Origin of the sequence: Nocardioides sp. zg-1308 (assembly GCF_013155375.1) — a bacterium.
In the GTDB taxonomy this organism is placed as follows: Bacteria; Actinomycetota; Actinomycetes; order Propionibacteriales; family Nocardioidaceae; genus Nocardioides; species Nocardioides renjunii.
The window spans coordinates 55,430-113,100 of record NZ_JABJQY010000005.1 but is presented as its reverse complement, the minus strand read 5'-3'; the positions used below and the strand labels follow the sequence as shown (position 1 = coordinate 113,100).

54 protein-coding genes and 1 riboswitch (2 of these 55 running past the window's edge) are annotated in these 57,671 nt (G+C 72.3%); of the genes, 25 read left to right on the top strand and 29 right to left on the bottom strand.

Annotated elements, in window-relative coordinates; translation table 11 throughout:
• The 4 genes from HN031_RS19105 to HN031_RS19090 all read right to left on the bottom strand — a co-directional run.
• Positions 1-363 carry the beginning of a GntG family PLP-dependent aldolase gene (locus tag HN031_RS19105; RefSeq protein ID WP_172274098.1) on the bottom strand. The gene continues 639 nt to the left of window position 1, outside the view, so only the first 363 of its 1,002 coding nucleotides appear in the window; its start codon is at positions 361-363; its stop codon lies beyond the left edge, outside the window.
• Between the two features lie 98 nt (positions 364-461).
• On the bottom strand, positions 462-1,799 hold the full coding sequence (locus HN031_RS19100) for a class II 3-deoxy-7-phosphoheptulonate synthase (RefSeq protein WP_172274096.1): 1,338 nt from the start codon (positions 1,797-1,799) through the stop codon (positions 462-464).
• Between the two features lie 74 nt (positions 1,800-1,873).
• A complete protein-coding gene (locus HN031_RS19095; protein WP_172274094.1) occupies positions 1,874-3,235 on the bottom strand; it encodes a metallophosphoesterase in 1,362 nt (453 codons plus the stop codon).
• A 64-nt stretch (positions 3,236-3,299) separates the two neighbouring features.
• Positions 3,300-4,754, bottom strand: coding sequence for an APC family permease (locus tag HN031_RS19090; protein WP_172274091.1), 1,455 nt, complete (start codon positions 4,752-4,754; stop codon positions 3,300-3,302).
• A gap of 167 nt (positions 4,755-4,921) precedes the next feature.
• On the opposite strand from HN031_RS19090, the gene HN031_RS19085 reads away from it, so the two are divergent.
• Positions 4,922-6,118, top strand: coding sequence for a pyrophosphate--fructose-6-phosphate 1-phosphotransferase (locus HN031_RS19085; RefSeq protein WP_172274088.1), 1,197 nt, complete (start codon positions 4,922-4,924; stop codon positions 6,116-6,118).
• 346 nt (positions 6,119-6,464) lie between these two features.
• Here the strand turns inward: HN031_RS19085 and HN031_RS19080 are convergent, their stop codons facing one another.
• Complete coding sequence (locus tag HN031_RS19080) at positions 6,465-7,679, bottom strand: MFS transporter (RefSeq protein WP_172274085.1); 1,215 nt, start codon at positions 7,677-7,679, stop codon at positions 6,465-6,467.
• A 66-nt stretch (positions 7,680-7,745) separates the two neighbouring features.
• Between HN031_RS19080 and HN031_RS19075 the strand changes: the two genes are divergently transcribed.
• Both HN031_RS19075 and glpK read left to right on the top strand, forming a co-directional pair.
• Positions 7,746-8,612, top strand: coding sequence for a DUF1028 domain-containing protein (locus HN031_RS19075; protein WP_172274082.1), 867 nt, complete (start codon positions 7,746-7,748; stop codon positions 8,610-8,612).
• The gene (gene glpK, locus HN031_RS19070; protein WP_172274079.1) at positions 8,609-10,078 is read left to right on the top strand and encodes a glycerol kinase GlpK; all 1,470 of its coding nucleotides are present in this window, start codon (positions 8,609-8,611) and stop codon (positions 10,076-10,078) included. Before HN031_RS19075 ends, glpK begins: the two co-directional genes overlap by 4 nt.
• On the opposite strand, the gene HN031_RS19065 is transcribed toward glpK, so the two are convergent.
• Genes HN031_RS19065 through HN031_RS19055 form a run of 3 tightly spaced genes read right to left on the bottom strand, consistent with a single transcriptional unit; the run spans position 10,075 to position 12,374 of the window.
• Positions 10,075-10,989: a hypothetical protein gene (locus HN031_RS19065; protein WP_172274076.1), complete on the bottom strand. Its 915-nt coding sequence runs from the start codon at positions 10,987-10,989 to the stop codon at positions 10,075-10,077. The two genes, glpK and HN031_RS19065, sit on opposite strands and share 4 nt — an antisense overlap.
• A gap of 9 nt (positions 10,990-10,998) precedes the next feature.
• On the bottom strand, positions 10,999-11,481 hold the full coding sequence (locus HN031_RS19060; protein ID WP_172274073.1) for a GNAT family N-acetyltransferase: 483 nt from the start codon (positions 11,479-11,481) through the stop codon (positions 10,999-11,001).
• Positions 11,478-12,374, bottom strand: a complete 897-nt coding sequence (locus tag HN031_RS19055) for an arylamine N-acetyltransferase (RefSeq protein ID WP_172274070.1) — start codon at positions 12,372-12,374, stop codon at positions 11,478-11,480. The genes HN031_RS19060 and HN031_RS19055 overlap by 4 nt, the downstream gene beginning before the upstream one ends.
• A gap of 214 nt (positions 12,375-12,588) precedes the next feature.
• On the opposite strand from HN031_RS19055, the gene HN031_RS19050 reads away from it, so the two are divergent.
• The 3 genes from HN031_RS19050 (at position 12,589) to HN031_RS19040 (ending at position 15,139) form a co-directional block, all read left to right on the top strand.
• Positions 12,589-13,452: a DUF4397 domain-containing protein gene (locus HN031_RS19050; RefSeq protein ID WP_172274067.1), complete on the top strand. Its 864-nt coding sequence runs from the start codon at positions 12,589-12,591 to the stop codon at positions 13,450-13,452.
• 185 nt (positions 13,453-13,637) lie between these two features.
• Positions 13,638-14,105 (top strand): class F sortase, encoded by a 468-nt coding sequence (locus HN031_RS19045; protein WP_172274064.1) that lies wholly within the window; start codon positions 13,638-13,640, stop codon positions 14,103-14,105.
• On the top strand, positions 14,102-15,139 hold the full coding sequence (locus HN031_RS19040; RefSeq protein WP_172274061.1) for a hypothetical protein: 1,038 nt from the start codon (positions 14,102-14,104) through the stop codon (positions 15,137-15,139). The genes HN031_RS19045 and HN031_RS19040 overlap by 4 nt, the downstream gene beginning before the upstream one ends.
• A 30-nt stretch (positions 15,140-15,169) precedes the next feature.
• Here HN031_RS19040 and HN031_RS19035 read toward each other — a convergent pair whose 3' ends face one another.
• The 5 genes from HN031_RS19035 to HN031_RS19015 are packed head-to-tail and all read right to left on the bottom strand — an operon-like array spanning position 15,170 to position 19,124.
• Positions 15,170-15,814, bottom strand: coding sequence for a response regulator transcription factor (locus HN031_RS19035; RefSeq protein WP_322425487.1), 645 nt, complete (start codon positions 15,812-15,814; stop codon positions 15,170-15,172).
• Positions 15,815-15,866: 52 nt separating this feature from the next.
• Positions 15,867-16,385 (bottom strand): flavin reductase family protein, encoded by a 519-nt coding sequence (locus HN031_RS19030; protein ID WP_172274058.1) that lies wholly within the window; start codon positions 16,383-16,385, stop codon positions 15,867-15,869.
• Positions 16,386-16,389: 4 nt separating this feature from the next.
• On the bottom strand, positions 16,390-17,523 hold the full coding sequence (locus tag HN031_RS19025) for a MacS family sensor histidine kinase (RefSeq protein ID WP_172274055.1): 1,134 nt from the start codon (positions 17,521-17,523) through the stop codon (positions 16,390-16,392).
• A gap of 29 nt (positions 17,524-17,552) precedes the next feature.
• Positions 17,553-18,305 carry a lysophospholipid acyltransferase family protein gene (locus HN031_RS19020; RefSeq protein WP_172274052.1) on the bottom strand — a complete coding sequence of 251 codons (753 nt, stop codon included), beginning with the start codon at positions 18,303-18,305 and terminating at the stop codon, positions 17,553-17,555.
• Between the two features lie 9 nt (positions 18,306-18,314).
• A complete protein-coding gene (locus tag HN031_RS19015; RefSeq protein ID WP_367650823.1) occupies positions 18,315-19,124 on the bottom strand; it encodes an alpha/beta hydrolase in 810 nt (269 codons plus the stop codon).
• A 95-nt stretch (positions 19,125-19,219) separates the two neighbouring features.
• Here HN031_RS19015 and HN031_RS19010 point away from each other — a divergent pair, with 95 nt between their 5' ends.
• Together HN031_RS19010 and HN031_RS22075 are read left to right on the top strand one after the other, a co-directional pair.
• The gene (locus HN031_RS19010) at positions 19,220-19,786 is read left to right on the top strand and encodes a hypothetical protein (RefSeq protein WP_172274049.1); all 567 of its coding nucleotides are present in this window, start codon (positions 19,220-19,222) and stop codon (positions 19,784-19,786) included.
• 28 nt (positions 19,787-19,814) lie between these two features.
• Positions 19,815-21,053 (top strand): TIGR00300 family protein, encoded by a 1,239-nt coding sequence (locus tag HN031_RS22075; RefSeq protein ID WP_172274046.1) that lies wholly within the window; start codon positions 19,815-19,817, stop codon positions 21,051-21,053.
• On the opposite strand, the gene HN031_RS19000 is transcribed toward HN031_RS22075, so the two are convergent.
• The 3 genes from HN031_RS19000 to HN031_RS18990 form a co-directional block, all read right to left on the bottom strand.
• On the bottom strand, positions 21,038-22,042 hold the full coding sequence (locus tag HN031_RS19000; RefSeq protein WP_172274043.1) for an ROK family protein: 1,005 nt from the start codon (positions 22,040-22,042) through the stop codon (positions 21,038-21,040). The two genes, HN031_RS22075 and HN031_RS19000, sit on opposite strands and share 16 nt — an antisense overlap.
• Positions 22,043-22,045: 3 nt before the next feature.
• Positions 22,046-22,450, bottom strand: coding sequence for a hypothetical protein (locus HN031_RS18995; protein WP_172274040.1), 405 nt, complete (start codon positions 22,448-22,450; stop codon positions 22,046-22,048).
• Positions 22,451-22,568: 118 nt separating this feature from the next.
• On the bottom strand, positions 22,569-23,006 hold the full coding sequence (locus HN031_RS18990) for an SRPBCC family protein (protein ID WP_172274037.1): 438 nt from the start codon (positions 23,004-23,006) through the stop codon (positions 22,569-22,571).
• A gap of 153 nt (positions 23,007-23,159) precedes the next feature.
• Here HN031_RS18990 and HN031_RS18985 point away from each other — a divergent pair, with 153 nt between their 5' ends.
• The 10 genes from HN031_RS18985 to HN031_RS18940 all read left to right on the top strand — a co-directional run bounded on the left by HN031_RS18985 (position 23,160) and on the right by HN031_RS18940 (position 34,357).
• Complete coding sequence (locus HN031_RS18985) at positions 23,160-24,956, top strand: AMP-dependent synthetase/ligase (protein WP_172274034.1); 1,797 nt, start codon at positions 23,160-23,162, stop codon at positions 24,954-24,956.
• 280 nt (positions 24,957-25,236) lie between these two features.
• Entirely contained in the window at positions 25,237-26,013 is a 777-nt protein-coding gene (locus HN031_RS18980) for a Flp pilus assembly protein CpaB (RefSeq protein WP_172274031.1), read from the top strand.
• Positions 26,010-27,257 (top strand): AAA family ATPase, encoded by a 1,248-nt coding sequence (locus HN031_RS18975; protein WP_172274028.1) that lies wholly within the window; start codon positions 26,010-26,012, stop codon positions 27,255-27,257. The genes HN031_RS18980 and HN031_RS18975 overlap by 4 nt, the downstream gene beginning before the upstream one ends.
• A 1-nt stretch (position 27,258) precedes the next feature.
• On the top strand, positions 27,259-28,677 hold the full coding sequence (locus tag HN031_RS18970) for a CpaF family protein (RefSeq protein ID WP_172274025.1): 1,419 nt from the start codon (positions 27,259-27,261) through the stop codon (positions 28,675-28,677).
• The gene (locus tag HN031_RS18965) at positions 28,674-30,587 is read left to right on the top strand and encodes a type II secretion system F family protein (protein WP_172274022.1); all 1,914 of its coding nucleotides are present in this window, start codon (positions 28,674-28,676) and stop codon (positions 30,585-30,587) included. The genes HN031_RS18970 and HN031_RS18965 overlap by 4 nt, the downstream gene beginning before the upstream one ends.
• Positions 30,588-30,591: 4 nt before the next feature.
• Positions 30,592-31,518, top strand: coding sequence for a type II secretion system F family protein (locus HN031_RS18960; protein WP_172274019.1), 927 nt, complete (start codon positions 30,592-30,594; stop codon positions 31,516-31,518).
• A 7-nt stretch (positions 31,519-31,525) separates the two neighbouring features.
• Complete coding sequence (locus HN031_RS18955) at positions 31,526-33,100, top strand: sensor histidine kinase (protein WP_172274016.1); 1,575 nt, start codon at positions 31,526-31,528, stop codon at positions 33,098-33,100.
• Complete coding sequence (locus HN031_RS18950) at positions 33,075-33,722, top strand: response regulator transcription factor (RefSeq protein WP_172274013.1); 648 nt, start codon at positions 33,075-33,077, stop codon at positions 33,720-33,722. The genes HN031_RS18955 and HN031_RS18950 overlap by 26 nt, the downstream gene beginning before the upstream one ends.
• Before the next feature lie 187 nt (positions 33,723-33,909).
• A complete protein-coding gene (locus tag HN031_RS18945) occupies positions 33,910-34,101 on the top strand; it encodes a Flp family type IVb pilin (RefSeq protein ID WP_172274010.1) in 192 nt (63 codons plus the stop codon).
• A gap of 91 nt (positions 34,102-34,192) precedes the next feature.
• Positions 34,193-34,357: a Flp family type IVb pilin gene (locus HN031_RS18940; protein ID WP_172274007.1), complete on the top strand. Its 165-nt coding sequence runs from the start codon at positions 34,193-34,195 to the stop codon at positions 34,355-34,357.
• Between the two features lie 81 nt (positions 34,358-34,438).
• Here the strand turns inward: HN031_RS18940 and HN031_RS18935 are convergent, their stop codons facing one another.
• The 5 genes from HN031_RS18935 to HN031_RS18915 all read right to left on the bottom strand — a co-directional run bounded on the left by HN031_RS18935 (position 34,439) and on the right by HN031_RS18915 (position 38,840).
• A complete protein-coding gene (locus tag HN031_RS18935) occupies positions 34,439-35,656 on the bottom strand; it encodes a hypothetical protein (RefSeq protein ID WP_172274004.1) in 1,218 nt (405 codons plus the stop codon).
• Positions 35,657-35,717: 61 nt separating this feature from the next.
• The gene (locus tag HN031_RS18930; RefSeq protein ID WP_322919543.1) at positions 35,718-36,641 is read right to left on the bottom strand and encodes an NlpC/P60 family protein; all 924 of its coding nucleotides are present in this window, start codon (positions 36,639-36,641) and stop codon (positions 35,718-35,720) included.
• A gap of 96 nt (positions 36,642-36,737) precedes the next feature.
• Positions 36,738-36,897: riboswitch (cyclic di-AMP (ydaO/yuaA leader) on the bottom strand.
• 106 nt (positions 36,898-37,003) lie between these two features.
• Positions 37,004-37,210: a hypothetical protein gene (locus tag HN031_RS18925; protein WP_172273998.1), complete on the bottom strand. Its 207-nt coding sequence runs from the start codon at positions 37,208-37,210 to the stop codon at positions 37,004-37,006.
• A 102-nt stretch (positions 37,211-37,312) separates the two neighbouring features.
• On the bottom strand, positions 37,313-38,554 hold the full coding sequence (locus HN031_RS22425) for an NYN domain-containing protein (RefSeq protein WP_172273995.1): 1,242 nt from the start codon (positions 38,552-38,554) through the stop codon (positions 37,313-37,315).
• A gap of 10 nt (positions 38,555-38,564) precedes the next feature.
• The gene (locus HN031_RS18915; RefSeq protein ID WP_172273992.1) at positions 38,565-38,840 is read right to left on the bottom strand and encodes a hypothetical protein; all 276 of its coding nucleotides are present in this window, start codon (positions 38,838-38,840) and stop codon (positions 38,565-38,567) included.
• Between the two features lie 104 nt (positions 38,841-38,944).
• On the opposite strand from HN031_RS18915, the gene HN031_RS18910 reads away from it, so the two are divergent.
• Positions 38,945-40,735 carry a DEDD exonuclease domain-containing protein gene (locus tag HN031_RS18910; RefSeq protein ID WP_172273989.1) on the top strand — a complete coding sequence of 597 codons (1,791 nt, stop codon included), beginning with the start codon at positions 38,945-38,947 and terminating at the stop codon, positions 40,733-40,735.
• Positions 40,736-40,795: 60 nt separating this feature from the next.
• On the opposite strand, the gene HN031_RS18905 is transcribed toward HN031_RS18910, so the two are convergent.
• The gene (locus tag HN031_RS18905) at positions 40,796-41,074 is read right to left on the bottom strand and encodes an Lrp/AsnC family transcriptional regulator (protein WP_172273986.1); all 279 of its coding nucleotides are present in this window, start codon (positions 41,072-41,074) and stop codon (positions 40,796-40,798) included.
• Between the two features lie 160 nt (positions 41,075-41,234).
• Between HN031_RS18905 and HN031_RS18900 the strand changes: the two genes are divergently transcribed.
• Positions 41,235-45,860 carry an Ig-like domain repeat protein gene (locus HN031_RS18900; RefSeq protein ID WP_172273983.1) on the top strand — a complete coding sequence of 1,542 codons (4,626 nt, stop codon included), beginning with the start codon at positions 41,235-41,237 and terminating at the stop codon, positions 45,858-45,860.
• 42 nt (positions 45,861-45,902) lie between these two features.
• Complete coding sequence (locus HN031_RS18895) at positions 45,903-46,526, top strand: hypothetical protein (protein ID WP_172273980.1); 624 nt, start codon at positions 45,903-45,905, stop codon at positions 46,524-46,526.
• On the opposite strand, the gene trpD is transcribed toward HN031_RS18895, so the two are convergent.
• The 3 genes from trpD to HN031_RS18880 form a co-directional block, all read right to left on the bottom strand.
• A complete protein-coding gene (trpD, locus tag HN031_RS18890) occupies positions 46,508-47,548 on the bottom strand; it encodes an anthranilate phosphoribosyltransferase (protein ID WP_172273977.1) in 1,041 nt (346 codons plus the stop codon). The genes HN031_RS18895 and trpD overlap by 19 nt on opposite strands.
• 70 nt (positions 47,549-47,618) lie before the next feature.
• Positions 47,619-48,032, bottom strand: coding sequence for a response regulator transcription factor (locus HN031_RS18885; protein WP_172273974.1), 414 nt, complete (start codon positions 48,030-48,032; stop codon positions 47,619-47,621).
• A gap of 28 nt (positions 48,033-48,060) precedes the next feature.
• Positions 48,061-48,972, bottom strand: a complete 912-nt coding sequence (locus HN031_RS18880) for a cytochrome c oxidase assembly protein (RefSeq protein WP_172273971.1) — start codon at positions 48,970-48,972, stop codon at positions 48,061-48,063.
• Between the two features lie 92 nt (positions 48,973-49,064).
• On the opposite strand from HN031_RS18880, the gene HN031_RS18875 reads away from it, so the two are divergent.
• From HN031_RS18875 to HN031_RS18860, 4 genes are all read left to right on the top strand, one after another.
• Positions 49,065-49,685, top strand: a complete 621-nt coding sequence (locus tag HN031_RS18875; RefSeq protein ID WP_322425539.1) for a heme-copper oxidase subunit III — start codon at positions 49,065-49,067, stop codon at positions 49,683-49,685.
• Between the two features lie 30 nt (positions 49,686-49,715).
• Complete coding sequence (locus HN031_RS18870) at positions 49,716-50,588, top strand: cytochrome c (RefSeq protein WP_172273965.1); 873 nt, start codon at positions 49,716-49,718, stop codon at positions 50,586-50,588.
• A 125-nt stretch (positions 50,589-50,713) separates the two neighbouring features.
• Positions 50,714-51,724 carry a Rieske 2Fe-2S domain-containing protein gene (locus tag HN031_RS18865; RefSeq protein ID WP_367650834.1) on the top strand — a complete coding sequence of 337 codons (1,011 nt, stop codon included), beginning with the start codon at positions 50,714-50,716 and terminating at the stop codon, positions 51,722-51,724.
• Between the two features lie 113 nt (positions 51,725-51,837).
• Positions 51,838-53,487: a ubiquinol-cytochrome c reductase cytochrome b subunit gene (locus HN031_RS18860; protein WP_253943624.1), complete on the top strand. Its 1,650-nt coding sequence runs from the start codon at positions 51,838-51,840 to the stop codon at positions 53,485-53,487.
• A gap of 91 nt (positions 53,488-53,578) precedes the next feature.
• Here the strand turns inward: HN031_RS18860 and HN031_RS18855 are convergent, their stop codons facing one another.
• The 4 genes from HN031_RS18855 to ctaD all read right to left on the bottom strand — a co-directional run.
• Positions 53,579-54,742 (bottom strand): RtcB family protein, encoded by a 1,164-nt coding sequence (locus HN031_RS18855; protein WP_172273959.1) that lies wholly within the window; start codon positions 54,740-54,742, stop codon positions 53,579-53,581.
• 92 nt (positions 54,743-54,834) lie between these two features.
• On the bottom strand, positions 54,835-56,070 hold the full coding sequence (locus HN031_RS18850) for an Ig-like domain-containing protein (protein WP_172273956.1): 1,236 nt from the start codon (positions 56,068-56,070) through the stop codon (positions 54,835-54,837).
• Positions 56,071-56,209: 139 nt separating this feature from the next.
• Positions 56,210-56,608: a cytochrome c oxidase subunit 4 gene (locus HN031_RS18845; RefSeq protein WP_172273953.1), complete on the bottom strand. Its 399-nt coding sequence runs from the start codon at positions 56,606-56,608 to the stop codon at positions 56,210-56,212.
• Positions 56,605-57,671 carry the 3' portion of a cytochrome c oxidase subunit I gene (gene ctaD / locus HN031_RS18840; protein WP_172275083.1) on the bottom strand. Its footprint extends 676 nt past the window's final position, so 1,067 of the gene's 1,743 nt are visible here — the last part of the coding sequence; the start codon falls outside the window, past its right edge; it ends in the stop codon at positions 56,605-56,607. Before ctaD ends, HN031_RS18845 begins: the two co-directional genes overlap by 4 nt.

Here is a 57,671-nt window from a genome sequence, read left to right as displayed (position 1 = left end):
GGGCGCGTGGAGGGACTCGACCGCGGCCAGGTCGACCTGCCCGCGGGGGTGGGTCCAGGTGCGCATGGTGATGCCGCTGATCGCCCCGTGCGCGCCCAGCTCGGCGCGGGCGATGTGCGCGGAGGACTCGCAGAGCACCTCCTCGCCGGGGGCGACGAGGGACGCGACCGCCAGCACGTTGGCCATCGACCCGGTGGGCGTGAACAGCGCGTCCTCGTGGCCGAACATGTCCGCGACGCGCTCCTGCAGGGCGGTGACCGTCGGGTCCTCGCCGTAGACGTCGTCGCCCACCTCGGCGCGGGCCATCGCCTCGCGCATCGCGTCGGTCGGCCGGGTGAGGGTGTCGGAGCGCAGGTCGATCACGGGGCGAACCTACCCGGCGTCGCCGGCGTGCCGGGCAGCGGTGCGTGAGCCAGGTTCTGCCACCCGAAAAGGTGCCTCACTCACCGCTCGGGCGGTGCTCAGGCCTTGCGCAGCATCTCCGCGACGAGGAACGACAGCTCGAGAGACTGCACCCGGTTGAGGCGCGGGTCGCAGACCGACTCGTAGCGGTTGGCCAGGCCGGCCTCGTCGATCTCCTCACCGCCGCCGATGCACTCGGTGACGTCGTCGCCGGTGAGCTCGACGTGCACGCCACCGGGCCACGTGCCGAGGCTGCGGTGGACGTCGAAGAAGCCCTGCACCTCCTCGATCACGTCGTCGAAGCGGCGGGTCTTGTAGCCCGACGAGGCCTCGAACGTGTTGCCGTGCATCGGGTCGCAGACCCACGCCACGTTGAGGCCCTCGGCGCTGACCTTCTCCACGAGGGCCGGGAGGCCGTCGCGGATCTTGCCGGCACCGAAGCGGGTGATGAAGGTGAGCCGGCCGGGGGTGTTCTCCGGGTTGAGCCGGGCGGCGTAGGCCAGCGCGTCGTCCGGGGTGGTGGTCGGGCCGAGCTTGATGCCGATCGGGTTCTTGATCCGCGACAGCAGCTCGACGTGGGGGCCGTCGAGCTGGCGGGTGCGCTCGCCGATCCACACGAAGTGGGCCGAGACGTTGTAGGGCAGGTCGGTGCGCGAGTCGATGCGGGTCAGCGCCTGCTCGTACTCCAGCAGCAGCGCCTCGTGGCTGGAGTGGAAGTCGACGCGGTGGAACTCGTCCGGGTCGGCGCCGATGGCCTTCATGAACGTCAGCGCCCGCTCGATCTCGTCGGCCACGGCCTCGTAGCGCTGGCCGAACGGCGAGGATTGCACGAAGTCGGTGTTCCAGGTGTGCACCTGGCGCAGGTCGGCGTAGCCACCGGTGACGAAGGCGCGCACCAGGTTGAGCGTCGCCGCGGAGGAGTTGTAGACGTCGACCAGCCGCTGCGGGTCGGGGATGCGCGCCTCGGGCGTGAAGTCGTAGCCGTTGACGGCGTCGCCGCGGTAGGCCGGCAGCGTCACGCCGTCGCGCGTCTCCTCGTCGGAGCTGCGCGGCTTGGCGTACTGCCCGGCGAGCCGGCCGAGCTTCACGACCGGGACGGAGGCGGCGTAGGTCAGGACGACCGCCATCTGCAGCAGCACCCGCAGCTTGTTGCGGACGTTGTCGGCGGTCACGCCGGCGAAGGTCTCGGCGCAGTCGCCGCCCTGGAGCAGGAAGGCCTCGCCGCGGGTGACCGCGGCGATCTTCTCGGTGAGGTCGTCGCACTCGCCCGCGAAGACCAGCGGCGGCGCGGTCCTCAGTCGGGCCACGGCAGCGTCGACCGCCCCGGCGTCGGGGTAGCGCGGCTGCTGCAGGGGCCCGAGCGCGTGCAGCTGCTCGAGGGTGGGGATGGCGTTCACCCTGCAAGGGTACGGCGGGAGCCGCAGGTCGCCCGAACCGTGACCGACCCCTGAACGGACGGCCCGGGGAGTGGTCAGCGCCGCAGCGTGAAGATGCCGTCGGCGTCGTCGACGCGGACCCCGCCGGAGCGGGTGCGGCTGGCCTCCAGCGTCCCCGTGACGATCGAGCGGCGCGGATAGCTGATGTGACCCGGTGCACCCTGTCGCGAGGTGGTCCAGAGCCGGTCCTCGAAGCCGACCTCGCCGCGGAACTGCCGGTTCTCGAGCACGAGGCGGTCGCCCGTCACCTGCCCGACGACGTAGGACGCCTCTCCGCGGTAGAACAGCGACCCGTGGGACACCTCGAGGATCCCGTCGCGCTGGTGGACCGTCTGGTCGTGCACCTCACCGCTGAGGTAGACGTCGACGCCGCCCTCGACCATGGTGCGCCACAGGTCCGAGCGCGCGCCGCGCTCGTAGACCAGCTTGCTGGAGCTGCGGGTGCGGACGTCGGCGGTCATCGGCGTGTGTCCCTGCACGACCACCCAGGGGACCTCGTCGGCGCGGGCTCGGCGCAGCACCTGTCGCAGCCAGCGCAGCTGGGCCGGGTCGAGGGACGTGTGCACGTCCCCGTCGCGGCGCTCGAAGACGTCGAGGGTGACGAGCAGGACGTCGGCGTCGAGGCGCACGGCGTACGCGGTGTCGCGGGCCGGCCCGCGGCGGGGCCGGTCGGTGAACCGGGGCGTCCCGTCGGCGCGGGTGAGCATCTGCTCGGCGTAGATCTCCTTGAACTGCGGGACGTGTCGTCGCTTGAAGTCGACCCACGGGCTGTGCGGCGCTCGCCACGGGTCGTCGCCGAGCTCGTGGTCCCCGACCGCGGTGTAGGTCCGCAGGCCACGCTCGGCGAAGCGCTCGCGCCAGGCCGGGTAGTAGACCGCGGCCGCGCGGCGCCAGGCCCGGAGCCGCTGGGCCTCGGTCCGCACCGGCCCGAAGACCCCGGTGCCCGAGTCGTCGCGGCCCCACCGGCCCTCGACGAGGTCGCCGGCGACGAGGACGTCGTCGGTGCCGTGGGAGGCCATCTCGTCGAGGACCCGGTCGAGCGCGACGTCGTACTCGGCGTTGGTGGAGTTGGCCACCTCGCCGGTGGCCTCGACGACGTACTCCTCGCGGCCCCCGGCGGTGAGGTCGGCGACGTCCTGGTTGAGGAAGTCGGGCGCCGAGATGAAGCGGTAGGCACCGGGCACGTCGGGCGCGTGCGGCACCTGGGGGCGGTCGCGCGGGCCCCCGGGCTCGCGTGCGGCGGGATCCTGCGCCGGAGGCGTCGGGCGCACCGTGGCACCGGACTCGTCCCCACCGGGCGTCGCGCTCGCCGACGGCGCCGACGGGCTGACCGACGTGCAGCCGAGCGCCGAGGCGATCAGCACGGCGAGCACCGGGCCGAGGGGTCGTCGAGTCACGCGCCAACCGTAGATGGCGCGACCCACCCGGCCGGTAGGTGCCCGGCCGTGTCGCGGAGGGGGCTCAGTCCTCGAGGTGCTCGATGTCGCGGAACCCCGTCTTCTTCGCCCGACCGCCCCGGTTGACCAGCCAGGTGACCACCCAGAGCACCAGCCCGGCGAGGAGCAGGAAGCCCGCGATGACGTACTGCTCCTGCTGCTCCTCGCTGCGCGCCCACGGACCCGCCAGGAACGCGCACGTGATGGCGCCGACGTAGGGCAGCACCGTCGGGGCGGTGAAGTGTTGGTGGTCGGACGGGCGGCGCCGGATGACGATCAGCGCGATGTTGACGACGGTGAAGACGCACAGCAGCAGCAGGGCGGTCGTGCCGCCCAGCAGGGCCACCGACGTGGCGCCCTCCTCCGACGCGCTCGCCCGGACGACGTAGATGATCAGCGCGAACGAGATCGCGGTCGTGAACAGGATGGAGACCCACGGCGTGCGCCGCGTCCGGTGCACCTTGCCGAGCACGCGGGGAAGGACGTCCTGGTTCGCCATGCCGTAGAGAAGGCGGCTGGCCATGAGCATGTTGATGAGCGCCGAGTTGGCCACGGCGAACATGCCGATGAAGGGGAAGATCGTGTCGAAGGGGAGGTCGGGAGCGCCGGCGGCCACCACCTGGGTCAGCGCCTGCCCCTTGGCCGGGTCGGTGAGGTCGCCGACCGGCACCAGGGCCACCGCCGTGATCGAGACCAGGAGGTAGATCACCCCGGTGACGCCGAGGCCGGTGAGCATCATCTTCGGGAAGTCGCGGATCGGGTCGTGGCACTCCTCGGCCATGTTGACCGAGTCCTCGAAGCCGACCATCGCGAAGAACGCGAGCGACGTGGCGGCGGTGATCGCGAAGAAGGTGCTCTTGTCGCTGGGGCTCTCGAAGACCACCACCCGCGAGAAGTCGGCGTTGCCCTGGGTGACGGCATACAGGCCGATGAAGATGATCATCAGCAGGCCGGACAGCTCGACGAGCGTGAGCACGACGTTGGCCTTGACGCTCTCGCCCACGCCGCGGAAGTTCACGGCCGCCACGAGCGCCATGAACGCCAGCGCGGTGACGAGGATGCCCACGCCGCCCACCTCGAAGCCGAGGTCGAAGCCGTCGTTGAGGAAGCCGGCGAAGGCGTTGGACGCCGTGGACGCCGAGGTGATGCCGGAGCACATGACGGTGAACGCCACCAGGAACGTCACGAAGTGGATGCCGAACGCCTTGTGCGTGTAGAGCGCGGCACCGGCGGCTTGGGGGTATCGGGTGACCAGCTCGAGGTAGGAGAAGGCGGTGATCGTCGCGACCACGAACGCCACGAGGAACGGCGCCCAGGCGGCACCACCGACCTCACCAGCGACCGACCCGGTGAGGGCGTAGACGCCGGTGCCGAGGATGTCCCCGACGATGAACAGCAGCAGCAGGCGGGGGCCGATCACCCGGTTGAGCTCCGGCTCGGATCCGTTGACGTCCTTCTGGGTCGCTTCCGTGGCGCTCATCGAGACTCCCCTCGTCGGTCCACGCACGTGCGCGGTCAGGCTCACAATGGACCTCCGCGTGGGAGGTGGCAACCACCCCTCCCCCTCGGGGTGCACCGTGTCGCCCGGGGGCCCACGGCGCCGGACCGCCCTTCCGGTGTTGGATCGTTCTAACTACCCTGTCGCCCATGCCGAAGCGTGTTGCGCTCCTGACGGCCGGCGGCTACGCCCCGTGCCTGTCCTCCGCCGTGGGTGCCCTGATCGAGACCTACGACGCCACCGACCCCGAGATCGAGCTGATCGCCTACCGGCACGGCTACCACGGCCTGCTCACCGGCAACAGCGTCACGATCGGGCCCGACGAGCGTGCCGGCGCCTCGCTGCTGCACCGCTTCGGCGGCAGCCCGATCGGCAACAGCCGGGTCAAGCTGACCAACGACGCCGACTGCCGCCGTCGCGGGCTCATCGGCGAGGACGAGACCGCGCTGGCGGTGGCGGCGGCCCGGCTGCAGGCCGACGGCGTGGACGTCCTGCACACCATCGGCGGCGACGACACCAACACCGCGGCGGCCGACCTCGCGGCGTACCTGCGCACGCAGGGCTCCGAGCTCACGGTCGTCGGCCTGCCCAAGACCATCGACAACGACATCGTCCCGATCCGGCAGAGCCTCGGCGCCCAGACAGCCGCCGAGCAGGCGTCACGGTTCGCGCAGAACGTCCTGGCCGAGCACGGCTCCAACCCGCGCATGCTCATCGTGCACGAGGTGATGGGCCGGGCGAGCGGCTGGCTGACCGCCGCCGCGGCGCGCGACTACATGGCCTGGCACGCCGAGCAGGAGTGGCTGCCCGGGATCGGGCTCGACCCTCGCCGCTGGGCGATCCACGCGGTCTACGTCCCCGAGCGCGGCATCGACCTCGCAGCGGAGGCGACGCGGCTGCGCGCGGTCATGGACGAGATCGGGTGCGTCAACATTTTCCTCGCCGAGGGGGCCGGCATCGACGACATCGTCGCGGACCTCGAGGCCGCCGGGGAGACGGTGGGTCGCGACCCCTTCGGCCACGTCAAGATCGACACGATCAACCCGGGCCGCTACTTCGCCGAGCGGTTCGCGCGCGAGATCGGCGCGGAGAAGCAGATGGTGCAGAAGTCCGGCTACTTCTCCCGCTCCGCGCCCGCCAACGACACCGACCTGGCGCTCATCCGCGAGATGGCCGAGCTGGCCGTGACCTGCGCGCTCGAGGGCCGGCCCGGGGTCATCGGTCACGACGAGGACCGCGGTGACGAGCTGCGCTCCATCGAGTTCGAGCGGATCGCCGGCCACAAGCCCTTCGACGACTCGCAGCCGTGGTTCACCGAGCTGCTCGCGGGGATCGGCCAGGGCTGAGGGCCCGGCCGGCTTCGTCTGCGGCGGTGGGTGGCGGCACATCGCTGTTGCGGACCCCCGCCGCCTGCAACCTGCCGCCACCCCCACGGCGTACCTCGGCAAGGTGGCGGCACATCGCACCCGGGCCACCCCGAAACGGCAATCTGCCGCCACCCCCACGGCGTACGTCGGGAAGGTGGCGGCACATCGCTGTTGCGGACCCCCGCCGGCTGCAACCTGCCGCCACCCCCACGGCGTACGTCGGCAAGGTGGCGGCACATTGCACCCGAGCCAGCCCGAAACTGCAATCTGCCGCCACCCAGCGGCGGACCGGCGGACCGGCGGCCGGCGGCCGGCGGACCCCACCTCAGGCGGCGTCCGGCTCCGGGGCGCGCTGCGTGACGCGGGCGCCGGCGGCGGGCAGCACCCGCGGCAGCGTCTGGAGGTACGCCGCGCTGACGAGCGCCACGAGCCCGAGGACCCACCACAGGGTGGTGTCGCCGTGGGCGAGCAGCCACGTGAAGGCCACCGGGGTCACGGCACCGCCGAGTCCCCAGCTGAGCTGGAAGAGCCCGAGGTAGCGCCCGCGGAGGTGGTCGGGGGCGGCCTCGGCCGCCGTCGCGCTGAAGACCGGGCCACCGGTCAGCTCGCCGAACGTGTAGACCGCCGATCCCGCGAGCATCACCACCACGGCGAGCCACACCGGCAGCCACCCGGCGACGACGAACATGGCGTAGCTGGCCACGAAGACCAGCTGGGCCAGCCCCATCATCCGGGCGCGGACCTGCCCGGTCATCCCGCGGACGACGAGTCCCTGGCCGAGGCCCACCAGGGCGGTGTTGAGCGTGAAGATCGCTCCCACGACCCAGCCGGGGAGGTCGATGGTCTCGGCGGCGTAGACCGGCAGGGCGAAGTTGAGGACCATCATCCCGGTCACGAAGCCCAGCTGGGCGACCACCAGCCGGAGGTAGGCGCGGTCGCGCAGCACGACGCCCCAGCCCTCGACCGGTGCGTCGTCCGCGTGGGCGACGCGGTGGTCGGGCACGTCGAGCAGCAGCACGAACGCCACCACGAACGTCACCGCGTTGATGACCACCACCGCCTGGAAGGCCACGTCCGTGCCCACCTGGAGGGCGATGCCGGCCAGCACGCCGCCGACGGAGTAGCCGAGGTTGCGCACGGCCTGCAGGAAGCCGAACCAGACCTCCCGCTCCCCCGGCGCCGAGATCGCGGTCACCACGTTGCCGAAGGACCCCCAGAACGCCTGCCGGCCGACGTTGAGCAGGGCCGTCCACAGCGCCACCGCGAGCAGCGAGTCGGTCCACAGGTAGGCGACCATCCCCGCGGCCTGGACGAGGTTGCCGCCGAGCATCATCAGGCGGGGCCCGAAGCGGTCCACCAGGGTGCCGATGACGAACGCGCCGGGCATCGTGAGGATCGCCGACAACGACAGCGCGGAGCCGATCTGCACGAGCGACAGGTCGGTCATGGCGAGGAAGTAGAGCAGCGTGATCGGCATGAAGAGCCCGCTGCCGACGGTGTCGGCCACGATGGCCGTGACGAACCTGCGATGCTCCCCCACGCGGGGGAATCCGAGACGGGACAGCACACCCTCACCCTAGGGCCGGCTCCGGCTATGTTTCGGTGCATGACGTTCTCGATCGTGGCCAGGTCCGACGACGGCGATTCCTGGGGCGTGGCCGTGGCCTCCAAGTTCCTGGCGGTCGGCTCCGCCGTGCCCGCCGCCGCAGCCGGCGTGGGGGCCATCGCCACCCAGGCCGACGCCAACATCTCCTACAAGTACCTCGGCCTCGCCCACCTCGACGAGGGCGCCACCGCGCAGGTCGCCCTCGACCGCCTCGTCGAGGAGGACGAGGGACGCGAGCACCGCCAGGTCGGCATGGTCGACTCCGACGGCAACGCCGCCACGTGGACGGGGGCGGAGTGCTTCGCGTGGGCCGGCGGGGTGACCGGTCGCAGCGGCGAGCACGGCGGCTACGCCATCCAGGGCAACATCCTCACCGGCCCGGAGGTCGTCGAGGCCATGGAGCGGGCGTGGCGGGACGCCGGCGACCTGTCGCTGGAGCGCCGGCTCCTCGCGGCGCTGACGGCCGGCGACGCCGCCGGTGGGGACAGCCGCGGGCGCCAGTCGGCCGCGCTGCTCGTCGTCCGCGACGGCGCCGGCTACGGCGGCCACGACGACGTCGCCGTCGACCTCCGGGTCGACGACCACACCGACCCCGTGACCGAGCTGGCGCGGCTGGTCGACCTCAACGAGCTCTACCTCACCGCCTCGACCCCCGAGGAGCAGGTGCCGGTCGACGACGCGCTGATGATGGAGCTCGAGGCGCTGGCGAAGGCCGACGGCAAGGAGAGCTTCCACATGTGGGTGGGCTCGGAGAACTACGAGATGCGCGTGGACTCCGGTGCGCGACCCGGGTGGATCGACCGGCGGATCCTCGCCATCATCCGCGACCAGAACCCCGACGCGGCGCAGGGCGGGGACCCCGCGTGAGCATCCTGGCCATCGACGCCGGCACGACCGGCGTGACGGCCGTGGTGGTGACCGCCGACGGCCGGATCCGGGCCAAGGGCTACCAGGAGTTCAGCCAGCACTTCCCGCAGCCCGGCTGGGTCGAGCACTCGCCGGAGGAGATCTGGCAGGCCACCCTCGAGGCGACCCGCGAGGTGCTCGGCAAGGTCGACCGGTCCGAGCTCACCGCGGTCGGCATCACCAACCAGCGCGAGACGGTCGTGCTCTGGGACCGCGAGACGCTGGGCTCGCCGCGGCGCGCCATCGTGTGGCAGGACCGGCGCACGGCCGACATCTGCGACCGGCTGCGAGCCGAGGGCCACGAGCAGCGGGTCGCCGAGCTCACCGGGCTGCGCCTCGACCCCTACTTCTCCGGCACCAAGCTCACCTGGCTCGCCGAGCACGAGCCGCACACGTGGGCCCTCGTCGAGTCCGGCAGGTACGCCGTCGGCACCGTCGACTCCTACCTGGTGGCGCGGATGACGCGCGGCACCTGGCACGTCACCGACGTCTCCAACGCCTGCCGCACCCTGCTCTTCGACCTCGAGGGCGGCGACTGGTCCGACGAGCTCTGCGACCTGTTCGGCGTCCCGCGCGACGCCCTCCCGGACCTGGTCCCCAACTGGGGCGAGGTCGCACCGACCGACCCGGCCGTGTTCCTCGGGCTCTCGCTGCCCATCGCCGGCATCGCCGGCGACCAGCAGTCCGCACTCTTCGGGCAGACCTGCTTCGAGGAGGGCGAGTCCAAGTGCACCTACGGCACCGGGTCCTTCATCCTCACCAACACCGGTGACGCGGTCGTGCGCAGCGACGCCGGCCTGCTGTCCACCGCAGCCTGGCGCGGCCCCGACGGCGCGATGACGTACGCCCTCGAGGGCGCCATCTTCGTGACGGGCGCGGCGGTGCAGTGGCTGCGCGACGGGCTCCAGGTGGTCGGCAGCGCCGCCGAGACGGCCGCCATCGCGGCCACGGTCGACGACACCGACGGCGTGGTGTTCGTGCCCGCGCTGACGGGGCTCGGCGCGCCCCACTGGGACCCCCACGCGCGCGGCCTGATCATCGGCATCACCCGCGGCACCACGCGGGCGCACCTCGTGCGGGCCACGCTCGAGGCGATCGCCTTCGAGGTCCGCGACGTCCTCGAGACCCTGCCCGGGCTGACGACCCTGCGCGTCGACGGGGGCGCGGCGGCCAACGACCTGCTGTGCCAGGTGCAGGCCGACCAGGTGGGTCGGGCCGTGGAGCGCCCCGAGATCGTCGAGACGACCGCCCTCGGGGCGGCCTTCCTCGCCGGGCTCGGCACCGGCCTCTGGGCCTCGACGGACGACCTGCGCGACACGTGGGCGCTCGACCGGCGCTTCGAGCCGGCCGGTGACCGCGAGGCGCTCGACGCGTCGTACGCCCGCTGGAGCGACGCCGTGGAGCGGTCGAAGGGCTGGGCCGGCTAGCCGCCCCGGAGCTTGTCGCGGGCGGCACGCGCCGTCTCGACCTCCTCGCGCGCCTCGTCCACCGCCTCCTCGGTCTCGGCCTGGACGGCCTCGGCGTCGCCCAGCTCGTCGTCGACCTCCTCCAGCGCACCCTCGAGCTCCGCGATCCGGCTGCGCAGCTCGTCGATCTCGGACTGCACCTGCAGCGTCCGGGCCTGGAGCTTCTCCACGGTCCGGCGCGCGGCCCGGTGCTCCTTCTCCGCCTCCGACAGCGCCGACCTGGCATCGGAGAGCCGCTCGTCGGCTGCCGCGCGGGCCTTGGCGTCCGCGTCCGGGTCGGGTACGACGTGCAGCTGGGGCCGGGTGGTCGGGTCGGGGCCCGGGGCGGGTCGGGCCGTGGCGCTGAAGCCGAGCGCCTCCGGCAGCGCCACGGCGCCGCTGAGGTCGAGGTCGCCGAGACCGGTGGCCTCGATGGCGGTCACCAGCAGTCCGCTCCGCACCGCCCGGGCGGCGTCGGGCTCGAGCATCGCCGCGGTGAGGGTCGCCTCGACCTGGTCGGCGACCGACTCGGTCGTCCGGACGCCCTCCTCGCGGGCCATCCGGCGCGCTGCCGTGGTGACCGAGGCGGTGAGCTGGCGACGCTGCTTGGTGAACTCGCGCAGCTGGGCAGCGTCGAGGTTCTCCTGGGCGTCGCGCAGCGCCGCCCCCACCGCCAGGACCTGGTCCACCTGGTCAGGGTCGCGGCGCACGAGGAGGTTGACCACCCACGCGGCAGCGGAGGCCTTGCGCAGTCCCTTGATGCCGGCCGCTAGGGCCTTGTCGGCCTTGTGCTCCTTGACGAGCGCGTCGCGCGACGGCGTGAAGTCGGCGAGCGGCAGGGCGTAGAGGTCGTCGGCGATCTGCAGCAGCGGGTCGGACCTCGAGTCGGGCATGGGGTGATCCTAGGAGCCCGCCTCCGCGGGGGCGGCGTACTCCACCTCGGTCGGGTACGGCGCCCACGGGCACTCCTGGCTCTCGCCGGTGGGCCGCCAGCCGAGCGACTCGTAGAGCGTGCGTGCCCGGTGGTTGTCGGCCAGCACCCACAGCCGGCGCGCCCCCGCGGCCTCGGCGCGGGCGAAGCCGTCGCGCGCCAGCCCCGCGCCCCAGCGGTCGGGTCGCACGGCGAGGTGCCGCAGCGTGGATCCGTCGTGGGCGGCCAGCACGACGAGGCCGTCCTCGTCGTCGACCACGTCGACGACGACGGTCGGGTCGTCCAGCAGGAGCGCCCAGCGGGCGAGCACGTCGTCGTCGGGGTAGGGCAGGTCGCCGAACACGTGCGCCAGGCCGGCCCGGCTCGCGGCCCGCTCGAGGTCGCGGAGGGCGACGACGTCGTCGGCCGTCGCACGACGCCACCCGCGACGCGCTGCGTGGCCCTCGGTGGTCACGGCCGGCCCGCCTCGTCCCACGCGCGGTGCGAGGCCTGCGTGCGGTCCCACAGCGAGCGCCACTCCTCCGGCGTCACGTCGTCGACCGGCAGCAGCAGGTCGTCCACGAGCGCGCCGCGCCAGTCGTCGTACGACGCCAGGTCGTGCTGGTCACGCCCGGCCGGGGTCATCACCTGGTGCACCAGCCCGCGCACCGTCCGCTGGTCGGGCCCGTCGACGCGCTGGGCCACCAGCACCCGGCGGAAGGGGGACTCGGGGGCGAGGCTGAGCCACTCGTGGGCCGTGGCGACGGCCGCCGGCGAGTGGTCGCGGGAGGTCACCACGATGCCCCGGAGCACCCCGCCCGGCAGGTGGCGGTAGGTCCAGGCGGCGGGGCCGGTGGGGCGGCCGGCCGCCTGTGCCCCGAACCCGGCCCCGATGCCGAACGACCACCCCTCGACCACGTGGTCGCCCCGGACGAGGGGCAGCGGCTCGGCGAAGCCCTCCCCCAGCCCCGCGTCGGCCCACCAGTGGCCGCCGGGGTTGTCGTCGGTGGGCAGTCCGGAGACGACGAGGACGAGGTGGTTGAGCGTGGTGCCGAGCTGGTCCTCGGGGCGGACCCACACGTGCCCGTGACGCCGGCTGACGGAGAACCCGAGCTCGGAGAGCAGCCAGCCGAAGGCACCGTTCTGGTGGAAGCAGTAGCCCAGCCGTCCCCCCGCGGCGGCGCGGGAGGTCCCGGCCGCTGCGTCCACCGGGTCGGGACGGCCGAGCATGATGGAGAGGTTGTCGTAGGCGATGCGCGCGACGTGGGCCCGGTGCACCCGCCGGAGCCCGGCCAGGGTGGCGGGAGGGCGTCCGGTGAGGCCCAGCCGCCCGAGGTACGCCTCCAGCAGCGTCTCCGCCTCGCCCACCCCTGCCTCCCTCTCCGAGTCGTCACTGCCTCGAGCCGTGGTCCTCCGGCACCCGTCGCCGGCACGCCCGGCGCTCCGCAGCGCGTCGAAACCTACCCCGATGGGTGCGGGTTGCCACCCCTCGTACCCGATTTGGGGGTTGAGGCGCCCGCCCCCCGGTGTTCAGGTGGGAGCCGGTCCCGCGCCCGGGACCCCGACACGGGGGTGAATCCAGATGCGCAGAGCTGTTCCGTCATTGCTGGTCGCGACGCTCGCGATGCTCGCGCTCGCCCCCGCGCAGCCGGGATCGGCCGCCGCCGGGACCGCCCGGGTGACCGTGATCCAGGCCGTCCCCGGCGTCGCGGTCGACGTGTCGGTCGACGGCCGCTCCGTCGCGCAGGACAGCGCGGTCGGCGACGTGCTCGGGCCGTTCGAGCTGGCGCCCGGCGCCCACGACATCGCCTTCAGCGGTGACGGGGTCGACGTGGAGTCGACGCTCGAGGTGCGCGCCGGAGCCGCCAGCGACGTCGTGCTGCACCTGCCCGCCGAGGTCGGCGGCGAGCCGCTGGTGCACTCCTACGCCGCGCCGGACGGACCGATCGGTCCCGGGAAGGCACGCGTCCTGCTCGCCCACACCGCGACGGTCGCACCGGCCGACGTGCAGGTGGACGGGCAGACGGTCTTCACCAACATCGCCAACGGCGAGTTCGCCGACGCCGACGTCCCCGAGGGCAGCATCGAGGTGGCACTGCTGCCGTCCGGCTCGGCCGCCGACCCCATCCTCGGCCCGCTCGACGTGAGCCTCGAGGCGGGGACGCTGTCGATGATCTACGCCTACGGCAACCCGCGCGACAGCTCGATGAACGTCATCGCCCACACGGCGGAGCTCGCTCCGGACGGCAGCGTGCAGCCCACCCGCATCGACACCGGGTCCGCGGGCCTGGCCACCGAGGCCGTCGTCACCTTCGACGGCCCCGCGGACGGTGCCGGTGGCCCGACGCTCCTCGGCCTGCTGGGCGTCCTGCTCGGTGCCGCGGCCGCCGTGGCCCTCGGCCTGCGCCGGCGTACGCCTGCCGCGCACCGCCGCCCGGCAGGATGAGACCGACACCGGCGATGATCGTGGCTGGCGCACTGCTCTGGACGAGCGCGGCCTGCGGAGGTGGGACCGTCGAGCCCGCCGGTGCTCCGACCGCCTCCTCGACCCCACCCGGTTCTCCCACGCCCACCGCCCGGTCGACCGCGGAGGGACGACCCGTCGCACCGGCACGTCGGGCACCCTCGGTGGTGGCCGCCCGGGCGCCCCGCGAGGCCACGCTCCCCAGCGGTCGCACCGTGCGGATCAGCGCCGTCGGCACGACGCCGTCGGGGCTCCTCGACGTGCCCGACGACGTCGACGTCGCGGGGTGGTGGCGAGGCGGGTCGCGCCTCGGCGACCCGTTCGGCTCGATCCTCGTGGCCGCCCACGTCGACTCGCGGACCGAGGGCCTCGGCCCTTTCGCCGAGCTGCTGACCGTCGGTCGCGGGGCGCGGGTCGTGCTCGTGTCGGCGGGGGTGCGCCAGGCCTTCGAGGTGCGCTCGCGGCGCCTGGTGCCGCAGGGCACGCTGTCGGACGACTCGTGGATCTTCGACGTGTCAGGTCCAGGCCGGCTGACCCTGGTCACCTGCGCCCCTCCCTACGATGCCTCTCGAGGCGGCTACCAGCACCTGGCCGTCGTGACCGCCGTGCCCCTCGGACCACCGGAGCAGACGTGAGCCCGAAGAAGCAGTACAAGAAGCGCCTCCCCACCGTGCTCCCGCCTGTCCAGCGGCCGGCGCCGGAGCAGGAGTCGCTCGCCCCCCACGTCGAGCCCGACGCCCCGACGGCCGAGCCCGAGGCCACCGCCCCGGCGCCCGCTGCCGAGCCCGTGACCGCCGCACCGGTCGTCGAGCCGGAGGCGCTGCGAGCCCCTGCGGCTCCGGCGCGGCCAGCCGCACCGGCAGCGCCGGCACAGCGGCAGGTGCAGGTGACCGCCCCGGCCGCTGCGGCCACCGCCCCGGCCACCACCCCGGCACCCGCCCCGGCACCCGCCCCGGCACCCGCCCGGGCACCCGTTCCGGTCGCCGCGCCGGGCGGCCCCCCGTCCGATCGCGCTCCCGGCAGCCGGCGGAGAGCAGCCGCTCTCGCCCTCCTCGGCGTGGCCGCGCTCGTGGTCGGCGGCCTGGTGGTCTGGCAGGTCGTCGACGGCGGGCGCGACGACGCCGGCACGGCGTCCGCCGCCGCCGAGAGCTGGCCGGAGCCGGGCGCGTCGCGCACGGTCACCCGCGTCCGCCCCGACGGGGTGCTCGAGGTGACGCACTGGATCCACGCGGCCGAACCGCTGGACCAGGTCGACGTCGCGCTGCCGGAGCTCGCGCCCGGCATCCTGCTCGAGGCGTCGGCGGTCGAGGTCACGGCCGACGACCAGCCGGCGTCGGGTCCCGAGGTGATCACGTTCACGAGTGCGTCGTACGTCTTCAGCGAGGCGACCCGGGTCCTCGTCAGCTACGAGCTGGCCGGGGCCGTCGAGCGGAGCACCTCGGTGCTCGGCCGGGGGCTGGCCACGACCACGGCGCTGGAGGTGTCGGCCCAGCAGCCCGAGGACACCCGTGTCATCCGCTCGAAGGCGGTGCTCTCCCTGGCGTGCGCGACCGCCGGCTCACCGTCCCCCACGCCCTGCGGCGAGGCGGACACGGAGGGTCAGTGGCACGTCGAGCTCACCGGCGCCGACGCGGGTGGCCGCGTGGTGGCGCAGGTCGACCTGTCCTGAGCCAGTCCGGCCCGCAGGCTCGGTCAGGGGTCAGGCGTCGCCGTCGAGCCCGTGCTCGATGGCCCACCGGGTGAGCTGGACGCGGTTGTTCATCTGCAGCTTGCGCAGGGTGTTCTGGACGTGGTTCTGCACGGTGCGGTGGGAGAGCACCAGGCGGGCGGCGATCTGCTTGTAGCTCATGCCGGTCGCGACCATCTTGAGGATCTCGGTCTCGCGCTCGGTCAGCTGGTCGCGCGGGTCGTCGGCGGGACCGTCGGCGATCCGGCGGAACTCCCCCAGCACCAGCCCGGCCAGCCCGGGGGTGAAGACGGTGTCGCCGTCGGCGACCCTGGTCACCGCGTCCACCAGCTCCGCGCTGGAGGCGGACTTGACGAGGTAGCCGGTGGCGCCGGCCTTGATCGCCTCGAGGACGTCGGCCTGCTCACCGCTGGCGGACAGGATCAGCACCCGGGCGGTCGGGTCGTGCTCGAGCATCATGCCCGTCACCTGCACGCCGCTGTGGTCGGGCAGCTGGAGGTCGAGCACCACCACCTGCGGTGCCGCCGCGGGGAACCGCGCCATCGCCTCGCGGCCGTTGGAGGCGATCGCCACGACGTCGTGACCGGCCGCCTGCAGGTCGCGCTCGACCGCGTCGCGCCACATGGGGTGGTCGTCGACCACCATCACTCTCACCACGTCATCACCCTCGCCACGTCGTCCCCTCGTAGGTGTGGGAATCGTAGACCGGTCAGTCGGCGGGCGGACGGTAACGGCCACGCCGGTGGACCAGCGGTGCCGTGTCCTCGCCGACGACCACCTCGACCAGCCGGCAGGTCACCAGCCGCGACCACCCGACCTCGACGTCCGACTCGACCTCCAGGCCCGCCCACGTGGTCGCGTGCGCCAGCCGCGGGCCGTGCGGGGACGCCACCCAGTCGGCGAGCCGCCACGGACCGCCCGGGGCGGGCGCGGTGCCGGCGAAGGCGTCGGCCAGCTCGCGGTCGTCCCAGGTGAGCAGCTGGAGCACGCCGCGACCGGTCTCGAGGAGGGCATCGGTGAGGTCGGCGTCGGGGTCCAGCAGGGCCAGCGCGCGCCCGGGCTCGCCACCGGCGACCAGCCACGACGACACCGTCAGCCCGGCCCGCCCGCTCGCCTCGACGCCGGCCGTCCACAGCGACACCGTGCCGCCGACACGCCCGCGCAGGCGTCGTACGGGGTCGCGGTCGCCCTCGGGCTCGAGGAACGGGTGGGTCGTGTGGATGGTCACCCGGTCACGCTAGCGGGACGGTCAGGTCCCACTCGGTGCCCCAGGGCCCGCTGTCGACCGCGGCGGTGCCGCCGAGCTCCTCGATCCGCCCGCGGATGGAGGACACGACGCCCAGTCGGCCCTCGGCCTCGGCCTGCTCGAGCCGCCCGGGCTCGATGCCCGGGCCGTCGTCGCGTACCGAGACGGTGATGGCGTCGGGCGCGGCCTGCGCGAGGATCCACGCCGTCGCGTCGGCACCGACGTGGGTCAGGACGTTGTCGAGGCAGGACCGCGCCGCCGCGACCACCTCGGTCGCGACGCGCTCGTCCACCAGCACGGTCCCGCCGGGCGTGGCCACCTCCACCCGCACCGGGTGAGCGGTGGCCATCGCCTCCAGCGCGCCCGCGAGGTCCACCTGTCCCGTCGGCCGGTGCCCGTGCCCCGCCGGCACGGTGTCCTGCTGGCGGATGAGCGAGCGGAGGCTGCGCTCCTGCTCGCCCGCCAGCCGGCCGAGGTCCGCCCAGTCGCCACCGGCCGCGGCACCGCGGCGCTGGGTCATGGCCAGCACCTGCAGCACGCCGTCGTGCACGGCCCGGGCCAGGCGGGTGCGCTCCTCCGCCGCCGCGGCCGCGCGCTCGGCGACGTCGCGCTCGCGGGCCATGCGCTGCAGCGACTCGCACAGGTAGCCGACGACGGGACCGCCGATGAGGACCAGGAACACGTTGCCGTAGTTGCCCTGGTCGACCTCCGAGCGCGGCAGCAGGTCGGCCGCGGCGATCAGCGCGGCCGCCGCCAGGCCGCCGCGCCAGTGCCAGTGGATGGCCCACGCGAGCAGGGCGCCCATCACCCAGTAGCCCGGGATCGTGGCGTTGAAGCCCTCCGACTTCACCCACGGCGTCACGGCCATCGCCGCCAGCGCGATCGCCAGGTCGGCCACCAGCAGCGCCGGCACACGACGGCGCCGGTCGCGGTAGAGCCAGATGGCGACGGCGGTCCAGCCGACGAGGGCCGCGACGACCACCAGGCCGGCCGTCGGGTGCTCGAAGCTCTCGCGCCGGTAGGCGTTGAGGCCGACCATGTTGATCGTGACGACGACCCGCACTATGGCCAGGGCCGAGTAGAGCCGGTCCTCGACGGCGAGCGCCGAGTCGCCCCGCACTGCGGCGGAGGACGGACCGGGTCGGGCGCTCAGGACGCCTTCTGCTCCGGCCCGTCCGCGGCCTTGTCGCGCTCGGCCTGCTCGGCCGCGGCCTGCTTGGCCCGCTCCTTGTCGAGCTCCTTGGCCTTGCTGGCGTAGAGGTCGACGTACTCCTGCCCGGACAGGCGCATGATCTCGTACATGATCTCGTCGGTGATCGACCGCAGGATGTAGCGGTCGTTCTCCATCCCGGCGTAGCGGGAGAAGTCGAGCGGCGTGCCGAAGCGCACGACGGGGCGCGTCCAGGTGCCGTAGACCTTGCCGGTCGGGGCGACGACATCGGTGCCGACCACGGCGCACGGGACCACTGGGGCGCCGGTCTCGAGGGCCAGCCGGGCGACGCCGGTCTTGCCGCGGTAGAGCTTGCCGTCGTGGGAGCGGGTGCCCTCGGGGTAGATCCCGAACAGGTCGCCCTGGGCCAGGATCTTCATCGCCGACTTCATCGCCCCCTCGGCGGCGTTGGCGCCCGAGCGGTCGATCGGGACCTGGCCCGCCCCGGTGAAGAACTTCTTCTGGAACCAGCCCTTGATGCCCGGCGAGGTGAAGTACTCCGCCTTCGCCACGAAGGTGACCCGCCGGTTGAGCGTGAGCGGCATGAACAGCCAGTCGGCGTAGGACAGGTGGTTGCTCGCGAGGATCGCGGGACCCACGTCGGGGACGTGCTCCACGCCGTAGGCCTTGGGCCGGAACACGAGTCGCAGCACCGGCCCGAGGGCGATCCACTTCAGGAACCAATAGAGCACGGGCCGAGCCTAGTCCCGTGCCGCGGTGACCCGCTCGATGAACTCCGCGGACTCGGCGAAGATCCGCGTGGCGTCGTGGTCGAGGGTCGCGACGTGGTAGCTGTTCTGCAGCACCCGCTCCTCGAAGTCCTTGGAGGAGAGCCGCGCGTTGAGCGCCCGCGAGCTCGAGATGTCGACGACGTGGTCCTCCGCGGAGCGGAAGAACAGCACCGGGATCGTCACCCTCGGCAGGTCGCGCCGCAGCTCGGCGTAGCCGGCGAACATCGAGGCGGCCGCCTTGAGCGGGGTGGTCGGGTAGCCGTGCTCGTCGGCGCCCGGCTTCTTGATGTCGTTGGCGATGCCCGGCATCCCCGGCACGACGCGCTTGAGGGCCGGCAGCAGCTTGACGTCCTTGCGGAGGGTGTCGACGGCAGCGTTGACGACCACGATGCCGGCGAGCTCGTCGCCCCGGTCCGCCGCCAGGCGCAGGCAGAGCGCCCCGCCCATCGACAGCCCGACCGCCACGACCGCGTCGTTCTCGGCTGCCAGCTTGTCGAACGCACCGTCCACGGTCGCCACCCAGTCGCCCCAGGTGACCTGGTTGCAGTCCTGCCACCGGGTGCCGTGGCCGGGCAGCAGCGGCATCTCGACGGCGTACCCGCGACCCGCGAGGTCCTGTGCCCAGGGACGCATCGAGGCGGGGTTGCCGGTGAACCCGTGCTGGACGAGGACGCCGATCCGGCGGCCACCGGTCCTCGCGGGGTCGGCCGCGGTGGACATCGGCGCGACGAGGGCGGGGTCGAGGGGAGCCGCCGGGGCACCGCGGAACGGGATCTTCACGGGCACAGTGTGCACCACACCGACACCGCCGCACCGCCGCCCGAGGGACGGTCGCGGCACCCGTCGAGAACCACGTGCCGGGTACCGTGGCGGGCGTGACGACGCCTGGCGACGAGAGCCGCACCGAGCTGGCGTGGCGCGAGATCGTGGAGCACTACGGCGAGCGCGCGGTGCTCCCCGACGACGAGGCGTACGACGCGCGCGCCGGCGCCGGCGAACCGACCCAGGACGTGCCGCCCGGAGCCACCGCCGACCCGTCGACCGGGCCGGCGACCGACACCGGCACGTCCCCGTCGGAGTCCGAGCCCTCGTCCGAGCCGCCCGCCGCTCCGGCGGGCCACGCGCCGACCGAGCCGCTGCCCGACCACCTCGTCGACGACGACGAGGTCGAGGTCCGCGAGCGGGCGATCGCCGCCTCCGAGCGGTTCACCCCGCCGCCCCCTCCGCCCCTGCCGCTCCCCCGCACGTGGCAGCGGGGGCTCGCCTGGGCCGGCATCGCCGTGGCTCCGGCCATGGCGCTGCTGATCGGGCTGCTGTCGCTCTACGTCCCCTCCGTCGTGGGGTGGCTCCTGGTCGCCTGGTTCGTCGGCGGGTTCCTCTACCTGGTCCTCGAGATGCCGCGCTCGCCCCGTGACCCCTGGGACGACGGCTCGCGCGTCTGAGACCGAGGGACCCAGTAGGGTCGCTCGGGTGGGGGCACGCGAGACCGTCGAGGTGACCGGACACCTGATGGACAGCGGCATCCTGTCCCGCGTCCTGGACGACATCCGCGACTACGGCTGCGACTACGTCATCGAGCAGTTCGACGTCGGCCACGAGGCCCACGACCCCTCCAGCGCGAGGATCACCGTCGAGGCCGAGGACGACACCTCCCTCCAGCGGCTGCTGATGCGGCTGCAGACCCGCGGCGTCAACCAGGTCGCCGTCGGTGACGCGCTCACCGCGGAGGCCGAGGTCCCGGGCGTGCTGCCCGACGGCTTCTACGCCACCACCAACCTCGAGACCCGTGTCCGCATCGGCGGCGCCTGGCACGAGGTCGAGAACCCCGCCATGGACTGCGGCCTGGTCGTCGACGAGGCACCGGCCGGCGACGTACGCGTGCGCACGGTGCCGATGTCGGACGTCGAGGCCGGGATGCGGTGCGTCGTCGGCGCGTCGGGGATCCGCGTGTCGGTCCCCCGGCCGGCGCCGGTCGACGACGGACTCCTCGCCGCGCGGGGCGGCTCCCCCACGGACCGCCCGCAGACGGTCGTCGTGCGCCAGGTGGCCGACGGCATGCGCCGGGCCCGGGAGGCCGGCAAGAGGCTGCTGTGGGTGGCCGGCCCGGGCGTGGTGCGGACCGGCGCCTCCCAGGCACTGGTCTCCCTCGTCCGCGCCGGCTTCGTCGACGCGCTGTTCGGCGGCAACGCCCTCGCCGCCCACGACGTCGAGTCCGCGCTCTACGGCACCGACCTCGGCGGCGAGGTGTCCGCGGCCGGCGTCGAGCACGGCCACGAGCACCGGGTGCGCGCGCTCAACACGGTCCGCAAGGCCGGCTCCATCGCCGCCGCCGTCGAGGCGGGCGTGCTGACGAGCGGGATCATGCACGCGCTCGTGACGGAGCGGAAGCGCTTCGTGCTCGTGGGCTCCGTCCGCGACGAGGGCCCGCTCCCCGACGTGCACACCGACGTGCTCGAGGGCCTGCGCGCCATGCGGGAGGAGATCCACGACGTGGGCTACTGCCTGATGCTCGCCACCCAGCACCACTCCGTGGCCACGGGCAACATCCTCCCGGCGACGGTCCCGCTGGTGTGCGTCGACCTCGACCCGGCCACCGTCACGAGGCTGGCCGACCGCGGCACCCACCGTGGTCGCGGCATCGTGGCCGACGTGGGGCTGTTCCTCGAGCAGCTCTCGCTGGAGCTCGTGCCGGACTACCGGCGCGCCTGACCCGCGGGGTCGGGACGACGACCCGGACGCGACACGAGCAGCGCCCCGCCGATCATCCCCGCCTGAGGCCCGAGCTGCGCGGCCACGAGCGGCGGGACCCTCCGGTGCGCGGCCCCCACCAGCGTGCGCTGCAGCGCCGCCCGCGCCGGGTCGAGCAGCCGGTCGCCCGCGGCGGACACCCCTCCCCCGATCACCACGACCTCCGGGTCCAGCGCGGCGACGAGGTTGGCGGTGCCGACGCCCAGCCAGTCCCCCACGGACGCGTAGGCGCGCCGCGCCACCAGGTCGCCCTCCTCGGCGGCGGCCGTGACCATCGGGCCGGTGATCCGGTCGTGGTCGGAGCCGCTCATCTCGGACAGCACGGACGGCTGCTCGCGCATCAGCATCCGGGCCTCACGGACGAGCGCGTTGCCCGACGAGTACTGCTCCCAGCACCCACGCCGCCCGCACTCGCACGCCTGCCCGTCGGGGACGACCTGCATGTGCCCGAACTCCCCGGCCATGCCGTTGGCGCCACGCAGCACGTGGCCGTCCACCAGCACCGCGCCCCCGATGCCGGTGCCCATCGTGATCATGAGTGCCGAGGTCGCACCCCGGGCCGCCCCGTGGCGGGACTCGGCCCGCGCCGCGCAGTTGGCGTCGTTGTCGAGCCGCACCTCGCACCCGAGCCGGTCCTCGAGCAGCTCGCGGAGGGGCTGGCCCTGCCACGGCAGGTGCGGGGCGAACATCACGCGCTCGCCGCCCGAGTCGACGAAGCCGGCCGCCGCCACCCCGACACCGGCCAGCGGCCGACCGGCCGTCGCCTCCACGATCGCCTCGACCAGGGCGTCCTCGACCCGCTGGGTCACGACCCGGCGCCCGGGCGTCGTACGCCGTGCCGTGCCCGAGACCCGGCCGTCGTCGCCCACGACCCCGGCGAGGACCTTGGTGCCGCCGATGTCGACGCCGACCACGACACCCGGCCCGACACCCGGCCCGTCAGAGGCCACCGGTCACGCGTCCTCGGGCCACGCGTCGTCGTGGTCGGCGTGCTCGTCACTGGTGGCGTGCTCGTCACCGAAGGCGTCGTCCTGCGCCGGTGGACGGGTGGACAGCAGGGAGGCCGCCGCCTGGGCCAGCGACGTCAGCGCGCTCGACAGGTGCGTGACCACCTCGGGGTCCAGCTGTCGTACGGCGTGGATCGTGCGGCAGACCGGGCACACGGTGCACTCGGCGGAGCCGGTGGCGAGGTGCTCGTCGAGGTCGTGCACGGTGGCCGCCGCCTGCGCGGCCATGTCGGACAGCCCGTCCCCCGCATCCTCGACCTGCTCGCGCGCCCACCCGGAGAGGGCGCCGAACAGCTTCGCGGCCTCCTCGCCCAGGGAGCCGACGGGGTCTGTGCCGGCGGCGTCGCTCATGAGGTCTCCTGACGGGTCGCGGGCTGGGCGTTCAGGAGGCGACGATACGACGCGACGGACACGACCAGCTCGTCGCCCGCGGCGGTGGACGGCAGGATCCGCACGCCGGACCCGGTCGTCAGAGCTGCTCGACGCGCTTCTTGAGGCCCTTCAGCGCCGTGTCGATGAGGATCTTCTCGCCCTTGCGCTTGAGCATCCCGATGAGGGGGATGGTGACGTCGAGCGCGAGCCGGTAGGTGACCTCGGTGCTGCCGTCGCCGCGGTCCACCAACGTGTAGGCGCCGTCGAGGGCCTTGAGCATGTTGCCCTCGACCAGGGTCCAGGTGACCTCCCGGTCGCCGTCCCAGTCGTAGGCGAGGGTGTACTGGTCCTTGATCGGGGAGACGTCGAGCGCGAAGTAGACCTGCTCGGCCCGGCCGTCGGCGCCCGGTGCGGTGACCTCCGCGGTCTGCACGCCCTTGGCCCACTCGGGGTAGGACTCGAAGTCGGCGATGACGGCCATGATGTCGGCCGGAGCGGCGTCGATGGTGATCGACGAGGAGGTCTGTTCGGCCATGGCCGGGAGCCTAGCCGACAGCCGGCGCCCGCCCGGGCCACGGCTGCGCCACCGCCCGGGCGGGGACGGGCGTGCGGGACGGGCGTGCGGCGCCGCCCGCGCCGGGCGATAGCCTGCGCTTCGCAGTCGATCGCCGATCCAGGAGGTTCCCCGGTGCGTGAGTTCACCACGCCGCTCTCCGTTGCCGTCCCCACCACGGGCAACCTCACCGACGACGTCGTGGCCAACGCCCGCGAGGCAGCGTCCACCGCGGTGTTCAGCCGCCCGTCGGACGACGGCTGGGTCGACGTCACGGCCGCCGAGTTCCACGACGAGGTCCGCTCCGTCGCGAAGGGCCTCGTCGCCGCGGGCGTCGGGGCGGGCGACCGGGTCGCCCTGCTGTCCAAGACCCGCTACGAGTGGACGCTGCTCGACTACGCCATCTGGTTCGCCGGCGCCGTCACCGTGCCGATCTACGAGACGTCCTCGGCCGAGCAGATCGGCTGGATCCTCCAGGACTCGGGTGCGCGCGCGGTCGTCGCCGAGGGCCCCGACCACCTCGCGCGGGTGCGCGAGGCCCGGCAGTCGGCCGACCTCGTGGAGCTCCAGCACGTCTGGTCGCTGCAGGACAACGCCGTCGACGTGCTCGGCCGCCTCGGCTCCGACATCTCCGACGACCTGCTCGAGCAGCGGCGCACCACCGCCACCCCGCACGACCTGGCCACGCTCATCTACACCAGCGGCACCACCGGCAAGCCCAAGGGCTGCATGCTGACCCACGGCAACTTCATGTTCGAGCTCGGCGTCGCCGTCGACGAGCTCCCTGAGCTGTTCGAGGGCGACGAGGCCTCGACGCTCCTCTTCCTGCCGCTGGCACACGTCTTCGCCCGCATCATCCAGGTCGGCTGCGTGAAGAGCCGCGCCCGGATGGGGCACAGCGCCGACATCAAGAACCTCGTCGCCGACCTGCAGGGATTCAGGCCGACGTTCATCCTCGCCGTGCCCCGGGTCTTCGAGAAGGTCTTCAACACCGCCTCGCAGCGCGCGACGGCCGACGGCCGCGGCAAGATCTTCGACCGCGCCGCCGACACCGCCATCGCGTACTCCCGTTCCCTCGACGGCAAGCGGGTCCCGCTGCGGCTGCGCGCCCGGCACGCCCTCTTCGACCGGCTCGTCTACGGCAAGCTGCGCCAGGCGCTCGGCGGCAGCTGCGCGTACGCCGTCTCCGGCGGCGCGCCGCTGGGCGACCGGCTCGGCCACTTCTACCGCGGCATCGGCCTGTCCGTGCTCGAGGGCTACGGCCTGACCGAGACCACGGCCGCGCTGACCGTCAACCTCCCCGACGCGCAGAAGGTGGGCACCGTGGGTCGCCCCCTGCCCGGCACGAGCGTCCGCGTGGGCGACGACGGCGAGCTGCTGTTCAAGGGCGGCCAGGTCTTCGCCGGCTACTGGGGCGACGAGGCCGCCACCGCCGAGGCCGTCGACCGCGACGGCTGGTTCCACACCGGCGACGTCGGCGAGGTCGACGACGAGGGCTTCGTGCGCATCACCGGGCGCAAGAAGGAGATCCTGGTGACCGCCGGCGGCAAGAACGTCGCCCCGGCCGTGCTCGAGGACCGCCTGCGCGCCCACGCCCTGGTCGACCAGTGCCTCGTCGTCGGGGACGGCCAGCCGTTCATCGGCGCGCTGGTGACCATCGACCGCGAGACGTTCCCCGGCTGGGCCGAGCAGCACGGCAAGTCCGGCGACCTCGCCGGCATGCTCCACGACCCCGACCTGGTCGCGGCCGTGCAGGACGCGGTGGACGACGCCAACAAGGCGGTCTCCCAGGCCGAGTCCATCCGCAAGTTCACGATCCTCCCCGGTGAGTGGACCGAGGAGGGCGGCCAGCTGACGCCCAGCCTCAAGCTCAAGCGCAACGTCGTCGTGCGTGAGGCACGCGCCGAGATCGAGGCCCTCTACCTCGGGTGACCCGGTCCGGACTACCTCCGCGTAGTCACTTCGGACTACCCCGGCACCACCTTCGGGTGGTTTGTGAGGTTTAGCCCCACCCGCCGTTCAGGGCGCCCATATGTTCGGTCCGCTGGGGATCATCCGGGACCCCCGCCGAGCTGCGAGAGGGGTGCATCCACGTGCGCGAACGCGTCCTCGAGCCGCGACCGCGTCGGGCCTGCCACTCCTCAGCGACGCCGTCACGAGCGACCCCCGTCTCCTGACGTCACCGGACACCCACACCCGAAGGAAGGCCCCTATGGCACGCCGATCTGTTCTCCTCACGGTCGCGCTCATCATCGCCCTGGTCGGCACCGCGCTGATCGTGCTCTACGTCCAGGGCATCGACAAGCGCGCCTCCGCGGGCCAGGAGCTGGTCGAGGTGCTGGCCGCCACGGACACCATCGAGCCCGGTGAGTCCGTGTCCGCCGCCATGGAGGCTGGCAAGTTCGCGAAGCGTCAGGTGCGTCGCGACGACATGGTCGACGGTGCGCTGTCCTCGACCGGCTCGATCTCCGACCTGGTCTCGCTCGGCACGATCTTCGCCGGCGAGCAGGTCATCGCCCCCAAGTTCGGCACCCTGAGCGACACCGAGGGGCTCATCATCCCCGACGACAAGCTCGCGATCTCCGTCGAGCTCAGCGACCCGGCCCGGGTGGCGGGCTTCGTGAACCCGGGCTCCGACATCGCGATCTTCTTCTCCGCCGACCCCATCCGCAAGCTGCCCGACGGCACCGAGGAGACGCTCCCGGCCTACACCCGCCTGCTGCTGCCCAAGGTGCAGGTCATCGGCGTCGGCACCTCGAGCATCTCGTCCAAGACGACCACGACGGACGAGGGTGAGCAGATCGTGGAGGAGGTCCCGCGGGCCATCCTGACCGTCGCGGTCGACCAGACGCAGGCCGAGAAGATCATCTACGCCGCCCGCAACGCCGAGATCTCCTTCGCGCTGCTCTCCGACGACTCCAAGGTCGACGACGGCCCGGGCGTCACCGCCAGCGACCTGATGCCCGAGATCCTGCGGACCGCGTCATGACCGCGATCGTCGAGTCCGACCGGGCGCACCTCGCCCTGCTCCAGGCGATGCTGCACGGCTCCCACGCCTTCAGCTCCATGGAGGAGCTCGGCGATCACATCCAGGCCACACCTGCCGAGTTCGCGGTCGTCATCGGACCCTCCATCACCTCCGAGGACGCCTCGACGCTCGCGCAGTGGGCCCGGGTCAACCGACCGAACCTCGGCGTGATCCTGCTGCGCCACGAGGTGGACAGCAACGCCCTCTCGCTCGCCCTGCGCGCCGGGATGCGCGAGGTGGTCGCCGCCAAGGACCTCGCCGGCATCACCACCGCCGTGCAGCGGGCCCGCAACGTGGCCTCCGCGATCGTGCAGACCTTCGAGGACGAGGTGCAGGCCGCCGCCCAGAGCGCCCTGCAGTCCGCGCAGGCGGCGGCCGCGGCCGCCACCGAGGCGGAGAACAACCCCCGCGCCAAGGTCCTCACGGTCTTCGCCACCAAGGGCGGCGTCGGCAAGAGCCTCGTCGCCACCAACACGGCCGCCGCGCTCGCCGACCTCGGCCACAACGTGTGCCTCGTCGACCTCGACGTCAACAACGGCGACGTCGCGATCATGCTGCAGTCGACCCCGCACCGGACCGTGGCCGACCTGGTCGCCTTCAACGGCGACATCGACAAGTCGGCCGCCGAGACGCTGCTCACGCCGCACTCCCCCGGGCTCTCGATCGTGGCCGCACCGGTCCACCTCGACTCGCCGGACAAGGCCACGGCCGAGGACGTCGGCAAGCTGCTCGACACCCTGCAGCTGATGTTCGACTTCGTCGTGGTCGACACCTCGGGGTCCTTCGACGACTTCGCCCTCACCGCGCTCGACCACTCCGCCACCATCGTGCTCGTCGCGACGCTGGACATCCCCTCGCTCAAGGGCCTCAAGCTCGCGACCGGCACGCTGGACCTGCTCAACTTCCCACGCGAGACGTGGAAGTTCGTGCTCAACCGGGCCGACGCCAAGGTCGGCCTGTCGGTCGACGAGTTCGAGTCGACGGTGGGCCTCAAGGCCGACCACTCGCTGGAGTCGGCCCGCGAGGTCCTCGCCTGCGTCAACAGGGGCGAGGCCATCGTCCGTGCCCACCCCGGGCACGCCAACAGCAAGGCCTTCAAGGCCCTCGCCGCCTCGCTGGCGGCGGCTCTCTCGCCCAAGGTCCCCTCGCAGGGGACGCCCGAAGGCCGGAAGTCCTCCGGCCGCCTCCGACTGAGGAAGGCCTGACGTGAGTCTCACCGATCGGCTGGCCGCGGCTCGCTCCCGCACCGAGGCCCCCGCCCCCAGCACCGCCAACGGAGCCGCGCCGGCGCCGGACGGCAACGTCCCGGCCACGACCGTGGCGGGCGCCCGCAAGAAGGTCAGTGCGGTCGACCCGTTCATCGACGTCAAGCGGGTCGTGCACGCCCAGCTCGTCGAGGCCCTCGGCCCGAAGCTCTACGACGCCCACATGACCCAGGGCGACCTGGAGCAGCAGGTGCGGATCGCCCTGGCCCGCGCCATCGACGACAACGACCGTCCGATGTCCTCGGCGGACCGCACCCGGATCTCGCAGGAGATCGCCGACGACATCCTGGGCTACGGGCCCATCGAGCCGCTCCTGCGTGACTCCACCCTGTCCGAGGTCATGGTCAACGCCTACGACTCGATCTACGTCGAGCGCAGCGGCAAGCTCGTCAAGGTGGACACCGCGTTCACCGACGAGGCCCACCTGCGGCGCACGATCGACAAGATCGTCAGCAAGATCGGCCGCCGCGTCGACGAGACCAGCCCGATGGTCGACGCGCGACTGCCCGACGGCAGCCGTGTCAACGCGATCATCCCCCCGCTCGCGCTCGACGGCTCCAAGCTCACCATCCGCAAGTTCTCCGAGGACCCGTTCACGGTCGAGGACCTCATCCGGTTCGGCAGCCTGAGCCGTGCCTCGGCGGGCCTGCTCGAGGCCTGCGTCCGCGGTCGCCTCAACATCCTCGTCTCCGGAGGAACGGGTGCCGGCAAGACGACGACGCTCAACGTGCTGTCCTCCTTCATCCCCGAGGACGAGCGCATCGTCACCATCGAGGACGCCGCCGAGCTCCGGCTCGGTCAGGACCACGTGCTGCGGCTCGAGTCGCGCCCGCCCAACATCGAGGGCAAGGGCGCGATCCTGATCCGCGACCTGGTCAAGAACTCCCTCCGCATGCGTCCCGACCGCATCGTCGTCGGTGAGATCCGTGACGCCGCGGCGCTCGACATGCTCCAGGCGATGAACACCGGTCACGACGGGTCGATCTCGACGCTGCACGCCAACACGCCGCGCGACGCCCTCGCCCGGCTCGAGACCATGGTGCTCATGGCCGGCATGGACCTGCCGGTCCGCGCCATCCGCGAGCAGGTGTCCAGCGCCGTCGACCTGATCATCCAGCAGACCCGTCTCAAGGACGGCACGCGTCGCATCACCGCCATCACCGAGATCGTGGGCATGGAGGGCGACATCATCACCACCCAGGACGTGTTCCTGTTCGACTACGCCGCCGGCGTCGACGACCAGGGCAAGTTCAAGGGCCACCTGATCTCCACCGGGCTGCGCCCCCGCTTCCTCGAGCGGCTCCAGGACCACGGCGTCCGGGTCGACCCGGCCATCTTCATGACCGCGAGGGGCGCATGAGCACCACGCTGCGCCGCGTCCTGGCCACCACGGCCGCGGGTGCGTTCGTCGCACTGGCGGTCGCGGCGCCGGCCCACGCCACCAACGAGATCAACATCGACCACGTCCAGTCGAAGTCCGGCTCCGTGTCGATGCTCCTGTCCGCCGACGGCCTGCCCGAGGGCAGCGTCGTGGACGACGAGACGCTCTCGGTCACCGTCGACGGCAACCCCGTGCAGGCGACCGTCGAGACGGCGGCCTCCGGCGACATCGTGCGGTCCACGGTGCTCGTCGTCGACACCAGCTCGAGCATGAGCAAGGGCAGCAAGTACGACGCCGCCGTCGCGGCCGTGCAGGCCTACCTCGAGTCCACGCCGCCCGAGATCGCCGTCGGCCTCGTCACGTTCGCCGGCAAGGTCAAGGACCAGATCCCGCCGTCCACCGACCGGGACGCCATCCTCCAGGCCGTCGAGGACGCCGAGCTCACCCGCGGCACCAGCGTCTACGACGCCATCGACGCGGCGCGGGAGCTCCTCGGCACCGAGGGTGCCCGCTCGCTCATGGTCCTCTCCGACGGAGCCGACACCAGCAGCTCGACGACGCTCGACGTCGCCGGCGGTGGCGCCGTCGACGCCGGCGTCGTGGTCGACGTCGTGGCGCTGCAGACCGAGGGCCAGGGCGACTCCAAGCAGCTCAGTTCGCTCGCGGACAGCACCGGTGGTCGCGTCATCCCGGCCGACCCCGAGGCGCTCAGCTCCGTGCTGGCCGAGCAGGGCGACATCCTCGCCCACCAGCTCGTGGTAAGCTTCGACGTCCCCGAGGGCGTCGAGGACGAGGCGTCCGTGGACGTGTCGGTGACCTCCGGCGAGCAGACGTACTCCGACTCCGCCTTCGTCGCGCTGGGCGCCTTCGGCTTCGACACTCCGGACGTCGTCAAGACCGGCAAGGCGCTGGTCAGCACGCCTGTCATGCTGCTCGGCGCCGTCGCCGTGTTCCTCGGCCTGGGCGGGCTCCTGACCGTCTCGCTGACCGGGCCGCGTGGCCCCTCGACCGCAGAGGCGCGCCTCGACGCGTACTTCGCCGGCACGGACACGACGGCACGCAGCAAGCGCAAGAAGAAGACGCGCACCGAGGCCGCGTCGCTGCGGCAGTCCGCGCTCGCGGTCACGGACAAGGTCGTCAACGCCGACCTCGAGACCCGGATCGCCCGGCGCCTCACCGGGGCCGGCTCGGCGCTGACCGCGTCCGAGTGGCTGCTCCTGCACTCCGGCATCGCCGTGGCGGGTGCGGTCGTGGGCTTCCTCATGGGCGGCGGCGTCCTCGGCGTGCTCGGCCTGGTGATGGGCACGGTCGTGCCCTGGATGTACCTCAAGTGGCGCCACGGTCGTCGCCTCAACGCGTTCAACGGCCAGCTGGCGCAGACCCTCGGCCTCATGGCGGGCGGCCTCCAGGCCGGCCTGTCGCTCCCGCAGGCGGTGGACACCGTCGTGCGCGAGGGCCACGAGCCGATGGCCGGCGAGCTGCGCCGTGCCCTCATCGAGCAGCGCCTCGGCGTCGACATCACCGACGCCCTCGACAGCGTCGGGGCGCGGATGGACAGCGAGGACTTCGGGTGGGTCGTCATGGCCATCCGCATCCAGCGCGAGGTCGGCGGCAACCTGGCCGAGATCCTGCACACGGTGTCCGAGACGCTACGCGAGCGGGAGTACCTGCGCCGCCAGGTGAAGGCGCTCAGCGCCGAGGGCCGGCTCTCCGGCTACATCCTCGTCGGCCTGCCGCCGCTGATCTTCCTCTACATGTTCTTCACGAACCGGGAGTATGTTTCGGTGCTCTACACCACGGGACTGGGGTACATCATGCTCGCAGCGGCCGTCACGCTGCTGACCGTCGGCTCCTGGGCCATGTCCAAGCTCGCGACAGTGAAGGTGTGACCCCATGTTCTTGATGATCGGTGCCGCACTCGTCTTCGTGGCCATCGCCCTGTCCCTGTCCATCATCGGCGTCGTCACGACCGAGCGTCGGGGCGTGGCACGGTCCGTGGCCGCCATCCAGGCCATGGACCGGGCTCCCGACATCGTCAAGCAGGAGCTCGAGCGCCCGTTCGCCGAGCGCGTCCTGGGTCCGCTGGGCGACCAGCTGGTCGGCACCGGGCGCAAGCTGGTGCGGGCCGACACGGCCAAGAAGCTGCACTACCGCCTCAACGTCGCCGGCAACCCCGAGGGCTGGGACGTCAACCGGCTCATCGGCCTCAAGGTGCTCGGCCTGTCCGTGCTCGGCGGGGTGGGCCTGCTCTACCTCATCGGCATGGACTGGCCCTTCTACCGCGTCCTCCTCGGCACCGCGGCCATCGCGGCCTTCGGCTACTGCCTGCCCAACCTCCTGCTCTACAACGCCGGTTCCAAGCGTGAGCTGCTGATGCGCAACGCGCTCCCGGACGCCATCGACCTGCTCACCGTCTCCGTCGAGGCCGGACTCGGCTTCGACGCCGCCGTCGAGCGCGTCGCCCGCAACACCACCGGACCGCTGTCCGAGGAGTTCGCGCGGCTGCTCCAGGAGATGCAGCTCGGTGTCGGCCGGGTCGACGCCATGCGCGCCATGGCCGAGCGCAGCTCGCTGGAGGACCTCAAGTCCTTCTGCCTCTCCATGGTGCAGGCCGACAGCCTCGGCATCCCGATCGGCCGGGTCCTGCGGATCCAGAGCCAGGAGATGCGGACCAAGCGGCGCCAGCGCGCGGAGGAGAAGGCCCAGCAGGTGCCTGTGCGGATGATGATCCCGCTGGTCCTCTTCATCCTGCCGTGCCTGTTCATCGTCATCCTCGGCCCGGCAGGGATCCAGATCGCAGACACGTTCAGCAAGACGTGATCCGTCGATGACACCTCCGGCGCTGGACTCGGGCGCGCCCCGGCCCGCACTGCAGTCGTGGCGGACCACGACGGCGGTGCGGGTCTTCGCGACGGCGCTCGCGACCGGCGCCGCCCTCCGGGCAGGCGTCCTCGTGGAGTCGGCACCGCTGATGGTGGTGCTGGCGCTCGTCGCCGCCGTGACGTCGACGCTGGAGTGGATGACCCGCAACCGGCCCGCGCACTGGCACGCGGTGGCGGAGGCCGTGGCGGTCACGACGTTGATCGTCGCCACCCAGTCCACCTCCGAGCTGGGCCCCTACCTCGCGGTCCCGCTGATCGCCGCGGGTGTGCGGCACGGCCTCGTCACCACGCTCAACGTGACGCTCGTGTCCGCGCTGACCGTCGGCGCGACCGTCGCGGCCGACCCCGCCGACGAGGGCCTGACCCGCATCGTCGAGGCACTCCCCTGGCTGCTGGTCGGCCTGGGCGTCGGCCTGCTCGCCAGCTGGCAGTCGCGCTCGACGCGCACCCTGGTGGCCCGCCAGGCGCCGTACGCCGCCGCGCACCAGCTCATGGAGCGCGTCCACGAGCTGGCCAGCTCGGGCAACCTGGGCCTCGACACGGCCTCCCTCGCCATCGACCTCGACACGGCCATGCGGGAGGTCACCGGGTGCGCCCGGTCCACCGTCTTCGTCGTCGACCCGGACGAGACGATCCGCGCACTCAACGGCGGTGACGACGTCGAGCGCCTGGCCCGCGAGATCGAGCTCCCCCGGGCCGAGTGGACGCCCGGCGCCGCGGTCGTGCCGCTGCGCGGCGCCCAGCAGACGCTCGGCTACTGCGTCCTCGTCGGGGTCCCGCGCTGGACCCACGAGCTGGACGAGCGTGCGCTGGAGGTGGCCGACGAGTTCGCGGTCCGCCTCGACACCGCGGTCCTCTTCGACGACGTACGCGCCTTCGCGGCTTCGCAGGAGCGCAACCGGATCGCGCGCGAGATGCACGACGGCGTCGCGCAGGAGATCGTCGGCCTCGGCTACATCGTGGACGAGATCGAGTCCATCAGCGACCACGAGCAGACGCGCGAGCTCGCGGCGGCGCTGCGCACCGAGATCACCCGGCTCGTGTCGGAGATCCGGTTCTCCATCTTCGACCTGCGCCACGAGGTGACGGACGGCCGGCTGGCCGCCTCCCTCGCCGACTACGCCCGCGGGGTCAGCGACGCCGCCGGCCTGCGGGTCCACCTGTCGCTGGCGGAGTCGGGCCCCCCGCTCCCCCCGCGGGCCGCGACCGAGGTCCTGCGCGTGGCGCAGGAGGCCATCGGCAACGTGCGCAAGCACGCCCGTGCAGGCAACCTGTGGGTCAGCCTCGACTCCGACGGTTCGGCGCTGCGCCTCGAGGTCGCCGACGACGGCGTCGGCAACGCCGGACCGCGCGAGCACCACTGGGGCCTGCAAGGCATGCGCGAGCGCGCCGACAGTGTCGGTGCCGCGCTCGACGTCACCCCTCGACCTGGCGGCGGAACCGTCGTCACCCTGCGGTCCCCCGCGACCGCACCTCGTGAAGGAGAAACTGCCCATGGGCATCACCGTGCTACTGGTTGACGACCACGAGCTGATCCGTCAGGGCCTCGCCCGCGCCTTCGAGCGCGACGAGGAGATGAGCGTGATCGGCCAGGCCGGGAGCGTCTCCGAGGGCGTCTCGGTCTGGCGTGACCTGCAGCCGGACGTCGTGGTCACCGACCTGCAGATGCCCGACGGTCACGGCCTCGACGTCGTACGGGCCATCCGGGAGACGGACACGACCACCGGTGTGGTCGTGCTGACCATGCACGCGGGCGACGACCAGATCTTCGCCGCCATGGAGGCCGGGGCATCGGCGTTCGTCGGCAAGGACAGCAAGGCCTCGGAGGTCGTGAGTGCCGCCAAGCACGCCGCTGTCGCGCCGCGCACCTTTCTCTGCGCCGGCCTCAGCGCCGCGATGGTGCGTCGCACCACCGGCCCGTCCACGCCGCGGCTGTCCGGACGCGAGGAGGAGGTCCTGACGCTCCTCGCCGACGGCCTGGGCACCAGCGAGATCGCCGGCCGGCTCTACCTCAGCGAGTCGACCGCCAAGACCCACATCACGCACATCTACCAGAAGCTCGGGGCCGCGAACCGCGCCCAGGCGCTGGTCACCGCGATGCGCATGGGCCTGTTGGACCACCTCTCGCCCCAACGGTTCTGACGGGTGCCCTGACCGGCCCTCCCCGGTGGTCCGAGGAGACATCCGGAACTAGTCACAAGGGACTACCCACCTGCGGCCGATCACCCGATTCGTGCAGCTCGGGAAAAGACGAAGATTCTTCTTGACGGGTCCACTGGGGCTCGGACATCCGGACTCATCAATCCACATCTTCCAAGGGGTTATCACCATGATCCAGTTCCTCACCATCCTGCTCAACGCCCGCCGCGACGAGGAGAAGGGCGCCACCGCCGTCGAGTACGGCCTCATGGTCGCGCTGATCGCCGTCGCCATCATCACCGTCGTCGCCACCCTGGGTGACAACCTCTCCGCCCTGTTCGACGGTGTCGGCGGCGAGATCGCCGACAACACCGCGCCCTGATCCGTAGGGACATGACAAGGGCCGGCGCCCGCCTGAGGCGGCGCGCCGGCCCTTTCCCTTTCCCGCTTCACACGTCCAGAGGAGGCTGCGCATGAGGACACCTGACCTCGAGCGCGACGAGCGCGGAGCCACGGCCGTCGAGTACGGCCTCATGGTCGGCTGCATCGCGGTCGCCATCATCATCGCGGTGACGGCGTTCGGTGTGTCCGTCAGCGAGCTCTTCATGGTCCCGGCCGGTACGTTCGACGGTCCGTGACCGCAGGGCTCGCAGAGCCCGCCAGATCGCTGCTCATGGAGGCGACCGGAACACCCGGTCGCCTTCAGCGCATTTCCGGGGTCAGCGGGCCAGCGCCGTCAGCTCGCCGCGCCACGCGGCGGCGAGCTCGGCGAGCGGGAGTCCGGCTCGGGCGAGGGCCCGCTCCACCGGGACACCGCGTGCGGCGCCGTCGTACACCTCCACCAGCGCCTGCTCCCCCCGCCTCTCCGCGATGATCCGGCAGGCGAGCCAAGCCGCCTCGTAGCTGGCCTGCAGGGCGCCGCCGGGAGCGTCGAAGTCCGCCGCCGTCGGAAGGGCGCGCGGCGCGCCGTCGCGGCGCACCTCCGCGAGGAGCCGACCCAGCGTGGTGCGGTCCGGCAGCACTGCGCGGAGCGCGACGTGGTCAGCGAAGCCCTCGAGCAGCCACGGCTCCACGGGCGTGCGCGCCGCGTCGGTGACGAGGTGCACCAGCTCGTGGCTCATCACCGCCTGCGCGCCGGCACGACCCAGCATCGAGGTGACCTCCGGGTTCACGAAGACGTGGACCGGAGCGTCGTCGTCCACTGAGGTGCCGGGCGCGGCGGTGACGGCGGCTGTCCCGGCGTACGTCCCGGGCCGGGCGCCGAGCGCCTCCTCGAGGTCGGCGGCGCTGCCCGGCACCTCGACGACCACGGGCCCGGTGCGGCCGGGAAGCACCCGTTCGACGACCCCGATCCCGCGCACCACCCGGCGGGCCACCGCGCGGGCCTCCGCGCGCGCCTGCGGCCGGTCGCTGGCCACCATGACCAGCACGTCCCGCGCACGGGCCACCGCGAGCTCGTCACGCAGCCACAGCGGGAGCCGGCCGTCGGCAGCGGCACCGTCCGGACCGAAGCCGCCGATCGCCAGGCCGTCGCCAGCAGGCACGAACCGGACGGCCACCTCGGCCCGGGACGGCGACGGGTCCAGCGCGCCGACCCGCCAGGTCAGCTCGACCGTCCCCGTCCAGGCGCCGTCCGCACCGACCGTGCCCACCTGGTCGACGTGGCGCGCGCCCACCGCCCGCAGGTCGAGCGAACGCGCGTTGGCCGCGATCCCGGCCAGCAGGGCCTCCGCCGGGCGGTCCTGAGGAGGGGCGAGGTCGACGAGCGTCCCGACGTCGCGCGCGACCACCCCGTCGACGAACCTCGCCAGGGCGTCCGCGGCCTCGGCCGGGCTGGCCCGCCACGCCTCGTCGCCGACGCGCCCACCGGCGGCCGGGTCGACGTCGTGGCGCCCGTCGTGCGCCGGCACCAGCACGCCGATCGTCGTGAGGACCACCAGGCACAGCGAAAGGCCGGCCGCCCACAGGAGTGGACGGCCGGCCTTCGTGGTCTGCTGGTCAGCCAGGGCGGACCGCGCCGACGAACGGCATCGAGTGGAGACCCGAGACGGCGACGCCGGTGCCGGGGTTGGCGGCGTGGACGATCATGCCGTTGCCGATGTACATGCCGACGTGGCTGATGGGGCTGTAGTAGAACACCAGGTCGCCGGGCTGCAGGTCGCTCACGGCCACGCGCGGTCCGGAGCCGAACTGGGCGCTCGAGGAGTGCGGGAGCGACACGCCGGCCTGGGCCCAGGCACGCATGGTGAGGCCGCTGCAGTCGAAAGCGCTCTCGCCCATGGCGCCGTAGACGTAGGCGTCGCCGACCTGGGCCATCGCGTACTGGACGGCCGCGGCGGCGCGGCCGGACGCGGGCACGGAGCTCGGCATGCGGGTGGTCGTGCCGCTGCGAGAGGCGAGCAGGCGCTCGCGCTCCTCGGCCTCGAGGTCCGCGAGGACCTCCTTGGCCTCGCCGAGCTTGTCGTCGACGGTCGCCTTCTCGGCACCCAGCTGCTGGGTGAGCTCGGCGATCTCCCGGGCCCGGGCGTCGGTCGCCTCGCGGCGGATCTCGAGGGCCTGGAGCTCGGTGTCGTAGTCGGCGAGCAGCGAGGCCTGGAGGTCGTTGAACGACGACATCGTGGAGAGGCTGTCGAGGAAGGAGCCGGGGTCCTCGGAGACCACGATCTGGCCGACGGTCGAGATGCCCTCGCCCTCGATCTGGCGCACGACGGCGTCGGAGACCTGGTCACGGACGACGTCGAGGCGGTCGTCCTGGCGCTCCTGGTCGGCGCGCAGGTCGGCGAGGTCGCCACGCAGGTCGGTCAGCTCCAGGCGGGCGTCGTGCAGCCGCTCCTGGGCGGCCTCGGCCTCGTGGTAGAGGCGGTCGACGCGAGCCTTCACGTCCTTGATGTCGGGGTCGGCCTGCGCGGGGGTCGCGGGCACGAGGGCGATGGCAGCGATCGCGGACAGTCCAAGAGCGGACGCGACGACTCGCTTGCGGGTGTGAGCCACGAGCGGGGGAACTCCTCGGGGATGTCGTACGCCTACCGGGTGAGCTGACGGGTTCGGCACGACTGTCCTACCCCTGCTCCACGCACCGCTCGCGCGATGCGCCTCACAGGGGATTCACCCCAGGGGGAAGTGTGGTTCCCCGGCTCGTCGGCCACCGTGGTGCGGGGGTGTGGCCTTCGACTCGGCGCGACGCCCGCGCGGGCCTGGTGACCCACTGCCACGGACGTCAGCCCACACCCTAGACCGGAGCCGTCGGCCCCGCCAATCTTCGGGGAAACTTCTCACGACGTGTCTCAGGCGGACTCGATCACCGGCCCCGCGACCGGCTCCACCAGCCGCAGCGGTGGCACCAGTCCCCCGGTGGCCAGCGCGTCCAGCGCGGCCATCTCGTCGTCGTCGATGGTCAGCTCCGGCGGTGGCCCGAGGAGCACCGTCACCACGCAGTCGTGGCAGTGCAGCCCGCGCACCACGCAGGTGTCGCAGTCGATCCGTGTCGTCATGTGCTGAACCGTCGCAGGGCCCACCGACAACGGCCCTGCGGACCGTCCCGCGGCGTGTCGCGCGAGCGGCGGATGCCTCGAGCCGGTCAGCCGGTCAACCGGTCAGCCGGCGACGATCCCGAGCAGCGACGAGGCGGGCACGGCCCGCGCCCCGGCCCGCACGACGTCGCGGGACAGCTCCCGGTCGCCGGTGACCACGACCACGACGCGGCCGCGCGGCTCGGCCGCGACCAGCTGGCGGATGACGTCGTCGGCGATGACGCCCTCCGGGCTGAAGACCACGCGGACCCCCCGGGGCGCCGGCATGACGGTCCTCGTCGACGACTCCGCGGCGTCGAAGACGACCGTGGTCTCCGCCCCGGACCGGGCGACGACGGGCCCCAGCGCGGCGACCAGCCGGCTGCGCTGCGCCTCGAGGCTGGCGTGGGGCCAGGCCTCCTTGGTGACGTTGTAGCCGTCGATGACGAGGCGGGCGCGCGGCATCCCGAGCACCTGCTCGAGCAGGGCGGGGGTCGCGGGCGCGCTGGACGCCGGCGCCGCCTCGACGCCGGCCAGCTCCCCCTCCACGGCGTCGCCGGGCGTCCCGCTGACGGCAGGCAGCCCGAGCTCGCGGCGCAGCCCGGTGGCGGACTCGACCACGGCGTCGAGCAGCAGCCGGGTGCGGATTGTCGCCGCGTCGCGCTCCGAGCGGGTGCCGCGGCGGCTGGCGGCGAGCCCGGCCTCGGCCTCCTCGAGCTGCGCCCGCAGGCGTCGTACGTCCGCCTCGGCGGTGCGGGTGGCGGCCGCCGCCGCGGCGACGGCCTCGTCACGGGCGGCGAGGGCCGCGTCGCGCTCCGCCTCCGCGGCCCGCAGGGCGCTCCGGGTCTCGCCCAGGCGCTGGCGCAGCACCTTGTGCTCGGACCGGACGCGGTCGAGCTCCTGGCGGTGCTCCGACCGCAGCGTCCCGACCTCGGCCTGGAGGGCGGCCACCTGCGCGACGAGGCGCCCGAGCTCGGCGCGGCCCTGGTCGTCGCGCGCCTCCTCCTCGCCGAGGCCGTCGGCGACCTCGGCGACGACCGCCTCCCAGCCGTCCTCGCGCACCAGCCAGGCCCGGGCGGCAGCGTCGAGCGGGTCGTCGGGGGCGGCGGGGACCGCCGCGACCTGGACCGCCGCGTGCTGACGGAAGTCGTCGTCGGCCAGGGCGTCCCAGATGGCGGCGCCGCCGAGGCGCGCGCGCCGGGCGGGAGCGAAGGAGGCGACCTTGCGCAGCGGCGCCGGGACCGGGCTGACGGAGGGCAGGACGGCGGAGACGAGGGCCACCACGCGCAGGCGCAGGCGCTCGGGAAGGGGCACCGGGCCGGTCACGGCCGTCCCGTCACCCGGCGGCCGGGTCGGCGGTGGTGTCGGCCGACGCGCGGTCGACGACCTCGATGGCGTCGGCACGACCGCACCAGCGGCAGGCCACGGACTCGACCGCCTCGGACCGCACAGTCTCCTCCTCGACCTGGTGCTCGCCGGCGAGGTCGAAGTGCCAGTACTCCGTGGTGCGGCGGGTGCGGGTGACGTCGAAGCGCGTGAGGTTGCCGCAGCCGGCGCAGCGCCACCGCTCGCCGTCGCCGGGAACGCGGAGGTCGGCGGTCTGGTCGCTCACGGGCGGGTGCTCCTCGGTCGGGGACGTCTGTTCGGACAGGCGCGGTCAGCGTAGTGCGCGTGCCCTCCCACCATTGTCGGATCCCGCGTCTAGCGTCGTCCGACATGAGCACCACCGCCCACCGCCCGTCCCGGGAGCAGTCCCGATGGGAGGCGCAACGCAGCTTCGACGAGCTGGGGCGGCCGCTGCGTGACCTGACCTTCTGCGTGGTCGACCTCGAGACGACCGGCGGCTCGGCCCAGGCCGGCTCGATGATCACCGAGATCGGGGCCGTCAAGGTGCGCGGCGGCGAGGTGCTCGGCGAGTTCCAGACCCTGGTCAACCCCCACACCGAGATCCCGGCGTTCATCGCGGTGCTCACCGGCATCACCAACTCGATGGTGCACGACGCGCCGTCGATCGACTCGGCGCTGCCGGCGTTCCTCGACTTCGCGTCGGGCTGCGTGCTCGTGGCCCACAACGCGCCCTTTGACGTCGGCTTCCTCCAGCACTTCGCCCGCGAGCAGGGGCGGCCCTGGCCGAGGTTCGAGGTGCTCGACACGGCCAAGCTCGCCCGTCGTGTGATCACCCGCGACGACGCGCCCAACTGCAAGCTGTCCTCGCTGGCCAAGGTGTTCGGCTCCACGACCACGCCCAACCACCGGGCGCTGTCCGATGCCCGCGCCACTGTCGACGTGCTCCACGGCCTGATGGAGCGGCTGGGCGGGCTCGGGGTGCAGACGCTGGAGGAGCTGCAGACCTTCTCGGCGCGGGTCAGCCCAGCGCAGCGCCGCAAGCGCCACCTCGCCGAGGGGCTCCCCCACGCGCCGGGTGTCTACCTCTTCCGCGACGACAGGTCCCGCGTGCTCTACGTCGGCACGTCCCGCGACCTGCGCACCCGCGTCCGCACCTACTTCACGGCGTCGGAGACCCGCACCCGCATGGGCGAGATGGTCGGGCTGGCCACCTCGGTCACCGGGATCGAGTGCGCCACCCCGCTCGAGGCCGAGGTCCGCGAGCTGCGGCTCATCGCCGAGCACAAGCCGCGCTACAACCGTCGCTCGCGGTTCCCCGAGAAGGTCCACTTCCTCAAGCTCACCCGCGAGACGTGGCCGCGCCTGTCGCTGGTCCGCACGGTGCTCGACGACGACGCCGACTACCTCGGCCCCTTCTCGTCCAAGAAGACAGCCGAGAAGTGCCTGGCCGCCCTGCACGAGACGTTCCCCGTGCGGCAGTGCAGCGGCCGGCTGCCGCGGACGCCGTCGCGCTCGGCCTGCGTGCTGGCCGAGATGGGGCGCTGCCTGTCGCCCTGCGACGGGTCGACCGACGAGACGACCTACGCCGCGGTCGTGCGCCAGCTGCGCGACACGCTGCTGCGCAGCCCGCACGAGGTGGTCGAGGCCATCAACCAGCGGATGGCGGCCCTCGCCGACCGCGAGCGCTTCGAGGAGGCCGGCGTGCACCGCGACCGGTTGGCCACGTTCGTCCGCGCGGCGGCCCGCACGCAGCGGCTCTCCGCCCTGACCCGGTGCCCGGAGATCGTCGCCGCCCGACGCGAGGACAGCGGCCGCTGGGCCGTCCACGTGGTGCGGCACGGCCGGCTGGCAGCGGCGGGCGTGATCCCGCCGGGGGCCGACGCCCACCAGTACGTCCGCGAGCTCACCGCGAGCGCGGAGACGGTGACCGATGCGCCCGGCCCGGTGCCCGCGGCCACGGCCGAGGAGTCCGAGAAGGTCCTGCGGTGGTTGGAGTCACCCGGCGTCCGCCTCGTCGACGTCGAGGGCGACTGGATCTGCCCGCTCGGCGGGGCCGCGCGGCACCTCGCCGTCTACGACGCCGTCAACGAGTCGCGGCTCTCGCTGGTGCCCTTCGACGAGCGACGCCTGCCGTCACCGGTGCACCGGCCCGCCCGATAGGACCTGCGCGAGGGCGGTGGGCCTGGGCGAGAGGCGTGGCGCGTCGGGTGCGCCCGTGGGTCAGTCCAGCCCGATGCTGAACGCCGACTCCAGGTCGTGCCGGGAGTAGGTGCGGAAGGCGATGTGCGTCTCGGTCTCGGTGACGCCCTCCACCTTGTTGAGCCGGTCGGCCACCACGGCGGCGACGTCCTCGTGCTCGCGCACCCGCACGAGCGCGATGAGGTCGATCTGGCCGGTCACGGAGTAGACCTCGCTCACGCCGTCGAGGGAGGCGATGGCCTCGGCGACCTCGGGGATGCGCGCGACGTCGGCCTTCACGAAGACGATGGCGGTGATCATGACGTCACCGTAGCGCCCGCGCCGCCGGCCGGCGCCGGCTGACCGATCAGCCGGACCACCTAGTCATTTCGGACTACCCGGTCCCATTCGCCGTTCGGGGGACGACGGGCGCCCCTAGCGTGATCGGGTCACGGACCTGCTCGAGGGGAAGTAGTCACACATGTCGCACACCGCCGGCCGCCCGGACCGCACCGCACGCGGTGCCGCCCTGGCCACCATCGCCTTGGTCGTCGCGCTGGTCGCCGCCCTGGCGGCACCCACGACGACCGCCTCGGCGGCCCCGCCTGCCCAGCCGGGCTCGCTCAACGTGCAGCAGCCCGACGACTCCTCGAACATCCTGACGTGGGCGGCCGTCGCGGGTGCGACCCGCTACGAGGTGCAGGTCGACGACGACCCCGCCTTCGGCAGCACCTACCTGAGCGTCTCGACGGTCAACACCTCCTTCGTGCCGCCGATGAACCTCGCCGGGGGCACCATCTACTGGCGGGTCCGGGCCTTCACGGGCGCCGAGGCGTCCGCGTGGTCCGGCTCGGAGTTCGGCAAGGCACCGGTCGCCCGGCCGACTCCCGTCGCCCCGACCAACGGAACGACGCTCGCCCAGCCGATCAACCCACCGCTGCTGTCGTGGACCGCCGTGCCCGGGGCCATCGGCTACAAGGTCGAGGTCGACGACGCCGACGACTTCGTGGGGGCGATGTCCTTCGAGACCAGGACGACCTCCCTCGTCGTGGACCGACCGCTCAGCGCCGCGCCGTGGTTCTGGCGGGTCTCGGCGCTCAAGGGCCCCACCCTCCAGTCCCTGCCGAGCGACACGGCCACCTTCACGGTGCTCCCCCTCCCCTCGCCGACGCGCACCTCGCCGCCGGACGACGCCAACCTCGAGCTCCAGGACGTCGTGCTCGACTGGGACCCCGTCCCCGGCGCCAAGTCCTACGACATCCAGGTCTCCACCAGCGAGGACTTCACCCAGGGTGCGTCCCTGATCGAGACGAAGACCGGGATCGTCGGCACCCGTTACTCCCCGGCCACGACCTACGACAACAACCAGTACTTCTGGCGGGTCCGGGCGGTCGACCTGGACGACCGCGCCACCGCCTGGAGCCCCGCCCGCTCCAGCTTCAACCGCACCTGGCCCGACGTGCCGACGCTGGTCTTCCCCGCCGCGCCCGGCAACGAGGTCGTGGGTGCGTCCATCTACTTCCAGTGGGAGTCGGTGCGGCACGCGTCCGAGTACGAGATCCAGATCGGCACGCAGCCGAACTTCACCGTCGGCACCTTCGAGAGCTGCCGCGTCGCGGGCACCACCTACCTGCCGGGCCAGTTCGCGGTGAACACCACCGGCCAGCCCTCCACCAACCGTGAGAACGAGGACTGCGAGCCGCAGCAGGGCCAGCTCAACTACTGGCGCGTGCGACCGCTCGACCGCCCCTTCACCAAGGCGGGCGACATCCCCGGCGTCCAGGGCATCTACTCCGAGACCCAGGCCTTCCTCTACCAGCCGGTCAGCATCGCGGGGCGGTCCCCGTCCGGCGGGCAGACGGTGGCCGTGCCGACCTTCTCCTGGACCCCCGTGATCGGTGCGGAGCGCTACGAGGTCGAGGTCGCCACCAAGGCCGGGACGGTCGTCGGTGCCGCCGAGACCAAGTCCCCGTCCTGGACCATCCCCGGCACCGCCCGGCTGGACCCGGCCGACAACCCCCACACCTGGCGCGTCCGTGCGATCACCACGAAGGGCCAGAGCTCGGTCCTCTACTTCACGCAGTTCAACATCGCGGGTGAGCCGCCGACGACCGACGCGGAGCCGCTGACCCCGCTGACGCCCACGTCGTCGACCACGGGCATCAAGCACGCGCCGCAGCTGACCTGGGAGCCGATGCCCGGCGCGCACCACTACTCGGTCGACATCGGCACCGCCATGGACACGGGCCAGATCTGGTTCGGCACCAGCGGGGACAACCTGTTCCGCAAGTCGGTGCCCTACCCGGCCATGACCGACACGTCCGACCGGCTGCTCCTGCCCGGGCAGTACGACTGGCAGGTCAAGGCCTACGACGAGGACAACGCCGTCATCGGAACCGGGCCGGAGGGACGCTTCACCGTCGAGGACGTCGCGCTCACCACCGGCCACGAGGTCGCCCTCGACGGTGCCGCCGTGGCCCAGGACAACACCGCCAACGCCTGCACGCCGGGCGAGGTCTGCACCGTCCCGAGCACCCCGGTGCTCCGCTGGACCCCCGACCCCTACGCCGCGTTCTACATGGTCTACGTGAGCGAGGACGCGAGCTTCACCAACCTGCTCGAGCCGAGCAACCGGGTGCCGGCCACCACGAGCAACATGTACGTCCCGACGCTCGACAACGACGCCCACACCTACGCCGACAGCCAGGCGGGTGGCGCCTACTACTGGTACGCCCGACCCTGCCGCAACCGGCTGAACTGTGGCCCCGACCCGGTGTCGACGATCGGCAAGTGGCAGCACAGCTTCGTCAAGCGCTCCCCCAAGGTGACCGGCCTGCAGAGCACCTCGCCGAGCGGGACCGAGATCACCTTCCGGTGGGACGACTACTTCGACACCAACCGCAGCGCCCAGTGGCCCCAGACCAACGAGGACCGGCCGCAGGCGGCGATGCGCTACCGCATCCAGGTCAACAACGTCGAGTCCTTCGCCGGGACGCTCGTCGACGAGCGCCTCGTCGACCAGACCACCTACACCGCTCCCGACGAGCTCTACCCCGAGGGCCCGCTGTTCTGGCGGGTCCAGGCAGTGGACTCCGACGCCAACGGCCTCGCGTGGTCCGACGTGCAGAGCTTCACCAAGGCGAGCCCGCAGGTGCCCCTGCAGTCGCCGGTGGGCAACCTGTCGGTGAGCAGCCGTACGCCGTTCCGCTGGCAGCCGCAGGCGTTCGCCAGCTCCTACGACCTCGAGGTCTTCAAGAACGACGACGCCACCTTCTCCACCGCCAACCGCGTCGTCAACAGGCCGGCCCTCAAGACGACCGCGTACGCCCACACCGACCCGCTGCCCGCATCCCCGTCGGCCTACCGCTGGCGGGTGCGGCGCACCGACGCCGAGGGCAACAAGGGGCCGTGGTCGGTGACCGGCCGGTTCTTCGTGGGCAGCCAGGAGATGAACCCGCTGGCCCCGGTAGCCGGCGTCAGCCAGCGGCCCAACGGCCCGGTGCTGCAGTGGGCTCCGCTGGAGGGTGCGCGCAACTACAACGTGAGCATCACCCCGCTGTCCCCCGGTGGGACATCGGTCAGCACCCAGAGCACCGTGGCGTCGGCCTACGCCGCTCAGGTCAACTTCGTCACCGGCAACTACCAGTGGACCGTGACCGCTCGCGACGCTGCTGACAACGTGATCGGAAGCGCGACGGCGACCTTCACCGTCGACGCCGGGCTGCAGATCGTGCAGGGCCCGCAGATCGAGGCGACCGGGGGCACGGGTGTCGGCCAGGTCGTCACCAGCGTGCCGCCGGCCTGGAGCGAGCCGGGTGTGGTGAACAGCTACCAGTGGCTGCGCGACGGCGCGAAGATCTCGGGCGCGACGAACGCCACCTACACCCTCACCACGGCCGACTTCGGCAAGTCGATCTCGCTGCAGGTCACCGGGTCGAAGCCCGGGTTCGCCAGTGAGGTCGCCATCAGCAACGTCATCGGCGCCACCGCCGGCGGTGCGCCGCAGTGCACGGAGCTGCCGGCCATCTCCGGCACCCCGTCCCTGGGCAGCCGACTGACGGGCAGCCGCGGCACGTGGTCGGGACAGGGCACGATCAGCTACTCCTACGCCTGGCTGCGCGACGGGGTCCTGATCCCGGGTGCGACCAGCACCAGCTACACCCCGACGGAGGCCGACCTGTCGCGGGACCTGGTCTTCCGCGTGACGGCGTCCGCCAACGGCTACGCCGACGGGCTGGCGCACTCCGCCCCGGTCCGGGTGCAGTCGCTGCTCGCGACCTCGCTCCCCCAGGTCAGTGCCCCCTCCGGCACCGGTGTCGGCGCGACCCTCGTCGCGGTGGCTCCCACCTGGAACCAGCCGGACGTGGCCACGTCGTTCCAGTGGCTGCGCAGCGGCGCACCGATCAGCGGCGCGACGGCGCCGACCTACGTGCTGACCGCGGCCGACCTCGGCAAGGAGGTCTCGCTCCGGGCCACCGGCTCCAAGACCGGCTTCCAGGACGCCGTCGCGGTCAGTGGCGGAGTGACCGCCACCGCGAGCGGTGCGCTGCAGGCCACGACGCCGCCGAGCGTCACCGGCACCCCGAGCGTGGGGCAGACCCTCAAGGCCGCGCCCGGCACGTGGTCGCAGCCCTCACCCACCTTCCGCTACCAGTGGCTGCGCACCGGGGCGGCGATCCCCGGTGCCACGAGCTCGACCTACCGCCTGATGCCCGAGGACGCCGGGAAGGACGTCTCGGTGGTCGTGAGCGCGACGAAGACCGGCTTCGCCGACGGCGCTGCCGCCAGCGCGGCGGTGCCGGTGGCGCGGATGACGTCGACGGTCAGCGGCTCGCTCAAGGCCGACCGGGTCAAGGTGGGCAAGAAGGCGAAGATCACCGTCACGCTCAGCGTGTCCGGGATGGCGGCGCCCAACGGCACCGTCCAGGTGCTCGACAAGGGCAAGAAGGTCGCCTCCTTCACCATGGCCCCGGTGCACAAGGGCAAGAAGACGCTCACGCTCGCCAAGCTCAAGAAGGGCAAGCACAAGCTGCAGGTGGTCTACCTCGGCACGTCGGAGGTCCTGGGCTCGAAGTCCAAGAAGATCGTGCTCTACATCGTCAAGTGACGCGTCCGCGGGCCGGTTCGCGGCGGGAAGTAGGCTCCCGCCGTGAACTGGCTCGCTGACCACTGGCTCGACGTCCTCGGCTGGGGTGGCAGCGCGCTGCTCGTCTACTCGCTCCTGCAGGCCAGCGTGCTCAGGCTGCGCGTGCTCAACGCCGTGGCGTGCGTGATCCTCATCGTCTTCAACGCGATGCTCGCGGTCTGGCCGATGGTGGGGATGAACATCGTCCTGGTCGCCATCAACGCGTGGTTCATCGTGCAGCTCCTCCGCGAGCGGCACGACGAGACGGCCTTCGAGGTGCTCGAGGTGGGCCCCGCCGACGAGTACCTGCGCCACACCCTGCGCGTGCACGGCGCCGACATCCTCAGGTTCAACCCGGACTTCGTCCACGACCCGGCCGACACCCACGACGCCTTCCTCGTGCAGAAGGGCGACGAGACCGTCGGCGTGGTGCTGCTGCGCAAGCACGGCGACACCGCCGACGTCCTCCTCGACTACGTCACCCCGCGCTACCGCGACTTCTCCCCCGGCGAGTTCGTGTGGCGGCGCAGCGGCCTCCTCACCGACCGCGGCATCCGTCGGGTGGTCACGCCCCCCGGCATGGTGGGCGCCTACTACGACCGGCTGGGCTTCCGGCGCGAGGGCGAGTCCTACGCGCTCGAGCTCTGACCCGTCGCCCGGACCCAGCGCTCGAGGGCGGCCTGCGCCGCACCCGAGTCGATCGCGCCGGCGGCCTTCTCCACCCCGGCCGCCAGTGCGGTGTCGACGTCCTCGGCCGGCGCGTCGTGGACCGCCAACGCAGCGCCGGCGTTGAGGACCACCGCGTCGCGCACCGGACCGGTCTCTCCCGCCAGCAGACGCCGTACGACGTCCGCGTTGTGCGCCGCGTCGCCGCCGCGGAGGTCCTCGGTGGTGGCCCGCGCGATCCCGAGCGTCGTCGGGTCCACGGTCAGCCGGGTGACCGCCCCGGCGTGGACGCGCCACACGGTCGAGGTCGTGGTGGTGGTCAGCTCGTCCAGGCCGTCGTCGCCCCGGAACACCCAGGCGTCCACGCCGCGCTCGGCCAGGACCCCGGCCATCACCGGCGCCATCCGGGCGTCGGCGCAGCCGATCGCCTGCGCCTGCGGTCGCGCCGGGTTGGTGAGCGGACCCAGGATGTTGAAGGTCGTGGCGATGCCGAGCTCGCGACGCGGGACCGCGGCATGACGCATCGCCGGGTGGAACGCGGCCGAGAAGCAGAAGGTGATCCCCGCCTCCTCCGCCACCTCGGCGACGCGCGCCGGTGGCAGGTCGAGCCGGATGCCGAGCGCCTCGAGCACGTCGGCCGAGCCCGACTGGGACGACGCCGACCGGTTGCCGTGCTTGACGACCTTGGCCCCGGCACCGGCCGCGACGATGGCAGCCATGGTCGAGATGTTGACCGACATCGACCGGTCGCCACCGGTGCCGACCACGTCGAGCAGCCGGCCGGGGACCGAGATCGGGTTGGCCGCGGCGAGCATGGCCGCCGCGATGCCGGACACCTCCTCGACCGTCTCCCCCTTGGCGCGCAGCGCCACGACGAAACCGGTGAGCTGAACGGGCGTCGCCGCGCCGGCGAAGACCTCGTCCATCGCCCATCGCGCCTGCTCCGTCGTCAGGTCGCTCCCGGCGACCAGCGTGGAGAGGACGTCGGGCCAGGTGTGGGGCATGGGGATCAGGCTAGTGGCGAGCGGACCGGGGACCCGCTGGGGTTTCAGGTGGTGGTTCGCGCGGGACGCCTCAGGAGGTGGCCGGCACCGACGGTCGCAGCAGCCCGATGACCGCCTCGGCCAGCTGGATGGGGTCGATCGGGTGCGGGACCGCCGCCTCGGCACGCGACCAGGTCGCCAGCCAGGCGTCCTGCGGCCGGCCGGTCAGCACGAGGACCGGCGGGCACTTGTAGATCTCGTCCTTGAGCTGCTTGGCGATGCCCATCCCGCCGGCGGGGACCGCCTCGCCGTCCAGGATCGCCAGCGCGATGTCGCCGCGGTCCATGTTCTGCAGCACCACCGGCTCGGTGGCGACCTCGACGTACTCGAGCTCCGGCAGGTCGGGGTGCGGGCGACGACCGAGCGCCAGGATCACCTGCTGGCGGGTGTTCACGTCGTCGCTGTAGACGAGGACCTTGATGCGGTCTGCGGGGGGCGGGGTCACCCGAGCATCGTAACGGGGCCCGACGGCCTCAGGCGCGGGCGCGTCGTTCCTCGAGGTCGAGGCGCCGGTCCTCGCGCGCGGCCTCCTTGAGCGACGAGCGCACCCACTGGGTGAACAGCACCGCGAAGAACAGGATGCCGATGAGGTCGCCGCTGGCCCACAGGATGCCGCCGGCGAGGTGCTGGTCGTCGATCGCCGCCGGCAGCCACGCCGCCATCGGTCCCTCCCGCAGCTCGGCGTAGTGCTCCGCGCCGATGAGCGTCGTCTGGCCCATGATCGTCACGCCGAGGAAGGCGTGGAAGGGCAGCGTCATCAGGGTGAGCAGCACCCGGAAGGGGTGGCTGACCCGGCCGGGGACCGGGTCGATCCCCATGAGCGGCCAGAAGAACAGGGTGCCGACGAGCACCAGGTGGATGTGCATCATCTGGTGCACGAACGACGAGCTCAGGCTGGCGTCGTACCACGGGCTGAAGTAGAGCGCCCACGGCGAGGCGACGTAGAGCGCGAAGGTGAGCGGCGGGAACGCGAGCACCGTGGCCACCGGTGAGTGCAGCACCGTCAGGAGCCACCGCCTCGGCCGCGGTGGCAACGTGCGCAGCGCCAGGGTGACCGGCGCGCCGAGGGCCAGGGCGAGCGGCACGACCATCGACAGGACCATGTGCTGCACCATGTGCACGCTCAGCAGGGTCGTGTCGTAGCGGCCGAGGCCGGACATCGTGGCGAGCGCGAAGGAGCCCATGCCGAGACCGCAGAAGGAGAGCGTGCGACCGACCGGCCACCGGTCCCCGCGACGGGCCAGCACCCGCACCCCGAGGGCGTACAGACCCACGGCCCAGACGGTCACGACGAAGGGGATCGGATCGATCCCCCAGTCGGTCAGGGCCCGGCCGAGCGTGAATCTCGGGAGGACCTCCGCGTCGGTCGCGAGGGTGAGCAGCACACTGTGAACTTTATGACCCCACTACACAGGGGGTCGGGGTGCCCTCCTCCTCCCCCAGCAGCCATAATGATGTCGTGGCGACTGCAGCAGCGATTCCGGCCTCCCGACTTCACGGGCACCACGACCGACCCAGCATGGTCAGCGTGGGCACGATCATCTGGCTCGCCAGCGAGCTGATGTTCTTCGCGGCGCTGTTCGCGGCCTACTTCACCATCCGCGCGGTCAGCCCGGAGCTGTGGGCGCAGGAGACGGAGAAGCTCAACGTCCCGTTCTCCACCGCCAACACCGCGATCCTCGTGGCGTCGTCCTTCGCCTGCCAGTGGGGCGTCTTCGCCGCCGAGCGCGGCCAGGTCGGCCGCACCGGCTCGCTGCTCAACTTCACCCGGTGGGGGCTGCGCGAGTGGTTCATCCTCACCTACGTCATGGGCGCCATCTTCATCGGCGGCCAGGCGCTCGAGTACGCCGAGCTGATCCACGAGGGCGTCACCATCCCGAGCTCGGCCTACGGCTCGATGTTCTACCTGACCACCGGGTTCCACGGCATCCACGTGACCGGCGGACTCATCGCGTTCCTGTTCGTCCTGGGCCGCACCTACCTCGCGCGACGCTTCACCCACGAGCAGGCCGTCACCGCCATCGTGGTTTCCTATTACTGGCACTTCGTCGACGTGGTCTGGATCGGGCTCTTCTTCACGATCTACGTCATCAAGTAAGCACCGAACCGCAACCGGCAAGGACTCATCGTGCGTTTGCTCAACCGAACCGCTGGGCGCCTCTCCCGGCACCGCCGCGGACCGCTTGCGGGGATCGTCGTGCTGCTCCTCGGGCTGCTCGTCAGCGGCTCGCTCTACACCGCCCTCGCCCCCGCGCAGGCCGACAGCCAGGCCAGCCAGACCGACCAGGTCGCCGAGGGCAAGAAGCTCTTCCTCGCCAGCTGTGCGTTCTGCCACGGCAAGAACGGTGAGGGCATCCCCACCGTGCGCGAGGGCTACCAGGTCGGCCCGTCGCTCGTCGGCGTCGGCGCCGCCGCCGTCGACTTCCAGGTCGGCACCGGCCGCATGCCCATGGCACAGCCCGGCCAGCAGGCCCAGGACAAGCCGGTCGTGTTCAGCCAGGACGAGATCGACGCGCTCGCGGCCTACGTCGCCTCGCTCGGCCCCGGCCCCGCGGTCCCCAACGAGTCCGACTACACCCTCGAGGGTCTCTCGGAGGAGGAGCGCGAGGAGGCGATCTCGCGCGGTGGCCAGATCTTCCTGACCAACTGCACCGCCTGCCACAACTTCAACGGCGCCGGCGGCGCCATGCCGCGCGGCGGCTACGCCCCCAGCCTCCACGGCGTGGAGGGCAAGTACATCTTCGAGGCCCTGCTGACCGGACCCCAGCAGATGCCCAACTTCAGCAACGGCAACCTGTCCCCCGAGGAGAAGCGCGACGTGATCGCCTACCTCGACAGCCTGCAGGAGACCCCCGAGTACGCCGGCTTCACCCTCGGCGGCCTGGGTCCGGTCTCGGAGGGCCTGTTCGGGTGGCTCGTCGGCATCGGTGGGCTCGTGGGCGGCGCCGTGTGGATCGCCTCGCACACGACCCGGAGCAAGAAGAACAAGGTGGAAGCGTGAGCAACGACGACAGCCGGCAGGTCAACGGGCCCGACGGCACCCCCGAGCCCTACGCCGACGACTCGCACGCGTCCTCGGTCGAGCCCCACGAGTCGCACGTCCCCGCGCACCGCGAGGCCGACCCGATCCCCGACCCCGGGCTGCCCGCGCACACCTGGCGCCCGACCGACGTCGACCCCCGCCTCGAGAAGCGTGCCGAGCGCCAGATCGCCGCGATGTTCATCGCCGCGATGCTCAGCGCGGTGCTGTTCGTCGTCGCCTACTTCACCCTCGACATCGGCGACAACTGGACCACCTTCGCCGGCATGGGTGCCTCCACCATCGCCCTCGGCCTGACCCTGGGCACCTCGCTGCTGCTCATCGGCATCGGCATCATCCACCTGGCCCGCAAGCTGATGGCCGACGCCGAGATGGTCGAGATGCGCCACCCGGCCGCCTCGCCGGTCGAGGACCGCGAGGCCACCGTCAAGGCCCTCCAGGACGGCATCGAGGAGTCCGGCATCGGCCGCCGCCCGCTGGTCCGCAACACCATGATCGGCGCCGTCGGCGTCCTGGGCCTGCCGGCCGTCGTCCTCCTGCGCGACCTCGCGCCCGGCGACGCGCTCGACACGAGCAAGCTGGCCCACACCATCTGGGAGCCGGGCATGCGCCTGGTGCGCGACGTCGTCGGCACCCCGATCCTCGCCAGCGAGATCGAGATGGGCGACCTGATCAACGCCGCCCCGGAGGCCATGTTCCCCACCGAGGAGAACGGCTACCCCGAGCTCGAGGGCGCCGAGGAGCAGGCCGAGAAGGCCAAGGGCGCCATCATCATCGTCCGGATGAACCCCGACGACCTCACCCCGGCCACCCGCCCGGACAAGTGGACCGTCGACGGGATCATCTGCTACTCCAAGATCTGCACCCACGTGGGCTGCCCGATCTCCCTCTACGAGCGCACCACGCACCACGTGCTCTGCCCGTGCCACCAGTCGACCTTCGACCTCGCCGATGGCGCCAAGGTCGTCTTCGGTCCGGCTGCCCGCCCCCTTCCCCAGCTGCCACTGGCAGTGGACGATGAGGGGTACCTGGTCGCTCAGAGCGACTTCAACGAGCCCATCGGGGCTAGCTACTGGGAGCGTGAGAAGCACAAGTGAGCACCGACGCGAGGCTGGACACCAGCAAGGTCGCGACGAGCAACCGCACGGATGCCGCGACCGCCACCAAGCCGGGCCCTGCGGGCTCCCTCGCCACCTGGGCCGACGAGCGCCTGGGCCTGGGCACGGTGATGAAGAAGAACCTGCGCAAGGTCTTCCCGGACCACTGGTCCTTCATGCTCGGTGAGATCGCGCTGTGGAGCTTCGTCGTGCTGCTCCTCACCGGCGTGTTCCTCACCCTGTGGTTCAACCCCTCCATGGGCCACGTCACCTACGAGGGCTCCTACGACCAGCTCCGCGGCGTCGGCATGTCCGAGTCGATGGCCTCCACGCTGCACATCTCGTTCGACGTGCGCGGTGGCCTGCTGATGCGGCAGATGCACCACTGGGCGGCGTCCATCTTCATCGCCTCGATGCTGGTCCACCTGCTGCGCGTCGCCTTCACAGGCGCATACCGCAAGCCGCGCGAGCTCAACTGGGTCATCGGCTGCGTGCTGCTCCTCCTCGGCACCCTTGAGGGCTTCACCGGCTACTCGCTTCCCGACGACCTGCTCTCGGGCACCGGCGTCCGCGCCGCGGACGGGTTCCTCAAGGCCACCCCGGTCGTGGGCTCCTACATGTCGTTCCTGCTCTTCGGCGGCGAGTTCCCCGGCGAGGCGATCATCCCGCGCCTCTACATCATCCACGTGCTGCTCATCCCGGGCATCCTGCTCGCGCTGATCGCCGCCCACATGCTCCTGCTCGTCTACCACAAGCACACGCAGTGGCCCGGGCCCGGCCGCACCGAGCAGAACGTCGTCGGCTTCCCGATGCTCCCCGTCTACGCCGCCAAGGCCGGTGGCTACTTCTTCATGGTGTTCGGCGTCATCGCCATCATGGGCGGTCTGCTGTCGATCAACCCGGTGTGGAAGTTCGGCCCCTACGACCCGACCAAGGTGACGGCCGGGTCCCAGCCCGACTGGTACATGGGCTGGCCCGACGGCCTCCTGCGGATCATCCCGAGCAACTGGGAGTCGGTGATCTTCGGCTACACCATCTCGTGGAACGTGATGCTGCCCATCCTCATCGTGCCGCCGCTCATGCTCGTGGTCCTCATGCTCCTGCCCTTCCTGGAGGGCTGGATCACCGGCGACAAGCGCGAGCACCACCTGCTCCAGCGCCCGCGCAACGCGCCGACCCGCACCGCGGTCATGGTGGCCCTGATGACGTTCTACGGGCTCGCCTGGGCGGCCGGTGGCAACGACATCATCGCGATCAGGCTCGACCTGAGCATCAACCAGATCACCTACTTCATGCGGGTCGCGATCTTCGTGGGTCCGGTGATCGCGTTCCTGATCACGCGCCGCTGGTGCATCTCGCTCCAGCGCCACGACAACGAGAAGCTGCTCCACGGCTACGAGACCGGCATCATCACCCGCTCCCCCGACGGCCAGTACGCCGAGCGGCACCTCCCGATCAACGAGAAGGCGGCCTACGCGCTCACCGCGCGTGACCGCGACGAGGTGTTCGCGGTCGACGGCGAGACGGACGCGGCCGGCGTGCCCGCACCCAACTCGCGGTCCGAGCGGGTCCGGGCGAGCCTGTCGTCGTGGATGTACAGCCACAACGTGCAGAAGCCCACCCGCGCGGAGCTCGAGGCGGCGCACCACCACGCGGAGCACGAGGCGGAGCTCCAGGCCGGCCTCGACCACCCCGCTGACGGCCACCAGTTCGACGACCACCAGCTGCGCAACACCGACGACGTACCGCTGCGCGACCACTGATCGCCTCGCGACCGCAGCACGACACGAGGGCCCGCCGGGAACATCCCGGCGGGCCCTCGTCGTCGCAGCCCCAGCGGAGCGCCGATCGGCGTCAGTCGCCCTTGACGTTGACCAGCTGGCGCAGCACGTGGCGCACCTCGACGAGGTCGGCGGCGTCGGCCATCACCTGGTCGATGTCCTTGTAGGCCGCCGGGATCTCGTCGATGAAGGCGTCGGTGTCGCGGTACTCGATCCCCACCATCGCGCTCCGCAGGTCGGCGGCGGTGAACGTCTTCCGGGCCCGGGTCCGGGAGTACTCCCGGCCGGCCCCGTGCGGCGCCGAGTTGAGCGAGGTCGCGTCACCCTTGCCCACCACGACGTACGACGCCGTGCCCATCGAGCCGGGGATCAGGCCCGGCCGCCCGGCCTCGGCGTTGATGGCGCCCTTGCGGGAGAGCCACACGTCGCGGCCGTAGTGGTGCTCGGGCTCGGTGTAGTTGTGGTGGCAGTTGATCTCCTCCACCCGCTGCACGTCGCCTCCGACCCACTCCCCGAACTGGCGCACGACCCGGTCCATCATCTCCTCGCGGTTGAGCAGGGCGTACGTCTGTGCCCACCGCATCTCGCGGATGTAGGCGTCGAACTGCTCGGTGCCCTCGGTGAGGTAGGCGAGGTCGCGGTGCGGCAGGTCCACTCCGGCGCAGGCCTCTCGTGCCACGGCGATGTGCTTCTGCGCGATCTTGTTGCCCACGCCCCGCGAGCCGGAGTGCAGGAACAGCCACACTCCGCCGCCCTCGTCCGCCGTCACCTCGATGAAGTGGTTGCCCGATCCCAGGGTGCCCAGCTGCAGCTCCCAGCGCCCGGCGTACGTGGTGGGGTCGAAGCCGGCCTCCGCCGCCAGCTCGCGGAGCCGCTGCAGGCGCTCCTCGGTGTGGTCGCGGCTGACGCTCCGGTTGGCGGCTCCCGCGTTGAGCGGGATCGCACGCTCGATCGCCTCCCGGACCGGCCGGCGGTCGCGGGGCAGGTCGTCGACGGCGTACTGGGTGCGCACGGCGATCATGCCGCACCCGATGTCCACGCCGACGGCTGCCGGGATGATCGCCCCGAGGGTCGGGATCACCGACCCGACGGTGGCGCCCAGGCCCAGGTGGGCGTCGGGCATGAGCGCGACGTGCGGGTGGATGAACGGCATCTCCGCCGTCTGCTCCGCCTGCGCACGCGTGTCGCGCTCCAGGATCGACGCCCAGCTGACGAGCCCGGGGGTCAGGTGCTCCATCGGTCCTCCTCCTTCGTCGCGGCCCGCTCGTGCGGACCGGGCGCGACCCTACGTACCCGGAATCGGCTTGCACCGCCCATTTCCGGTGTGCGTCAGGAGAGGGCGGAGCCGGCCTTCCAGTCGGCGAACGGGAGGTTCCAGTCGCCGTAGCCGTTGTCCAGCGTCATCTGGCGGTCGGTGCCGGTGTACTCGACGACGTCTCCGCGCCGGCTCATGGCGTAGAGCCAGCCGGCATCGGCGGTCGACAGACCGGTGCAGCCGTGGGAGACGTTGGCGTACCCCTGGGAGCCGACCGACCACGGTGCGGCGTGGATGAACTCACCGGAGTACGTCACCCGCATCGCCCACTGGACGTCGTCGATGTCGTAGGCCTCGGGGCTGTTGCGGTTGATGCCGACGGTCTCGGAGTTCATCCGCTTCGTCTCGAACTTCTCCATGATCACCTTGGTGCCGGACCGGGTGGTGAAGCCGGGCTTGCCGGTGGTGATCGGGATGCTCCGCAGCAGGTCGCCGTTGGAGAACACCTGCATCTGGTGGGTCCGGGCGTTGACCTTGTAGACGTGCGCGTCGCCGATCTGGAAGTCGATGCTGCGCGACTCCTGGCCGTAGATGCCCCTGCCCGCGGGGAGGCTGTTGATGTCGAGGTCGACCGAGACGTCCGTTCCGGCCTTCCAGTAGGTCGCCGGACGCCAGTGCACCTCGCGGTTGCTCAGCCAGAACCACGAGCCGCGCTGCTGGGGGGTGCTCGTGACGCGCATGTGCTTCTCGAACAGCGCCCGGTCGGTCACCGGGAGGTCGAAGCTCACCACGACCGGCATGCCGACCCCGACGGTCTCGCCGTCGAGCGGGGCGACGGCGGCGAAGGTCTGCTCGTCCAGGGTGAGGTCCACCGTGCGGAACCGGCGCGTGCGCTGCACGCGCTCGCCGTCGGACCGGGTCGCGGAGGCGGTGATGGTGTAGGCGGTGCCGGGCTCGAGGCGGTCGACAGCGGTCCACGTGCCGCCGGCCATGCTGCCCGCGACGTCACCCTCGGGCGAGCTGACGGCGACGTCGTCGAGGGTGCCGGAGGAGGTCGCGACCGTCAGCGGCGCTGCCACCGGCACGGCCGTCGGGTCGGCGAAGCTCGTCGTGAGCCGGACCGGCTCCGGACGGGCCGCGTCCGAGGCGGCCGAGGCACCGGGGCCGCCCCCGGAGCCGTCCCCCGGGCCGTCGGACCCGCCGGACGTCGACGTGCACGCGGCCAGCGCGCCGCTGAGCGCGAGGAGCGCCGCGGCGAGCGTCGTACGACGGTGCGCGGAGCGCAGTGGACGGAGCGCGCGAGTGCGCATGCGACGGACCCCCAGGCGGTGCAGGTGGTGGAGCAGATGGAACGAGCTGCGGCCAGGCGCGGACGCGCAAGGACCCGCCCAGCGTACGTGCTGGGCGGGTCCTGCCGAAGTCGGCGCGAGCGTGTCCTGGGTGCGCAGGTCAGTGCGCGTGCTCACCGCGGTAGTACTCGAAGATGAAGCCGCAGACCACGACGGCCCCGATGGTGAAGCCGATGATGACGAGCCACCACGCGGTCATCGCCGTGCCGTAGACGATCACGCCGAGGGCGAGGGCGCACCACAGCGGCCACCACGAGTAGGGCGGGAAGAAGCCCAGCTCGCCGGCACCGTCGGCGATCTCGCCGTCCTTGCGGTCCTCGGGCCGTGCGTCCATGCGGGAAGCGTGGAAACCGAGGTAGAGCGTGATCATGCCGAACAGCAGCGCCGTCATGACGAGCGCCGACGTGCCGGTCCAGTCCTCGGAGAGGAACCAGTAGGCCGGGCTCACGACCGCCACGAAGATGGCCGTGATGCCGAAGATCCAGGCTTCCGCCTTCATCGGTTCTCCTCCTCGGTCGGTCCGTCGGGGTCGACGCGGTCGCGCAGCATGCCCTCGCGACCCTCGACGTCGGGCGCGTCGGCGACGTCACCGTCACGCTCGGCGTCGTTCTCGTCGAGCTCGAGCAGCGCGACCTCCGGGTGGTGCAGGTCGAAGGCGGGCGACTCCGACCGGATGCGCGGCAGCGAGTGGAAGTTGTGGCGCGGCGGCGGGCAGCTGGTGGCCCACTCGAGCGAGCGGCCCCAGCCCCACGGGTCGTCGACCGTAACCTTCGGCGCCTTGACCGAGACGTAGACGTTGTAGAGGAACGGCAGCGTCGAGGCGGCCAGCAGGAACGAGCCCACCGTCGAGATCTGGTTGAGCGTGGTGAAGCCGTCCTCGGGCAGGTAGTCGGCGTAGCGGCGCGGCATGCCCTCGACACCCAGCCAGTGCTGGACGAGGAAGGTGGTGTGGAAGCCCACGAAGAGGATCCAGAAGTGGAGCTTGCCCAGTCGCTCGTCGAGCATGCGGCCGGTCATCTTCGGCCACCAGAAGTAGAACCCGGCGAACATCGCGAACACCACGGTTCCGAAGACGACGTAGTGGAAGTGCGCCACCACGAAGTAGGAGTCGGACACGTGGAAGTCGAGCGGCGGGCTCGCCAGGATGATGCCGGTCAGGCCGCCGAAGAGGAACGTGACCAGGAAGCCGATGGACCACAGCATCGGGGTGTCGAACGACAGGCTGCCGCCCCACATCGTGCCGATCCAGTTGAAGAACTTCACCCCGGTGGGCACCGCGATCAGGAACGTCATGCCCGAGAAGAACGGCAGGTCCACCGCCCCGGTGACGAACATGTGGTGGGCCCACACGGCGACCGACAGCATCGCGATGCCGAGCGTGGCGGCCACCAGGCCGACGTAGCCGAAGATCGGCTTGCGGCTGAAGACCGGCAGGATCTCGGAGACGATGCCGAAGAACGGCAGCGCGATGATGTAGACCTCCGGGTGCCCGAAGAACCAGAACAGGTGCTGCCACAGGATCGGACCGCCGTGCGAGGGGTCGAACACGTGGGCGCCGAGGA

Excerpts from the sequence above, each read along its gene's own strand:
- HN031_RS19090 (WP_172274091.1), bottom strand. The coding sequence starts at position 4,754 with ATGAGCGCCACGGAAGCGACCCAGAAGGACGTCAACGGATCCGAGCCG.
- HN031_RS19085 (WP_172274088.1), top strand. The coding sequence starts at position 4,922 with ATGCCGAAGCGTGTTGCGCTCCTGACGGCCGGCGGCTACGCCCCGTGC.
- HN031_RS19075 (WP_172274082.1), top strand. The coding sequence starts at position 7,746 with ATGACGTTCTCGATCGTGGCCAGGTCCGACGACGGCGATTCCTGGGGC.
- HN031_RS19065 (WP_172274076.1), bottom strand. The coding sequence starts at position 10,989 with ATGCCCGACTCGAGGTCCGACCCGCTGCTGCAGATCGCCGACGACCTC.
- HN031_RS19050 (WP_172274067.1), top strand. The coding sequence starts at position 12,589 with ATGCGCAGAGCTGTTCCGTCATTGCTGGTCGCGACGCTCGCGATGCTC.
- HN031_RS18995 (WP_172274040.1), bottom strand. The coding sequence starts at position 22,450 with ATGAGCGACGCCGCCGGCACAGACCCCGTCGGCTCCCTGGGCGAGGAG.
- HN031_RS18990 (WP_172274037.1), bottom strand. The coding sequence starts at position 23,006 with ATGGCCGAACAGACCTCCTCGTCGATCACCATCGACGCCGCTCCGGCC.
- HN031_RS18980 (WP_172274031.1), top strand. The coding sequence starts at position 25,237 with ATGGCACGCCGATCTGTTCTCCTCACGGTCGCGCTCATCATCGCCCTG.
- HN031_RS18975 (WP_172274028.1), top strand. The coding sequence starts at position 26,010 with ATGACCGCGATCGTCGAGTCCGACCGGGCGCACCTCGCCCTGCTCCAG.
- HN031_RS18965 (WP_172274022.1), top strand. The coding sequence starts at position 28,674 with ATGAGCACCACGCTGCGCCGCGTCCTGGCCACCACGGCCGCGGGTGCG.
- HN031_RS18960 (WP_172274019.1), top strand. The coding sequence starts at position 30,592 with ATGTTCTTGATGATCGGTGCCGCACTCGTCTTCGTGGCCATCGCCCTG.
- HN031_RS18955 (WP_172274016.1), top strand. The coding sequence starts at position 31,526 with ATGACACCTCCGGCGCTGGACTCGGGCGCGCCCCGGCCCGCACTGCAG.
- HN031_RS18950 (WP_172274013.1), top strand. The coding sequence starts at position 33,075 with ATGGGCATCACCGTGCTACTGGTTGACGACCACGAGCTGATCCGTCAG.
- HN031_RS18945 (WP_172274010.1), top strand. The coding sequence starts at position 33,910 with ATGATCCAGTTCCTCACCATCCTGCTCAACGCCCGCCGCGACGAGGAG.
- HN031_RS18940 (WP_172274007.1), top strand. The coding sequence starts at position 34,193 with ATGAGGACACCTGACCTCGAGCGCGACGAGCGCGGAGCCACGGCCGTC.
- HN031_RS18925 (WP_172273998.1), bottom strand. The coding sequence starts at position 37,210 with ATGACGACACGGATCGACTGCGACACCTGCGTGGTGCGCGGGCTGCAC.
- HN031_RS18910 (WP_172273989.1), top strand. The coding sequence starts at position 38,945 with ATGAGCACCACCGCCCACCGCCCGTCCCGGGAGCAGTCCCGATGGGAG.
- HN031_RS18905 (WP_172273986.1), bottom strand. The coding sequence starts at position 41,074 with ATGATCACCGCCATCGTCTTCGTGAAGGCCGACGTCGCGCGCATCCCC.
- HN031_RS18900 (WP_172273983.1), top strand. The coding sequence starts at position 41,235 with ATGTCGCACACCGCCGGCCGCCCGGACCGCACCGCACGCGGTGCCGCC.
- trpD (WP_172273977.1), bottom strand. The coding sequence starts at position 47,548 with ATGCCCCACACCTGGCCCGACGTCCTCTCCACGCTGGTCGCCGGGAGC.
- HN031_RS18855 (WP_172273959.1), bottom strand. The coding sequence starts at position 54,742 with ATGGAGCACCTGACCCCCGGGCTCGTCAGCTGGGCGTCGATCCTGGAG.
- HN031_RS18850 (WP_172273956.1), bottom strand. The coding sequence starts at position 56,070 with ATGCGCACTCGCGCGCTCCGTCCACTGCGCTCCGCGCACCGTCGTACG.
- HN031_RS18845 (WP_172273953.1), bottom strand. The coding sequence starts at position 56,608 with ATGAAGGCGGAAGCCTGGATCTTCGGCATCACGGCCATCTTCGTGGCG.